Genomic DNA, 57,671 nt, shown 5'->3' on the forward strand with positions numbered 1-57,671 from the left:
ATGCAGACCATCTACCTGGCCGCCACCGCCATGGGTCTGGGCGCATGCGCCCAGGGATTCGGCGATACCGCGGCGTTCACCGCGGCCGCAGCCGTTCCGGAGCTGCAGGAGTGCAGCGTGGGCAGCATGGTGCTGGGTACGCCCGCGACCTCCTGAACGGTCAGGTGGTGCCGGCCAGGATCTCCTCATCGGTCATCGCCGCGATCTCGAGGTAGTGCCCAGCGACCACAGCCAAGCGGTCCGGAGTTCCGTTTTCGATCTCGCGCTGCTTGAGCCGGTCGGCAAGCCCGGCGACGGTACGGGTGGCAAAGAGGTCGCCGACCAGTGCGTGCTCGACCGACAGCCAGTCGCGCACTCGCGCGATGACCGTCGTGGCGAGCACCGAGTCGCCGCCCTGGGCAAAGAAGTCGTCGTGCACACCAATGGATTCCACGCCCAGCACACCTGCCATCAGATCGGCGAGGGCTATGTCGAGATCATCCCGGGGAGCCGAGTCGGTTCCGGCGGTGGCCACCTCTTCGAGCAGAGCGGTCACCGCCCCCCGATCGATCTTCCCGTTCGGGGTCAACGGCATCTGATCCAGGAGCTCGACGCGAGCCGGGACCATGTAACCGGGGACCACATCGCCGAGCAGCGCCGCATAATCTGCCGATTGATCCGGGGCACCCGACACGGCGGCAACGAGGATCGGCGCATCACCGCCGACAATGGCAGCGACGGCATGGCGCACACCGGGCACCATCCGCAGCGCGCTTTCCACCTCGCCCAGCTCCACGCGATAACCACGGATCTGCACCTGATGGTCTGCGCGGCCGAGGAATTCGACGGTTCCGTCCGGCCAGTACCTGGCCATGTCTCCCGTCCGATACCAGCGCAACCCGTCGTACTCGACGAATCGTTCTGCGGTGCGTTCGGGGTCATTGCGATATCCGGCCGCGACATTGGCACCACCCACCCAGAATTCACCGGGTACCCAGTCCGGGCAGTCGCGACCTGCGGGTGACACCACCCGGCATCGGACGTTGCGCAGCGGCACACCGAAAGGCACCGTCGCCCAGTGCGCGGGCGGGTCCCCCACCACCTCACAGATGGTGTTGTGAATTGATGTCTCGGTGGCTCCGCCCAAGCCGGAGAATCTGCAGCCCGGGACCTGCGCGGCCAGGCGGGTCGCCAGGTCAGCGCCCACCCAGTCGCCGCCCAGGGTGACCGCCCGCAGCGAGTCACCCAGGCCGTTACCGCCGATTTCCAGGATCATGTCCAGCATGCTCGGCACACAGTTTAAGATCGAAACCTTATGGCGCCGTATCAGATCCACCCACGTAGTGGCCTCGGCGCGCTGCTCGACATCGACTGCAACCAGCGATCCGCCGACCGAGAACATTCCGAAGATGTCATACACGGATGCGTCGAACTCCAGCGCCGACAGCGCCAGCACCCTGTCGGTCGGCCCGACATCGAACCATTCATTGACGGCATCGATGGTGTTCATTGCCCCGCGGTGCAGCACGTCCACACCCTTGGGGGTGCCCGTCGAGCCAGACGTGAAGATCACATACGCGATCGCGTCGGTCGGTGGAATGACTGGCGCAGCCAACGGCTCGCCGTGGTGCCGAGCGGTATCGATGGACACCGACGGCACCGGAATGTCAGCGTCCGAGACGGTTATCGCCATCGCAACTCCACCGGTTTCGAGGATGCTGGCCCGGCGACGAGCAGGCTGGTCAAATCCGATGGGGATGTACGTCGCCCCGGCGGCGAGCACACCGAGCACGGCGAGAATCTGATCGCGCCCCTTGGGCAGCTGCACCGCCACCGCATCGCCCGGCTGAACGCCCCGGGCCCGCAGCGCGCCGGCCACCGCCAGGGCCTGCGCGGCCAGGTCGCCATACGTCCATACCCCGTCCTCGCCACCGAAGCCCCACACCACCGCGGATGCGCCGGGGTGCGTCTTCGCGAAATCGAAGAATCCTTCATGCAGGCATCGGCCGCTCACCGGGCCGTCGGTCGCATTGACGGTTCGTCTGACATCGGCTTGCGAGGCCGGAAGTCGAACGGCCGCATCGGCATTCCAGCCGTCGTCTCCGATGCACAGTGCCGCCACCGCATCGGTGTAGCGCGCGAACATAGTGTCGACCATGCCCTCGGGGAAAGCCGATTCACGCACGTCCCAGTTGAGCAGCAGGCCGCCGCGCACCTCAGTGACCTGCGCGTCCAACAGCACCTGCGGCCCTTGGGAAATGATCCAGACCGGTTCGCCAAAGGTATCCATGACCGACGAGGCGAACAGCTCCCCCAGATTCAGCGCGCTGGTGTAGACAACCGGCGCTAACACCGGCTCACCGCGGTGCCTACCGAGATCGCGGAGCACATTCAGCCCGGGATACGCCGAATGCGCCCCGCTCTCGTACATGCTGCGTTGCAAGGCCCGGGCCCGGTCGGCCACCGACATCTGATCGGTGAGATCGACCTCGAGCATGATCGAAGAGGTGAAGTCGCCGATCACCCGGTCGATATCGGGATGCACCGTTTCCCGATGGAACAGAGGGACATTCAGCAGGAACCGGCTTTGCGCGGACCACCCTCCGATCGTCTCCGCGAAGACCGCGGCCATCGCCATCGCGGGGGTGATACCGCGCTGATGCGCGGCCGCCAGCAACTGCTGCTTGGCCTGCGGTTCCAGCCAGTAGTCGTATCGGACGGTGCGGTGTGGTTCGGTGCGTTCACTGACCGGTACGGTCGGCAGCTCCGGCGCACCCGGCAGGTCGTCCAGCCGCTCGCTCCACCATTTCCGATCACGCTCGCGCGCCGACTCATCGCCGCGCTGTTCGGTGCGATACCGCCGGTAGGTGTATCCCAACTCTGGTTGCGCGGCACCGTGGTACAGCGCAGCCAGATCCGACACCAGCACCCGGTAGCTCATCGCGTCCCCGGCCAGCATGTCGACATCCAGATGCAGGCGGCTGCGCTGCTCGTCGCGCAGGGTCAGCGTGACATCGACCACCTGGCCGTCCTCGATCGCCAGGCGCTGATGCGTCTTGCGTTCACGGAGCTCCGTCAGTGCCGCCTCAATCTCCTTGTCCGCACGTCCCCGCAGGTCCACCACGCTGAACACATCACACTCCGGAGCCGACAAGGTCTGCTGGGTGCCGTCGGGCAGGAACCTGGTGCGCAGCATCGGATGTGCCGCCACAAGCCGGGCCACCGCCAGCCTCAGCCGCTCGGGATCGATTGCTCCACCGTCGAACTCGACATACAGGTGCGCGGCGACACCGCCGAGCTCCTGATCCTCCGAACGACCGATCCAGTAGGCGTGCTGCATGGTGGCCAGCGGGAAAGGCGCATCCTCCGCCGCGTCATCCGTGTCCGCCGGAGTGGCAGCTGCCGCGACATCGGCACGAACGTCCGGGGCCGATTCCGCGTTATCGCCCAACAGCGCGTGCCAGGACTCGACCGACGGCTCGGCGGCGAGCTGCGCGAAGGTGATGCGGCTCCCCCGCTTGCGCCATCCACCTGCCAGGGTCATCATGCGAATCGAGTCCAGCCCAAGCGTGATGAGGTCGGCGGCGTCCGATATCTCCCTGGGGGTGAGCCCAATGAGGTCGGCGACAGTCGCCTTGATCTCGTCCTTGCTGATTGATTCCATCCGTGCTGTCTTCCTGTCGCTATCCGTCGAGTGCCCGAGCCAGCGCGGCAACGCTCCGTTGCCACAGCCGCGCCAGCCGGTCGGCATCCGCCGAGGTGAAAAGGTTTGAGCTCCATTGCCAGTTGGTGACCAACTGCGGTCCTTCGGCGGTTGTCATCACCGCCGAACCGATGTTGATGGCGAATCGCAGCGGTAGATCCGGTTCGGAGTCCGGAGGTACGGCAAGAGCGCGCGAATCCGTGATGAGTGACCACGGCTGATCGTCTATACCGCTGATATCCATCCGGCCCACATAGTTGAACTGAATCTGCGGATCCCGGGCCGAAGCCAGCTCTTCACAGCGCTCCGTATAGCGAAGCAGGCCGTAATCCAGTCCCTGGTGCGGAATCTCGCTGAGATGCTCGGCGACCGTGGCCAAGAGCCGACCGGCCGCCTGGCTGTCGTTCTCCACCTGATCAATGTCTATCGCCGTCTCACCGGGGCCGACACGCACCGGGTAGACCGTGGTGAACCAGCCGACGGTGCCGCTGGTGTCGGTGTCGAGCTCCGCGTCGGCCCTGCCGTGGCCCTCCAGCGATACCAGGGTTCCCACGGCAGGGTCCTGTCCGCGCTGCGTGCGCCAGCTGGCCACCGTGACCGCCAGCGCCGCCAGCAGGAATCCATAGACACCTTCGGGCTTAGTCAGTGAGGCCAATAGACGCGCGGTGATGTCGACAGGTGTCGGTACCGCGGTGGTCTGCAAGGTCCCCCAGCTGTCGCGGGCCGGATCGGCATGCCGCGACCCGAGTTCCGGATCGGCCCCCGAGACCTGCATGGCCCAGTAATCCCGCTGATGCGAAACGTCCTCGCTGGAGGCGCGCTGTTGCATCAACTGGCTCCACCGCCGATACGAGGTGAACTCCATGGGCGCCTTGGGCACTCCCCCGGATTCGACCACCTGCCACACGTCGGCGAGGTGGCCCAGCACGATGTGCCAGGACACCACGTCCATCGCCAGGTGGTGGACGGTCAGCAGCAGGGCGTCGCCCGCGTCGGCATCCACGAGCCAGGTTGCTCGCATCATGGCACCCGATGACGGGTTCAGGGCGTCAAAGGCGTCCCGTGCGGCAGTGGTTATCGCGGCATGAGCGGCCTCTCCTGGAGACAGGTCCACGCGGCGAAGGACGCTTTCGGCGCGCACCACACCTGGTTCGCGGGTGAGCACCCGCAGACCGTCAGGGGTATCCACCAGCGTCGACCGCAACATGGCGAATCCATCGAGAAGCAGCTGCAGCATCTGCTCGATCCGTGGACCATCGATGCCCTCGGGCAGCCGGACAAGCACCGACAACGAGAGCCGACGGTAGATTTCGCTTTCGTACATCCACGACACCACCGGCAATGGCGGGACCTCGCCGTAGTCCGATTCTCCGGCAATCGAATCCAGGCCCTCGGTGCGATCGGCTCGTTCGGCTCGTTCGTCTCGTTCGGCTCGTTCGTCTATGAGGGCTGCGAGCTGCCGGATGGTCGGCGCGGCCAACACCATGCGCGGGGTAATCACCAGGCCGCGTTTACGCGCCTTGTTCACCAACGAAATCGCGACGATGCTGTCCACGCCAAGGGAAAAGAAGTCTTCGTCGATACCCGGAGCGGTTCCGTCGAACAGTTCGGCACAGCACTCGCACAGTGCGCATTCGGTAGTGCTGCCTGGCTGCGCCGCGATACCCTCGGCGGCGCCTCCGGACAGCGCGTCCAGCGCGAGCCGCTCCAGCACATCGCCGTCCAGCTTGCCGTTTACCGTGACGGGCAGCCGCTCGAGCACAACCAGACGCGACGGCATCATATAAGACGGCAGCCGATCGGCGAGTCTTAACAGAGTCCGGGCGGAGTCGAATTCTGCCGTTTCCTCCTGGGAGACAACAAAACCCACGAGAGTGGCACCGCCCGCACGGCGCACCACGGTCACCGCGGCGGTCTGCACACCCGGTTGTAGACGCAGCGCGGATTCGATCTCACCGACCTCGACCCGATAACCGCGGATCTTCACCTGGGAGTCGGCACGGCCCAGATACGCGAAACCTCCGTGGGGTAAACGGCGGACCAAGTCGCCCGTCCGGTACATGCGCTGACCCGGTCGCTGCGGATCCGCGATAAAGGCACCCGCCGTCACCGCAGGCTTACCCGCGTATCCGCGAGCCAGCTGGGCACCGGCGAGATACAACTCGCCCACGGCGCCGTCCGGCACCGGCCGCAGCCGCGAATCCAGGACGTACGCTGCCATTCCCTGATTGGGCGTGCCGATGGTGGGCTCCGGATAGTCCTTCACCGGCGCCACGACGGCTTCGACAGTCGTCTCGGTAGGGCCGTAGCAGTTGTAGACTGCGGTACCGCTCAACGAACGCAGCCGGTTCCACAGAGCCGTCTCGATGGCCTCGCCACCAAGGGCCAGCACGGGAAGCTCCCGGTCGAGCAGGCCCGCAGCGGACAACTGAGCCAGCATCGACGGCGTGGTGTCGATCATGTCAATACCGTGCGCGGCCATGCCCTGCACCAGTCGATGGGCATCCCGCATGGCCTCGGCGTCGAATAGGTGCACGGTGTGCCCGTCCAGCAGACCGATCATCGGCTGCCATGAGGCGTCGAAGCTCAACGACCATGCGTGGGCGATCCGCAGCGTCCGTCCGAGCCGCGCGGTAGCCGGTCGATACACCCGGTCACGGTGGTCGGCAAAATAACTCATCAACGCACCGTGCGTACCGATGACCCCCTTGGGCTCACCGGTCGAGCCGGACGTGAAGATGAGATAGGCACTCTGCTCACGGTGCCGATCGACCACAGGCGAAGCGGCGGGGCGCGCGGAGATCCGCTCGATACTCGCCGGCTCGTCGAGCGCCAGAACGGGATATCGCCCGTTGGCGATATCCCGATGCTCGCCGACCGTGACGATGAGTTTCGGATCAGACTGACGCAGAATCGCTTCGATGCGCGCCGTCGGCAACCCGATGTCCACCGGAACATATGCCGCGCCGGCGGCCAGGACCGCAAGAATAGCGACGATGGCATCGGTAGATCGCGGGAGAGCCAGCGCCACAGTGCTTTCCGGGCCGATTTCGTAGTCGGCCAGCTCGGCGGCTAACCGGCACGCGTCGGCATGCAACTGCGCGTAGGAGTACCGCGTGTCGGCCCCCGCCGACTGCACAGTAAGCGCAAGACCATCGGGCTTCTCGGCGGCCTGCGACGCGAACAGCTCCCACACGGAAGCAACCGACGGATCGGCCGCCGACGGCGTGACGACGATTTCCGCGCGCTCACGGGCAGTCAGCACATCGAGCGCATTCGGTGTGCAGTCACCGATCCCCGGCAGCTGACGTAACACCGAGACGAGGCGCTCGCCGATGCTGGCGCCCGAAACATGCGGTAACGCTTCCGGAATTGCTTCGATGAGCACCAGCAGCGAATCTCCATGCATATGCGACACCACGGTGAGCGGGTAGTGGGCCAGACTTTCCATCTCAACCGGACGGAAGCGGGTGCCGTCTGCCATCTCGACAGCCTGAGCCGCATCGCCTATCGGGGCGTTCTCGAAGACGAACAGGGTGTCGAACAACGCGGCACTGCCCTCGGCGCGCTGCAGCGCGGACAGGCTCAGATACCCAATATCGCGCATCGCCGCGGCGTCGCGCTGCAATTGTGCACATTGCTCAACCACCGAGGTCGAGTAGTCGACGTGATGCACCATCGGCACCGAATTGATGAAGAGCCCGACCATCCGCTCGACATCGGGTAGTTCCTTGGGCCGCCCGGAGACGATGGTGCCGAACACCACATCCGTGCGATCGGTCAGCCTGCCGAGCACGAGCGCCCATGCGAATGCCGTCACGGTATTAAGGGTGAGCCCGTTCGCGGCCGCCCACTGGCGAAGCCGCGCGGTTTCCTCTGGAGTCAAAAGGAATTGCGACTTCTGCGGCACGCTGTCATGCGCGGCGACAACACCGTCGGCAAGCATGAGCGGCCCGGAGACGGTGCTCAGATAACGCGTCCATCGTTCGGTCGCCGCAGTAGTGTCCTGCGCGTTGAGCCATGCGATGTAATCGCGGTAGGGCCGCACCGCCGGCAGGCCGTCGACAGCGCCGTCTGCCTGATAGGCAGCGAGGAGCTCACTGAAGAAGATGGCGATGGCCCAGCCGTCCATGAGGATGTGGTGGGTGGTGACGATCATCCGGTGCCGTGATTGACCCGGGACGGTGAGTAACACAATACGGATCGCGGGCCCCTTGCCCAGATCGAACGGGCGGCGCCGCTCGCTCAGCGCGATCTCGTCGAATTCCGTTGGCTGTGCCTCACGTTCTTCCCACGGAATGTCCGCGTGAGTGGGCACGATCTGTACGGGTTTGGGCAGCCCGCGATCCCAGAAGGCAGCACGCAGATTGGGGTGCCGAGTCAGGAGTGCCTGAGCGCTGCGGTGCAGCAGATCGACATCGAGACCACCGTCGATATCGGCGACGAACTGCATGCTGTACAGATCGACGCTCTCGTCGGCGAGCTGGGATAGCGCAAAGAAGCCCTCCTGCAAGGGACTCAGCGCCAGCACGTCCTCGATCTGAGGCTGCTGTTCGGTACCCGTCACGACTGCGCCTGCCACGATGCGGTGAGCTCAGCGAGCGCCTCGGCACTCAGGCCCGAAGCACTCATCGGAGCGCTGGGCTCTGCCGACCTTTCGGTGCCGGAATTGTCCTCTACCGCAACCGAGTCAGCGGAATCGACAGCGCCCGCCAGCTGAGAGATCGTCGCGCATTCGAACACCATTTGCGGGGTCATCGCCAGCCCTCGTTCCGCAGCACGGGTCGACCATTGGATGGAGATGACGCTGTCGCCGCCAAGAGCAAAGAAGTTGTCCTCGGGATCGATATCGCTGATCTCCAGTAGTTCCTCCAGGATGGCGATGAGTTCGAGCGTGGTCCCCTCAGACCCCTCATTCACTGGCGCTGCGACACGTTCGTGTGCGGCGGCCGGCGGAGCCAACAGCCGCTCCATGGCATCCGCCGGTAGCAGCACGATCTCGGAAACCCGTAGGTCCTGATCAATCGCGAACGCGTCGAACGCCGCATCCAGCGCACCTGCGATCAGCCGGGTGGTGTCGGGGTCATACAGATCGGCGTTGGCCACCACCGACACATCGAGCCCGCCCGACGGCGTGACGTTCAGCGCGAAGTTCAGATCCAAATAGGAGACGTCCACCTCCATCGGCAGCGGTGCCAAAGAAGTCCCGCCGGAACCCGTGAGGTCACGCGCCTCCGTTCCCCAGTCCGCACCACGGAAATTGACCATTGTCTGAAACAGAGGATTCCAGGAGAGCGAACGCGGCGGATTGATGGCCTCCACCAGTTTCTCGATGGGCAGTTCCTGGTGTGCATGTGCATTGAGCGTGGCGTCACGGCTACGTTTCAGCACCTCGCGCAGGGTCGGGTCCGCGGACAAGTCGTTCCGCAGCGCTACCATATTGGCAAACAGCCCAACAAGATTCGCGACATTCGGGTGCACTCGGGCGGCGACCGGGCTACCAATGACGATATCCGTGCCACCGCCGAGCCGATGCAGGACAGTGGCCAACGCCGCCTGATACACCATGAATTCGGTGACACCATGCCGCTCGGCCATCCGAGTCAGCGCCTGCCTGCGCTCGGGCGGCACGGTGAATCTCTCGACCTCACCACGCTTTCCGAGAATCTGCGGCCTAGCGCGATCGTGTGCCACCGCTATCTCGACGGGCACGCCGGCCAACAGCTCACGCCAGTATGCGACCTCCGCCTGGCCGAACTCGCTGCCGGCGCCGAATGCGTTGCGCTGCCACAAGACATAGTCCGCATACTGCACCGGGTGCGGATCCCATTGTGGCGCCTGTCCCACAATACGGGCGCGGTACGCGGCCACCAAATCATCGACGATCACGGTGAACGAGACATGGTCCACCACCAGGTGGTGCACCGCCAGAGCCAGCACGTGCTCCTCGGCCCCCAGCTCGACAATGGAGGGACGAAACAGCGACTCCGATTCCAGCGCGAATATGTGGTGCCGCAGCTCGGCCAGGGTGTCCGCAAGATTCTCCGGATCGGTCCGGAGGATCGGGACCGACAGCTCCCGCGACGGATGCACGATCTGGTAGGGCCCACCCTCGTGGATCGCGAAATTGGTGCGTAGCGTCTCGTGACGGGCGACCAGGTCGTTGAGGGCCGCGATAAGCGCGGTTGTCTGCAAGGGACCGTCGAAACGCAACGCCAGCCACATGTTGCCGATATCGGTAACACCCTCCATCTGGCACTCGAACCACATGGACAGCTGAGACGACGAGAGCGGCAGACGCTCCGGACGGGCGGTTTCGACGAGATCCGGCCGACCGTCCTGCGGAGCGACCTCCATCTCATCGGAATCATCGAGGTCCAACTCATCCAGCTCGATCTCGAACTCCTCGCGGAAGTACGTGACAAGCTGCTCGGCAAGTCCCGCCGGAGTGGGACTGTCGAAGACCGTGCGCACCGTCAAGTCGATGCCGAACTGAGCGCGGATCTGCGCGACAAGGCGCGCGGCCAGTAGCGAATGGCCTCCCAGTTCGAAGAACGAATCATCAACACTGACCGCGTCACGCCCGAACAAGTTGGCGAAGATCGCGCACATTCGACGTTCGGTAGGCGTCGTCGGGGCCCGAAATTCCCTCGCCGCCATCGCGTCCGGGGTGGGTAGCGCTCGCTTGTCCAGCTTGCCGCTGGTGGTCAGCGGAATCTCGGGAATGACCGCGAATGCGCTGGGCACCATGTACCCCGGCAGCAGTTCCTGAGCGCGAGCGCGCAATTCGTCCAGGTCGATCTCCGCGTTGGGTCCATCGGCGGCGGGCACGACATAGGCCGCCAGCATCGGACCCACCTGCGGATCCTCCACCACGGCGACCACACAGCGACCAACTCGCGGATCGGCGCCGATGACCCCCTCTACCTCACCAAGCTCGATGCGGAATCCGCGGACCTTGACCTGCTCGTCGGCGCGGCCGACAAACTCCAGTTGGCCGGAAACATTGCGGCGCACCAGATCACCGGTGCGGTACAGTCGGCCTCCGGGACTGAACGGGTCGGCCACGAACCTCTCGGCGGTGAGTACGGGTCGGCCACGATAGCCGCGGGCCAGCTGCGTACCGCCGAGATACAACTCACCGACGACGCCGGCAGGCACCAGTTCGAGCGACTCGTCCAACACGTAGGCGTACACGTTTCGATTCGGCAGGCCTATCGGCACGACCGAATTGCCCTGAGGGCCTTCAACAGGCATATACGTCGAACACACCACGGCCTCAGTGGGTCCGTAGTGATTCCTTAGTTCGACGTCCAACATGAGGGCAAACTTGTCCGCTACCTCGCCGGGAAGCGCTTCACCACCGACAGGAATGTGCCGTAGCCCGCGCAGCTCACGGGCCTCGGGCATCAACATCACCGAATTGAGCAGCGACGGCACCATGTGCAGCACCGTCACGCCCCGGCGCCGCACCAGATCGATCACATACCCGATATCGGAGAAAGGATTTGGCTTGGGAACGACGACCTGCGCCCCCAAAGACAAAGGGCACAGAATGTCGGCCAGCGAGGCATCGAAGCTCACCGAGGTGGACTGCAGCATCCGATCCTGGGCTGTCATGCTCCAGTCGGCCGTAAAAGCGACCACATGCTCAGCGATCGCCACATGCGCAACGGCAACACCCTTGGGTCGTCCGGTGGACCCGGAGGTGTAAATCACGTAGGCCACGTTCTCGGGCAGCAGCGGGCGCAACCGGTCCGCGTCGCTAATCGCGGTATCGGAAAGGGCGGCGGCGCTCTCCTCCGCTGCCTGGAACTCCCGCGCTCCCAACACCATCCGGGGCTTCGCATCGGCGCTCAGATACTCGATGCGCTCGCCGGGAAGGCCAGGGTCAATGGGCATGTACGCCGCGCCCGATTTGAGGACCGCAAACATCGCCACAATGAACTCGACCGATGTCGACATTTGGAGGGCGATTACATCCTCGGTGCCCACCCCTTGCGCGATGAGCCACCGCGCGAGGCGGTTCGCGCGACGGTGCAGCGCGTCATAGGTAAGTTCCGCCTCATCGGACACCACCGCCAACGCATCCGGTGTCGCCCGAGCCGCCGTCTGAAGAACATCCACGAGCGTCCCACGCGGAACATCGGACAGCGCTCCGTGCGACTGCGCCAGGACGGCCGAGCGCTCCTCGGCGCCAAAGAGATCCAACCGTGAGAGTGGTTCCTCCGGGCGAGTCAGGCCATCATCAAGCAGCCGCCCATAGTGCGCGAGGAGCTGATCCACCAGCCACTGAGGTAGCGCATCGGTCTGATATTCGATCTCAACCACGGTGCCCGTCGAGTCCGTCGCAACCGCCAGAGCCAGTGGCACTTGCGCGGCACCCGCATCGAGATCAAAGCGGGTGGTTTCCACGCCTGCCAGTCGATATCCGTTGGGGTCCTTGCGCATACTGAAGCCGAGCCGCACCAGCTCATCCAGTCCGTCGCGGCCGGTGCCGCGGCTCGGATTGACCTCGCGCACCACCTCGTCGATTCCGATGTCTTGGTGCTCAAAGGCACCCAGGCACGCCTCGCGCATTGTGGTCACGTATGCGGCGAAACCTGCCCTCGAGTCCACGCCGGCACGTAACAGCACCGTGTTACCGAAATAGCCAATTGCTTTTTCCGCATTGGCCTTGCGCTCCACTACCGGGATAGCGATGAGGAAATCCGTGGCCGCGGTGTAGCGATGAATAAGCGTGCCAAAGGCCGCCAGCAGCACCATGAACGGCGTTGCCGAGTGCGCTCGGGCGAATTCCTCCATCCGCGCTGCAGTCTCGGCGGACAGCGGAATCGCTCGCCGCCGCGCAGCTCGTGAACTCAAGTTTGACGATGACGAGCCGGGAAGGTCCAGAGGCTCCGGGAGCGGCGTCAGGGACCGGCGCCAATAGTCGATGCCGGCGTCCGATGACCTGGCGGCGGCCGCCCCCACGACCATGAACTGAGGAGCATCACCCTCAACCGGGCGGGCGTTGTAGTACTCGCTCAACTCGGCGAAGAACACGTCCCAGGAGTTGTCGTCGAAGCTGATGTGGTGCACCACCAACAGCAGAACGAAGTCCTGCTCACTCAAACGGAGCAACGTGACCCGTAACGGCAGGTCGGCAGTCAGATCGAACGGGCGTCCGAGCTCGTGGCCTGCCAGCGCCTGAATCTCCCGCTCGCACACGCCCTCCTCAATATGTGCTAAATCTACAGTGGTCCAAGGAAGTTCGAAGTCCTCGGCGAAGACCTGATACGGCTCTCCGGCGGCGTCGACGCCATAGGTAGTGCGCAGAATGTCATGCCGCCGGATAATCGCCGCGAAGGCATCACGCAGCCGAATCTCGTCGAGAGAACCTCGCATCCGATGCGCAACACCGACGTTCAGCGTGGTATCAGCCTCATCTTTGGTCTGCAGAAACCACATGCGTCGCTGACCTGGTGCGAGTTCGCGCCGCTCGCCCGCCTGGACCCGGGGGGCCGCGTCGGTGGCGGCCTGCGCCTCCACGCCACTTTCGGCAAGCCGTTTGCGCAGCAACTCCCGCCGGCGGTCCAGTGCGGACAACTGATCTCCACTCACCGAGCACCACCACTCAGGACGAAAGCCTGGAATCCGACCGACTCCGCGCGCATGAAATGAACCACCTCAATCTAGGAACTATGCCTAGCCTTACCTTAATGTCTGCACCAAGCGCCGGGTGACTCCCCTTCGGTGCCATGCATCACGCCACCCGGGAACGCGAACCGGCCAATCAGCGTCGGGTTACGTTAGGCTAATCTAACTATCTGCAGGCGGAAGGAAGCTCGACGTGGATCGCAAACTCGGATGGATCAGGCAGTTCCATAAGCCGGAGTCACCCGACGCACCATTACTGCTGATCTTTCCTCATGCAGGCGCTGGCGCTTCGGCATACCGCACGCTTTCCAAGGCCACTTCGGCAAACTTCAATGTCGTGATATTTCAGTACCCCGGGCGCCAAGATCGCGCCGGCGAGCCGACCCTGCCGACGCTTCCTGATATCGCTTCGGGAGCATTCGCCGAGTTCCAGTCATCGGAACACCATCGCGGCCTTCCGATCCATACGTTCGGCCACAGCATGGGCGCCGTGGTCTCGTTTGAGTTCGTCCGACTCGCAGAGGCCGCCGGACTGGACGTGCGTCAACTGACCGTCTCCTCGGCGGTGGCGCCGGCCAATATTGCCGACAAGCCCGACCTGCCAACCGATGATGACGCGGTACTGGCACACATGGGCGCCCTCGACGGTACGAATTCCACCGTCATGGGCAATCTCGACGTCATGCGGATGGCGCTACCGGTCATGAAGGGCGACTACATGGCCTTCAACGCGTACGCATGCACCGAGGACGTCAAGGTTGCGGCACGTATCCACTCGATCGGTGGGGATCAAGACCCCATGATCACCATGCGCGACCTGTACGGCTGGGGCACACACACCAACGAACTCGACGTGACCTTGTTCGACGGCGGACATTTCTTCCTGAACACCCAGACCGCGGCTCTGGCTGAGCTGCTGGCCGTGAACGCCGTCCGCGCGACCTCGCCGCAGCGATGAGCGCCGCCGACGCCGATCCCGTTGTCATCTCCGGGATGGCGATCGAAGCCCCCGGCGGAGTCGATACCCCGGCAGCGTTCTGGAACGCATTGGCCGACGGCCGTGAGCTCATCGGTCCCTTTCCGCGCGATCGCGAGTGGCCTATCGATGAACTACTGTCACTTTCCAATCTCGAGGGTTGGGGCCGCGTATCCGATGCTGGCGGATTCCTCACCGATGCAACTGTTTTCGATCCCTCTTTCTACGGAATCACCCAGCGCGAAGCCATAGCCATGGACCCACAACAGCGGGTGGGGATGCGGCTAGCGTGGAAAGCGTTGGAACACGCAGGCATCAACCCCGGCGCTCTAGACGGTTCCGAAGCCGCATGTTTTGTGGGTGCCTCGTACACCGAATACGGGCCCCGAGTCGCCCAGGTCCACGCACATAGCGGGCATCGGATTGTTGGCACAGGCCAACTGGGTATCGCCGGGCGAATCTCACACCAACTGGGACTCGTCGGCCCCTCCATGTGTCTCGACTCCGCGTGCGCATCTTCCTTGTCGGCAGTGCACCTGGCCGCCAGCGCGATACGGGCCGACGAATGCGACTGGGCGCTGGCGGGTGCTGTTTGCGTACTGGGTTCCCCGGGCGCCTTCTACGAATTCTCCCGAGTGCACGCACTCGACCCCGACGGGCACTGCCGCTCGTATTCCGATGAGGCCAACGGCACCCTGTGGGGCGAGGCGGCCGGAATGGTTGTCCTGGAACGTGAATCGCGCGCACGTGCCCTGGGACACCGGGTATACGGACGTATCATGGCCATCCGCACCAACCACAACGGCGGGGGTAAACCGATCTTGGTGCCACGCGGGCGCGCACAGGCAAAGCTAGTCGCCGCGACCATTGCCGCCTCCGGTGTCGATGCGGCCGACGTAGGGATGCTCGAAGGACACGGTACCGGCACCCGCGCCGGCGATCCACTGGAGATCATGGCGCTGCAGAGCACGTATGGCGCCGCCGGCTCGCAGGCACTGCTGGGTTCTTCCAAATCGAACGCGGGGCACGCGCAGGCCGCTGCGGGAATGGTGGGGTTGACCAAACTGCTGCTGTCCGGTCAGCACGGGTACATTCCGCCGACCCTGTTCGCGGACAACCCCACCACCAAGGTCGACTGGTCGATGACCGGGATCCGCCTAGCCACGAAGCTGCACCCTTGGGAGCCGAAGAATGGCATCCGGTACGGCGCCGTCTCCTCCTTCGGAGCCGGGGGCTCCAACGCGCACGCCATCATCGCGATGCCCGCCAGCGACGCAGTCGGAGAGGACGGCGACGATGTCTAGCCACCGCTTACCCAACGGAACCATCCCTGTCCTACTCTCGGCGGACACCCCAGAGCTACTGCGCCGGGAGGCCGCCGCACTCCTCACGTATGTGCTTGACCACCCGAGAATCGCCCCGAATCGCATCGCGGGCATGATCTTCCGGACCCGCACCGCGCGCCGGTACCGCGCGCTGATCACTGTGGAAGACCACGACCAACTGGTAGCCGCTCTGCGGGCCGTCGTAACTGGTGCGAACCACGCCCACGTGGTCCGCAATGCCGAACCCGCGAGCTCACGCCGCTGGGGATTCGTGTTCCCCGGGCAGGGCGGACAGCGCCCGGGCATGGGGCGGCTCTTCTATGACCGGTTTCCCGATTTTCGCGCCGAGGTCGACCGCTGCGCAGAACTGTTCGCCGCGCAGTTCGGCCATTCGCCGCTGAATTATCTTCTCGATGAACACCTTCCCGCCGACGACAGCGCGAATGTTGTCCAGCCCGCCCTGTTCACTCAGATGGCGGGCCTGGCCGCGCTGTGGCGTTCCGTGGGCGTCACCCCGAACGCCACTATCGGGCATAGCCAGGGCGAGATCGCCGCGGCGTATGTCGCGGGTGTCACGCCTCTTTCCGACGCGGTCACCGTGGTGGGCACCCGGGCCCGGATCGCGGATGAGTTCCCGGCAGACGACTACACGATGGCGGTGATCGCTGCCGATCGCGACACCTGCGAGGATCTCCTCGCCCGGCAATCGGGCTGGGCTGAACTTTCGGTGATCAACTCACCCTCGATGGTGGGGGTCTCCGGCGGACACACAACCGTTCACGAGATTGTCGACCGTCTCACCGAAGACGGGGTCTTCGCACGCGTCATCCCGGTTCGATACCCGGCGCATACCAGCATGATCGCCTCGGTCGGCGCCGAAATTCGCAAGGCACTGATCGAGCGCCTTGGCGCCACCGAGTTCGCGGCCTCCGAAATCGATTGCATCGGAGCGACCCTCGGCTCACCCATTACCTCTGAGGTACCGGTCGATCAGTACTGGTTCTGGAACCTGCGCAATGTCGTCCGCTTCGATCGTGCCATCGCGACCGCGGTGACGGCTCAGATCGACACCTTCGTGGAGTTGGCCGAACACCCCACGCTGCAGCTGGCGATCCGCGAGAACCTCGCGGCCCTAGGCTCCGAGCGCACCGCCTGCGTAGCGGGCACCTCCACCCGGACCGCAACGGATCTGACCGAGTTCACCACCAACCTCGCGAATCTCGCCGTCCACGATCTCCATTACAACTGGGACGCGCTGCGCACCGAGGCGCCCGAGCAGATTTCACTTCCCCTGCGCGACTTTCCGAATGTTCAGAACAACAACGTGCCGCTCTGGCTGTCCTATCGCTCGCCGGACAGCGGCACGTCAGCACCGCCCGAACAAGCTGCCACGACAACGGCCGATCGCCCAGCGGACCCTGTCGACTCTCCGGCACACCCGCGGCTACTGCGCGAAGCCTGGACCAAGGTGACCCGGCGCTCGATGATGCCGCCAAGGTCCTACGGGTTCATCGACGCCACCGGCGAGGCCGGGGCGCTCATCGAGGCACTCCGCGAGGGTGCATCGGACTTCGGTTCATCGGCCCACATCATTAGCGACGCAAGCGTATCCGGTACCGGCGACGCCGACACCGTGGTGATCGTGCTTCCGGCTGCGGGACAACTGGATGATCCCGGGGCCGTCGACGCGGTGGCACAGTTCTTCGGCGACCGCACCTGGTGGCCAGAGTTGTCGAGCTCGGTGACCGGATGCTGGATTGTCACGGTCGGCGGCGAAGAGGTCACTAGCGCAGATACGTCATCAGATCCGGTGCACGCCGCGATCGCCGCCGGATTCCGCTGCATGGGTGCCGAGCATCCGGGAATTGCCTTCCGGCATCTGGACCTCACGCCCGATATCGCCCACCCGGACAGTGCCAGCGTCATCTTGGCCGCCCTGCAATCGGCCGGAGAATCGGAGTTGGCACTCCGGGCAGACGGCATGTACGCCAAGCGCATCCTGGATGCCGGTCGCGACGCCGACAGCGAAACCGCCACTGCGGTACCCGATCACGTCGTGATCACCGGAGGCACCGGAAAACTCGGTCAGGAGTTCTGCGAGCACTACGCCCGGCTGGGCACCCGGCACATCACCCTGATCAGTCGTTCCGGCGAGACTGCCGCAGTGGCCGGACGGCTCGAGGCCATCCGGCGCAGCACCGGTGCCGTGGTTCGTGTGCTCTCCTGCGATGTGACCAATGCGTCCGCCGTCGCCGAGCTCGCCGATGAGCTGCGCGAATCACCCGCGGAGCTCATCATCCATGCCGCAGTGAACTATTCGGATATCCCGCTCGCCGAGGTCACCTCCGAAAAGTTCCACCAGGCGTTACGGGCCAAGGTGGCGGGCATCACGAATGTCCTCGACACCCTGCCCCGCACCGATTCCTGTCGCGTCATGTTGTGCTCATCGCTGGCGGCGACGATCGGCGGCAAGGGCCAGCTGATGTATGCGGCGGGCAACCGGATGCTGGACGTGCTCGCGGCCCGTCAGCGTTCCGCCGGACTGGATTGCGTATCCGTGCAATGGGGCCAGTGGACGGTGCACCTCGATCTCGATGACACGGGTATCGCGAAACTGGCCGCCGCGGGGGTCCATCCGATGCGGCCTGCCGATGCTCTTGCTACCGGTATGGGACGACACACCGGCAACACCCTGGTCGGAGCCTTCGATCTCACACAGGCACGCGAGGTACTGGGTGTGTTCGGGTACGGGCCGTTGCTCTCCGAGCTTGTGGACAACGGCAGGCCGGCAGCGCCCACGCAGAACATTCGGCCCGCGGCGGTGGCGCCCGAGAACCGCTCCGGACATCTGGTGCAGTTACTCGCCGAGGTCATCGGCGCCGACCACGCCGACTCCATCAACACCGCCATGCCCATGGTGGCGATGGGCCTGGATTCATTGCAGGCACTGGAATTTCGACGGCGCGTGCATGCTGAACTCGACTTCGAGCTGCCGGTACAGGATCTACTCGGCGGTGCCTCCGTGGATCACATCATCGAGGTGCTGTCGGCTCAGACACGCTGACCACATACCCAACAAACTTGTTGGGTATGCTCAGGGCATGGCAGCGACACGGCGCGGCACCACCAGCAAGGCGGTAGTGACTTCCGGGCCTGCGAAAAAGCGCGGGTCTACGTCGATTCGCGCGGTGAGCACTCCCCAACGTGTGGTGGTCGGCAGCCTGGCGGTCGCCACGCGGCCGGCCGACGATCCGCTTGCTCCGTTGCGGGTGTCCTACCTGGTCGAGGCCGTTGGCGGGGCCGCGCAGTTGGCGCGGATTATCGGGGTGAACCGGTCGCAACCGTCACGGTGGATCTCCGGTGAGGAACGCCCCGGTGGCCGCACCGCCCCCCTCATCATCGACCTGGAGCATGTTGTGTCGCGGGCACGTCTGGTGTGGGGTGACCCCGCCGCGACAACGTGGCTGGAAAGCGCGAACAGCTACCTTGGGGGCGCCCGCCCGCTGGATGTACTGCTGAGCGAGGGGCCGGGCCGGGTCCTCGATGCGCTGGACGCGGTTACCGCGGGGTCCTTTTCGTAGATGCTGGTCTACCGGATCTTCCCGTACCTTGCGAGCGCGAAGACGGGGCAACCAGGACACCCGCTGTATCAGCACCGACCGCAACGCGGTGGCCGAATCGACCATCCCGACTACTACGTCTGGTACCTGGGAACGCGGCCCGAGGTGGCATGCGGAGAGGTGTTCGGGGATCTACAGATCTGGGACGACTCGATACTGGAGTTCCCCTTGCTGGGTACGCGCAGGGCGCTTGGAGTCTTCAGCCTTCCCGACAACTTACGGGTATGTGACCTCGATGATGCGAAAGAGCTTGTCAGGCTCAGACTTCGCCCTACGCAGGTGGTAGCGCGGAATCTCGCCGTCACTCAGGCGTGGGGACATCAGATCTGGTCGGAGACCATGGCCGACGGCGGGGATCAGCGGTGGCAGGCCGTCAGATGGTGGTCATACCACCGTCCGTCGTGGCCGGTGCTGGCGAGCTGGCACCGCCCGAAACTGGAGCGGGTCGAACTCCTGGACCTCGACCACCCGGCCATCGTCGACGCGGCAGCGGCGCTGAACCGTCCCATCAGCCGCTGACACTCACCTACCGAGGATTCGCCGTACGGATTGCTCCGGCCGAAGATCCAAGCGGCGCAGCAGTTGCGCGTTGAGCGCGACCACCACGGTGGATGCCGACATCAGGAGTGCCCCCACACTCATCGGGAGCACGAACCCGATCGGGGCGAGCACGCCGGCCGCCAACGGAACTGAGATCAGGTTGTATCCGGCTGCCCACCAAAGATTTTGCTTCATCTTGCGGTAACTGGCCCGCGATAACTCGATGACCGACAGCACCGATCGCGGATCCGAGCTGCCCAGAATGACACCGGCGGAAGCGATCGCGACATCGGTTCCCGCACCGATCGCGATACCCACATCGGCTTGCGCCAGCGCAGGAGCGTCGTTGACTCCGTCACCCACCATCGCCACGGTGTGCCCCTCCGCCTGCAACTGCGCCACCGCAGACGCCTTGGCCTCGGGCCGCACCTCGGCGAACACCCGGTCCACACCGAGCTCGGCCGCCACCGTGTTGGCCACGGCATGCGCGTCACCGGTGATCATCACCACCGATACGCCCAGTCTGTGCAGCGCCTCGACGGTATCCCGGGACTCCGCCCGGATGTCATCGGCCAACCGCAGTGCGCCCGCGGCCTGCCCATCCATCAACACATGCAGGATGATCGCGCCCTCGGTACGCCATCCTTCGGCGATCGGTAATTCTTGTGCACCATGCCTTTTCAGCAGCGCGGGCCCACCGACCGAGACCTGCACACCCGCGACCCCCGCGGTGACCCCCAGCGCGGGCTCGGAAGAAAAGCCACTGGCGGCAGCGACCCGCAGTCCCCTGCTTCGAGCGGCCTCCACGATGGCACGTGCCAGCGGGTGCTCACTGTCGGCTTCGGTTGCCGCCGCCAGCGCCAGCACGGCATCGGCATCGCGGCCGGCGACGGGCTCGACACCCGTCACCGTGGGGGCACCCTTGGTCAGCGTTCCCGTCTTGTCGAACAGCACGACATCGACGGTGCGCATCTGTTCAAGGGCCAAGCGGTCTTTCACCAAGACCCCACCCCGGGCGGCGCGCTCGGTGGCAATGGAAACAACCAGCGGAATGGCCAGGCCCAATGCATGCGGACAGGCAATCACCAGCACCGTGATGACGCGAACCACCGCGGTATCGGGCTCCCCCAGAATCGTCCAGGCCACGGCCGTCAACGCCGCGGCACCGAGCGCGAACCAGAACAACCAGCCCGCGGCGGTATCGGCGATCCGCTGCGCGCGCGAGCTGGACGTCTGAGCATCAGCGACCAGACGCTGGATTCCGGCGAGTGTGGTGTCGTCACCGACCGCCGTGACTTCCACGCGCAGGCCGGAATCGGTGGCTACGGTACCGGCGACCACCTGATCCCCGGTCTGACGTCGGACCGCGCGTGACTCCCCCGTTACCATCGACTCGTCCAGATGGGCGCTGCCCTCGGTGATTCGACCGTCCGCCGGCACCGAGCCGCCCGGGCGCACGACGACGACGTCGCCCACCCGAAGATCGGCGGGCGCGACAGCCACCACCGAGTCTCCCTCGACGCGTTCGGCGCTGTCGGGTAGCAGCGCCGCCAAGGAGTCGAGCGCCGATGTGGTCTGCGCCAGCGACCGCATCTCGATCCAGTGCCCCAGCAGCATGATCACCACTAGAAGCGCCAGCTCCCACCAGAAATTGAGCTGGTGATCGATCAGACCGAGGCTCGCGCCCCAGGAGGCGACGAAGGCCACCGTGATCGCCAGACCGATCAACAGCATCATTCCCGGTTTGCGACTCCGTACCTCCGCGACCGCACCGGTCAGGAAGGGCTTGCCGCCCCAGAAGTAGATGACAGTGCCCAGAACCGGTGAGATCCACGGGACCCCACCGGTGGTCGGCAACTGATAGCCGATGATCATCGCGAACATGTCGTTGAACGCCACCACCGGCACGGAGAGCCCCAGCATGATCCAGAACAGCCTGCGGAACTGCCCGACATGGTCACCGTGACCGCCATGACCCGCATGGTCGTGGTGATCATGGTCGTGATGATCCGATGCGCATGTTGCGGCAGTCGGGTGAGACGACGGATGGCCGGGGTGGCCCAAGGGCGAACTCATACCCCGATTAAATACCCCCAGGGGGTATCAGTCAAGGGATTGGCACTAGATGTCTACGTGGTACACGCAGGTGTGGCGGCGACCAGTGCCGCCACAAGGACTGTTGCCGCCGCAATCGAACGACATGGAAAAAGCTTGCGGTGCATGAGTTCCTAACACTGGACAGTGACGTACATGACGTGGGAGGCCAGCGAGCGCGTAGGCGGCCCCTTGCGCTGGGGCGCCTGACGGTAGATGTGCCGACCGACTCGCACCGAGGTGGCGGTGCACTGCGACAACGGCTTCTTGGGGCCGCTGCGGTTGATGACGACCTGATCACCGCGGCCCTTCAGTGCGGCGATCACGGTCTGGGCATTACCGGGTGCTTGCGGCCCTGGTTGCATCGGACCGGCGTAGGCAGGAGCTGCCCATACGACGGCAACAGCCCCGACCGCCAATGCCGATCCGCCGACGCGACCGACGACAGCACGCAGCGCAGTCACAGATGATGTAGCCACGGTAATCGTGTCCTTATCTGGAAAATATTGAAGCCATGAGTGATCGCATGTCGCCTCGGGTAAGAACCGGCCGACGGGGCCGCACCCTAGGCGGACCGTGCGTACTCGGCCGCCGCGTGGCAGGTCAACGACGGCATCAGCACGACCGCGATGCTCAGCAGCGCCCGCAGCATGAGCGAGGCTAGTGCGAGACCTCCACGTCGCGCTGCGCATTCACCGCCGGGAGCCATCACCCTACGATACATACACCCCATACCCGTAGAGGGTATTTGACAGGTCGCTAGGCCTGATCTGCCTCGTGATGGGCAGCGCGCTGCAAGGCGGCTACCTCGGCGTCGATACGCGGCAGGATCTCGGGAATCATGCCCCGCACCGGGATCTCGCCGATCGGCGTCGACAGCACAGGCTTAAGCCAGTGCGTCACACCTACCCAGCCGGGGCAGTTAATCCGTCGACGGCGGCGCTCGATGCCCTTCACGAATGCCTTGCCACAGGCTTCTACCGAGGTCACGGTGCCCAACGGCGGTGGCAGCCGGCTCAACATCTCCGAGAACGCCGACAGGTTGGCCTTCTGGTCGTTCACCATCGAGGTGTCGATCCACGACATATGCGCCGAACCGACATCGACACCCCGGTGCGCCACCTCCAGGCGCAGCGCATTGGCGAAGTGCTCGACAGCGGCCTTGGAAGCGTTGTATGCCGTGACCCCCGGTGCTGCAGCGTACGCGGCCAGGGAGGACACGATGAGCACGTACCCCTGCCGTTCAATCACCGAGGGCAACGCCGCGCGCACCGTATGAAACACCCCGAGCACGTTGACGTCGATCAATTTTTTGAAGGTGCCAGGGTCGATCTGCTGCACCGAGCCGAAGGCCAGCAGGCCGGCGTTCGCGAGCACCACATCGATCCCGCCGAACCGCGCCGCGGCTTGAGCGACGGCCTTCTCCATGGCAGCCAGGTCGCAGACATCGGCGACCGCGACCAGCACTCGATCACGACCCAGCTCGTCGGCAATCGCGGCAAGCTTGGTCTCGTCCAGATCGGTGAGCACGAGGTTGGCACCCTTGGCGTGCAGCCTGTGCGCGACTTCCACTCCGATGCCACCGGCACCGCCGGTGATCATGACGGTCTTGCCAGCGATGTTGTTCGGCGTTGAACCCATGGACCGAAGCTACAGCCGCACTCCCAGCAGGGCATCCACCGCATGACGCACCAGGGTTCCGGCGTCGGCGTCATGACCACCGTACGCCAACGCATCTGTCACCCAGTTATCCAGGGCAGCAAGAGCTTTCGGTGAATCGAGATCGTCGGCGAGATAGCGGCGCACCCGGGACACGACGTCGCGGGCGCTCGGCGCGGTGGGCAATGCCACCGCGCGGCGCCAGCGCGCCAACCGGCCCTGCGCATCGGACAGCACGGCGTCACTCCAGGACCGATCGGCACGGTAATGACCGGCCAACAGCCCGAGCCTGATCGCCGCGGGGTCGACACCATCGGCCGTCAACCCTGAAACCTTCACCAGATTCCCACGACTCTTGGACATCTTGTGCCCGTCCCAACCGATCATTCCGGCGTGCACATAATGCCGCGCGAAACGGCGTTGTGCGGTAACGGCTTCGGCATGCGCGGCACTGTATTCGTGGTGCGGGAAGATCAGGTCGCTGCCGCCGCCCTGGATGTCGATACCGGCACCGAGCTCGCGCAAAACGATCGCCGAGCACTCCACATGCCAACCCGGCCGGCCCGGCCCGAATGACGCCTCCCAGCTGGGCTCCCCCGGTCGCGCGGCGCGCCACAGCAGCGCGTCGAGCTCGTTGGCCTTGCCGGGACGGTCCGGATCACCTCCGCGTTCGGCGAATAGCCGCGACATGGTCTGGACGTCGTACCCCGACTCGTAGCCGAACTGCTCGGTGGCGTCGACACGGAAGTACACGTCCGGATACTCGGGGTCATCCACCACATACGCGGCGCCCGAGGCCAGCATCTTCTCGACGAGTTCGATGATGCAGGCAATCGACTCGGTGGCGCGCACATACTCCCGCGGAGGCAGCACCCGCAGCGCCGTCATATCGCCCCGGAACAGGTCGGTTTCCCGATCCCCCAGCTCACGCCAATCGATGCCGTCACGGTCGGCACGTTCGAAGAGCGGGTCGTCGATATCGGTGACGTTCTGCACGTAATGCACGTCTAGGCCCGCGTCGAGCCACTGCCGATAGATCAGGTCGAACGTGAGATACGTTGCGGCGTGGCCCAGATGGGTAGCGTCATAGGGGGTTATGCCACATACGTACATCGTTGCGCTGGATCCCGGAGCGGACGACGGCGTGACGGGCCGCACCTGGCGATCGGCGGTGTCGTACAGCCGCAGCTGCGGACCACGACCGTCGAGTTCAGGAACCGGCGCCGACGCCCACGACTGCATGCCACCACTGTATGAGGTGCTCAGGCGAGCTCGGCCACCGCATCCAGGAGCAGCGGCGCCAGATCGGAGCGGCATATGATCAGGTCTGGCAGGTACGGGTGCGGTGCGTTGTACCGCAACGGGCTTCCATCGAGGCGCGAGGCATGCAGCCCGGCCGCGAGCACCACACCCGCGGGCGCCGCGGAATCCCACTCCCACTGGCCGCCGCCGTGCAGATAAGCGTCGGCCTCACCACGTACTACCGCCATGGCCTTGGCCCCGGCCGAACCCATGGGAATCAGTTCGATGTGGTGCCGTTCTGCCATCTCGGTCAGCAGCTTCGGAGGCCGGCTGGCACTCACGACAACCCGGATCGGATCTGATTCGGCGCGCGGCAAAGGAGTCACCCGGGTCTCGTCGGTGCGGAACACGGTGCCGAATCCGGGCAGCGCGACGGCGGCATCGGTAATCGATCCCCCGCTGTGTTGTCCCTCCGGGTCCGCCTGCCACAGCGCGACATGCACCGCCCAGTCATCACGGCCCTGGATCCCGAACTCGCGGGTGCCATCGAGCGGGTCGATGATCCACACCCGCTGCGCGCCGAGGCGAACCTTGTCGTCGACGGCTTCCTCCGAGAGCACCGCGTCCGCGGGCCGTTCCGCGGCAAGCCGCTCCAGCAGCAGCGTGTTCGCGCGCTTGTCACCGGCCGCGCCGAGCGCCTTGGCGTCGTCGAACCCAAGCTCGGCACGCACCTGCAACAACAGTTGTCCGGCTTCGTGGGCAAGTTCTGCGGCAAGTGCTGCATCGGAAAGAGTCACCCGGTCAGTATTACCCGATCAGGATTTGTCACACCCCGTCGGCATACTCGCACGCATGACCGCCGGCATCCAGTATGGAATCGTCCTGACAACGGGAGACGCCGCCGACGTCGCGGAGCTGGCCGCGCTGGCCGAGGAGGCTGGCTGGGATGCCGTCTTCGGCTGGGAGCCGGTGTGGGGTGTCGACGCATGGGTGGCGCTGACCGCGGCGGCGATGCGCACCACCCGAATCAAACTAGGCACCATGCTCACGCCGCTGCCGCGCCGCAAGCCGTGGGATCTGGCGTCCACCACCGCGACGCTGGATCGACTCTCCGGCGGCCGGGTCATCTTATCGGTGGGAATGGGTGCGCTGCATGACAATTGGCTGGCATTCGAGCGCGATCAGGGCCGCAAGACTCGCGCGGAGCTACTCGACGAGGGACTCGACGTCCTATTCGGGCTGTGGGAGGGCCAGCCCTTCAGCTACCAGGGCGCGCATTACCAAGTGACGCCCACGACGCATATGGTGCCCGCCCCACCGACGCAGAAGCCGCGCATCACCACCTGGTGCGTGGGTCTGAGTGGCTCACGCAAGTCCATGTCCCGCGCCGCCCGCTGTGACGGGCTGCTGCCCAACATCACCACGGCCGACGGACAGTTCGACTTCAGCCCGCCGCTGCAGCGCTGGCTCGAGACCGCACGTGAAATTCACTCATTACGAAGCAAATCGGGCTACACGGGCAGTTACGACGTGGTGTACGAGGCAACGACCGACTTCGGCGACCTCACTGCCACACGTGAGAAGATCGCAACCCTGCACGAGGCCGGCTACACCTGGTATCTGGACTCGGACTGGCACACCGAGCACGACGATCCCCTGGGAGCACTGCGCGCCCGCATCGAAAGCGGGCCGCCGCGCTAGGCGTCGGTGCTTGACGTCGGGGCACAAGGTCTTTGGAGCGATGCGGAAGCAGTTTTCACGATCACGGAGCGAATTCGCCCGTACAGATAGCCATCGGCGGGTCGGGGAACGCGAAGGAATGAACCACGCCAGGCTTGCCCTTGCATTGCGCCGCCTCCTTCGTCCCCGGAATCACGAACAACACGGTGAAGGCCTTCGGCGCCTGGCAGGAGTCCGCGGCGACGAACACCGTACTTCCCATCACCACGGCAGTCTGATAGCAGGAGCCGACACGTAATTGCGGGGCAATGCAATACGAGAAATCACCGGCCGTGAATCCGGTGTACGTCTGCCTGCACTTGCCGCCGGGAACCACTTCGATCACGCGCCATGCCGCCTTGGGGTCCGTACACGCCACCGCCTTGTAGTCCGAGGGAGCGGCCAACGCGATGCAGTCGCCCACGGCAGCCACCTGCCCCGGGGCCTTGGGCGGGCCCGTCGGCGCCGGAGGCGGAACAGGCATCTGGGGCATTGGCGCACGAGGAGGCTGCGCGCTCGGTATCTGATACGTCGGTGCGCCACTGACTGTCGGTAATTCGGGGTTCGCGTAGGAGACCGTGGTAGTGGGCGAACTGATGGACTGGCGCGGATCGGTGTCCCGGTTGAGGATCACCACCAACACCACCGCAAGCACGACGACGACCGCCCCGGTGATCGATGCGATCAGGATCCACGGCTTGGAATGTTTCTGCGGTCCGAAGGGGTCCTGACCCGGGAGCCCCGGATACATCGGCGGGACCGCGTATCCCTGCGGAACTCCGTCATAGAGGCGGCCGATCGAATCGTCTGGGTAGTCCGACGGCGCATACCCGTACGGAGCCGTGGGCGGCGCTGCCTGCCATTGCCCCTGAGTCGGCACCTCGGGTGCACCCCACTGCCCTGCCGGTCCCTGCTGATACGGGTCGTGCGGTCCCGTCATGTCAGCGCCCCCTCTTGCCCGTCCCTTCCCGGAACATCATGCGTTGGCGACCAGGCTAGACGATCGGCCATCAAAACGCGGGCCACGGTATGGGTCTGTTGCGGTCAGGCATCGGCATCACCGGCTCATCCAGCGTCATCGCAGCGCGTTGACGCAAAGCCTCCACTTCGTCCGTAGTGATGTGGGCTGCCAGTGCGGCACCCAAATCTCTCTCCAATGCCTCCCCCAGGCGCGTCACGTCATCGAGCAATCCTGGTTCTACGGGCTTGCCCGCCCATCCCCACAGCACGGTCCGCAGCTTGTCCTGGGCATGCAGGCATATCCCGTGATCCACGCCGTAGACACCACCGTCGGCGCCCCGCAGGATGTGGCCGCCCTTGCGGTCGGCGTTGTTCACCAAGGTGTCGAACACCGCCATCCGCCGCAGCAAGGAGTTATCGGCGTGAACCAGCACGATTTCTGCGCCGTCGGCGTCGAGGGCACGCAGGATCGGCAGGTAATCCTGCGGAACAGCTTGTGGCAGGCAGATGTCGACCAGATCGAGGACACCCTCCACAAGCTCCGGCTCGTGGATCCACCGCTGAACCATGCCAACGCCCGCCGGACCGTCTCGAAATACCGTATACGGCACCACATTCCAGCCCAGCTCGGCCGAGATCAGGTACGTAGCCACCTCACGGCCGGCCAGGGTGCCGTCGGGGAAGTCCCAGAGCGGGCGCTCGCCCCGTATCGGTTTGTAGACACAATGCACGCTCTCCCCCGACTTGCCCTGTACCTCGCAGAGAAAGGTGGCATTGCTCGCAGATCGGATGCGGCCGATGACGGTGAGCTCGCCGTCACGGATCGCGGCGTGATCCTCGGGACTACCACCGGGGCCCAAGTCGTCAGGACTCGGCGTCATCTGCCGCCCCGGGCACCGTCCCCCGGCGGTAGCCGTTGGTGCGCACGCAGATATGTCCGGCCGGATCCAGCGGCTCATCGCACAGCGGGCACGGAGGTCGGCCAGCGGAAACGACCCGGGTGGAGCGTGTTGCGAACTGTCGCGCTGCTTCCAGGGACAGGAACACCCGAACGGCATCCGGCCCGTCCTCGGAGTCATCGAGCACCACGGAGGCATCGAATTCCTGGTCGCTCACCGCCAGCAGTTCGACAACCACCGAGTTGGCCTCGGCATCCCACCCCAGCCCCATGGTTCCGACCCGAAATTCGGCGTCGACGGGCATAACCAGCGGGTTGAGATCCTCGATCACCTCAGGCTCGGGCGGGATCTCCGTTCCGAACCGGCGGTGGACCTCCGACAGCAGGGTTCCGATGCGTTCGGCCAGCACAGACACCTGTTGCTTCTCCAGCATCACGCTGACGATCCGGCTCTCGTGGACGGCCTGCAGATAGAACGTACGGTTGCCCGGCTCCCCCACCGTTCCGGCGACGAAACGGTCCGGGCTGCGGAATACGTGAATCGATCGGGGCATGGTGTCTCCAAAACTACCGGTCGATGAACCCCTCGCGCGAAGGGATCTAATCGGTTGTGCCGCCCACAGGAGCGTCGGAAGCCGCCCCGGCGGGCTTCTCGGGCGGCCGTGCGCTCAGCGCACTGGACAGGTCGGGGCCGGTGTGGTTCATATGCATGACAAAGGGTCGCAGCTCCGTGTAGCGCACCACGCTCATCGATGCCGGATCGGCCACGATGCGCTGGAACGCATCCAGATGAGTGCCGAGCGCGTCGGCCAGCACCGACTTGATGACATCTCCATGGGTGCATGCCACCCAGACGCAGTCACCGCCATGCTCCTCCGATAGCCGCCGGTCGTGCTCGCGGACCGCCGCGACCGCTCGCGCCTGGACGTGGGCAAGTCGCTCGCCGCCGGGGAAATGTGCGGCACTGGGCTGCTGCTGGACGACTTTCCACAGGGGTTCGGTGAGCAACTCGGCAATCGCGCGGCCCGTCCACTCTCCGTAGTCCACCTCAGCGAGCCGATCCTCTACGACAGGCGTCACGTTCAACTCCGCCGCCAACGGCGCCACGGTCTGCTCGCACCGCAGTAGCGGGGAGGTGACGATCGCCTGGACGGTCACCGCACCCAGGCGGTCGACGATCCCATGAGCCTGGGCCTGTCCCTTCTCGTCGAGCTCGACACCTGGGCTGCGCCCGGCGAGGGTGTGCGCGACATTCGAGGTAGACCGCCCATGACGCAACAGGATGACCGTCATGAGGCACTCACCACCCCGGCAGCCAGGAGGCCCATCACCGTCAGGCCCAGGACCACGCGATACCCGACGAACCAGTACATGCTGTGGTTACTGATGAAGCGCAGCAACCAGGCGACGGCCGCGTAACCGATGACGAACGCGATCAGGGTGGCCACCAGCAGCTGCGGACCTGTCGCGCTCATGCCCTCGGTCACGGGGTGGAAGGCATCGGGCAGGGAGAACAGCCCAGAGGCCAGCACTGCCGGGATGGCCAATAGAAATCCGAATCGAGCGGAGGCCGGCCGGTCTAGCCCGAGGAACAGCCCGGCGCTGATCGTGGCACCCGACCGGGACACACCGGGGATAAGAGCCAAAGCCTGTGCGCTGCCGACGATCACAGCGTCCTTCATGGTGAGCTGTTCGGTGCGGCGCACCTGACGACCGTAATATTCGGCGGCGGCGATGACCAGCGCGAAGATGATGAGTGAGGCCGAGATGAGCCATAGATTTCTTGCACCCGAACGGATTTGATCTTTAAAGGCCAGGCCCAGCAACCCAATGGGCATGGTGCCGACAATGACGTACCAACCCATCCAGTAATCAAAAGTTCTGTGCGCCTTGACGAACAGTCCCTCGAACCACGCCCGGAGGATGCGCCAGATATCCTTGGCGAAGTAAAGCAAAACCGCCGCCTCGGTGCCCAATTGAGAGACCGCGGTAAAGGACGCACCCGCATCCTCGTCGAAGAACACCCGCGACACGATGGCCAGATGACCCGATGACGAAATCGGCAGGAATTCGGTGAGCCCTTGGACCACCGCCAACACGATCACTTGCAACCAGGACATTGCCGCCACTGCCGAATCCACGACAGCGACCGTACTGGACGCGCCGGCAGATCGCCCTAGCCGGCCAGCAGCCGGGCGAGGCGGCTCGTGCTCACCGGTTGCGCGTCGGCGACCAGATCGCGCACCGCGGCAACAATGCTGCGTTCATCGGTTACGTCGATATCGGTGATCGGCCGGGTTCCCACGGCCACCACATCGCTGTCATCGGGAACCAGCTCGGTGAGGAAGGCTCGGTAGATCTCGACACGCAGCAACGAATCCTCGATGCGGAAAGCGAAGCTACGACCATCGCCCACCTCACCAAATCCATTCGCGTGCACGCCCGTCAGGAGGACCTCGACGGTGAAGACCGGACTGTCGGCAAGCGTCATAGCTCTCACGATAGCCCCCAGCTACCGATTGCTAGCACCGAACGCGCCGAGAAAGTCATCTCCTGCCGGGCAATCCCAGGTCGGTTGCGATGATGGACACGATGAATCCTTTACCGGGCCGCGATGTGCGCGGTATAAGAGGCACCGTCGCCGCACTAGCGGCCGTTATCGCGGTGGTCTCGGGCACCGTATCTGGCTGCTCAACGGACAGTGATACGGGCAGTCCCGCCGACCCAGCCGTCATCACGCCGGCTGCCGCGGCACAGTCTCCGCCGGTGACGACGGCACCGGCCGGAACGGTGCACCGGCTCACCGGCCGGTCCAGCGCAGTGTTGTTCGACACCTCGACCAACGCGGTGTCAGTTCTGACCGATGACGGCCGAGCAGTGACGTCGTTCACGCGGGATAACCTGGACGCGCCACGTCACACCGTCGCGCTCCCCTCACCGGCGACCGCGGCCGTCGGTGATGGCCGCGGCACGGTGTACCTGTCTACCAAGGGCGGCTACCTCACGATCGACATCGCCTCGGGGCGCGCGAACAAGGTCGATATCTCGGGCCACGAAAACACCGAGTTCTCGGCCATCACCCGTCGCCCAGACGGCCGGGTCGTGTTGGGAAACACCGACGGCACGGTCTTCACTCTCAACGCCCGGAACCAGGTCGCCGCCCGCGCAAAGGGCTTCGCTCACATCGATTCCCTTGCATACCAAGGCAACACGGTCGCCGTTCTCGATCGCGCGCAGAGTTCGGTGACCACTCTGACCGAGGCCGGCGATGGCACCGCGCATGCCCTTCGGGCCGGCGAGGGGGCGACCACGATGCTCGCCGACGACAAGGGCCGCCTGCTGGTAGCCGATACCCGCGGCGGCGCCCTGCTGGCGTTCGGGTTGGCCGATTCGCTCATCCTGCGCCAGCGCTACCCGGTGCCCGCCGCCCCGTACGGGCTGACGTACTCGAGCAAGCTCACCTGGGTGTCGCAGACGGCGTCCAACACCGTTATTGGCTACGATTTGTCTACCGGCATCCCCGAGGAAAGGGTCAGATTCGCGACTGTGCGGCAACCTAATTCACTGGTCAGCGACGGATCCACGTTGTTTGTGGCATCCGGTGCGGGCGATGGAATACAGGCGATCGACATCAGGAGCGTCGGGTGAGCCGCGCCGCACGTAGCAGCTTTCCAGCGGGCTGGGAGAACGAACCCGATGATGAATACGACTATTACCCGTTGCGGCTGCCTCCGGAAATCACCAGGATCACCGCGTCGCTCCGACTCTCGATTCAGGCCGAGTTCGGCGGCTGGGAGCTGACCCGAGTCCGGGTATACACCGACGGAAGCCGTCGAGTCTTATTACGCCGCAAGAAGTTACGAGGGCAACTGGCCGGCGGGCCCTTCACCGTCCCGGTGATCTGATGCTGTACGCCATCCTGTTGCGGCTGTTCTTTGTGGTGCCGCCCGAACGTGCACACACCCTGGTCTTCGCGTCGCTGCGCGCCGCGGCTGCCTTCGCGCCGACGCGCTGGCTCATGAATCGTCTGTGTGCCCCGACCGATCCCATCCTCGCCAGCGAGGTGTTCGGGGTGCGCTTCCCCGCCCCGCTGGGGTTGGCCGCCGGATTCGACAAGGACGGCGAGGGCCTCAAGGTGTGGGGCCCGCTGGGGTTCGGCTATGCCGAGGTGGGCACGGTGACCGCCATCGCGCAGCCCGGCAATCCGAAGCCCCGACTGTTCCGGCTCGCGGCCGACCGCGGCCTGCTCAACCGGATGGGTTTCAACAACCACGGTGCGGCGGCGCTCGCGCCCCGGTTGGCGACGCGAAAGTCCACGGTGCCCGTCGGCGCCAATATCGGCAAGTCGAAGATCGTCGAGGCCGCATTCGCGTCCTCCGACTATCGGGTGAGCGCACGGTTGGTCGGGCCCGCCGCCGACTTCCTGGTGGTCAACGTGAGCTCCCCCAACACCCCTGGACTACGCGACCTTCAAGCCATCGGCGAGTTACGCAAGATCCTCTCCGCGGTTCTGGAGGAGACCACCGCACCGGTGCTCGTGAAGATCGCCCCCGATCTCTCCGATGCCGATATCGACGAGATCGCCGATCTGGCAGCCGAACTGGGCCTCGCCGGGATCGTCGCCACCAACACCACCATCAGCCGCGCCGGCTTGAAGACGCCCGATGTCGAAGGCCTTGGCGCCGGCGGCGTTTCCGGGCCACCGGTGGCCACCCGATCACTCGAGGTGCTGCGACGGCTATATCGACGCGTGGGAGACCGCCTGGTACTCGTCAGCGTCGGCGGCATCGAGGATGCCGATGACGCCTGGGCACGGATCACCGCCGGGGCCTCACTGCTGCAGGGCTATACCGGTTTCATCTACCGGGGCGGCTTCTACGCCAAGCGGATTCACGACGGTATCGCCCAACATCTGCGCGACGGCGGATTCAGCAGCCTGCAGGAAGCAATCGGCTCGGCCTCTTAGGCGCGAGCAGACACGTATTGCACGGCTGACCCGCGATCCGCGTGCAATACGTGTCTGCTCGCCGACCAAAGCCGGGCGAAGTTACTTCTGTTCGTAGGTGCCGTGAATGACGGCGCGGGCGATCGCGTGCCCAAACAGGTTGAAGCCCAGGTACGCCGGAGTGGCGCTCGCCGGCAGCTCGAGCTTCGGCACGCTCACCGCGTGCACGGCGATGTAGTACCGATGCGGACCGTGGCCGGCCGGCGGCGCCGCCCCGACGTACCGCTTGAGGCTCGCGTCATTGGCCAACGTGATCGCATCCCCCGGCAAGTCGCTTCCGTTGCCCACGCCTGCGGGCAGCCGCGTCGTCGTGGCGGGTAGGTTCGCCACCGCCCAGTGCCAGAAACCCGACCCGGTCGGAGCATCCGGGTCGTACACCGTGACGGCGAAGCTCTGCGTTTCCTCGGGGAATCCGGACCAGCTCAGCTCGGGCGAAACGTCCTGTCCCCCGGCACCCATGATCCCGCTCACCTGTTCGAGACCGAGCGGCTGTCCGTCGGTGACGCTGGCGGACGTCAGGGTGAAGGCCGGTAGCTGTGGCAGGGCGTCGTAGGGGGAAGCCATGTGGTGTCCTTTCCGTAGGGGGTGTGATCAGTGGTTGAGCAGGAAGTGCTGAAGAACCTTGGTGCCGAACGTCAATGCGTCGACGGGCACCCGCTCGTCCACGCCATGGAACAGTGCGGCGAAGTCCAAGTCCGGCGGCAACTTCAGCGGCGCGAAGCCGAAGCAGCGAATACCCAACCGGGCGAATGCCTTTGCGTCGGTTCCGCCGGAGAGCATGTACGGCACGGTGCGCGCCTCGGGATCGAATTCGAGCACGGCGGCGTTCATCGCATCGACCAGATCGCCGTCGAACGTCGTCTCATAGGCCGGGAGCAACTGCACCCATTCGCGTTCGACATCGGGCCCGATGATCTCGTCGACCTCGCGCTCGAAGGCATCCAGCCGGCCGGGCAGCACCCGGCAGTCGATGACAGCCTCGGCGGTCGCCGGAATGACATTGGCCTTATAACCGGCCTTGAGCATGGTGGGGTTGGCGGTGTCGCGCAGGGTGGCGCCGACGATCTTGCCGATGGATCCCAGCTTGGCGACCGTGCCCTCCAGATCCGGTGAGTCCGCGTCGAAGTCGTAGCCGGTCTCCTCGGCGACCGCCGCGAGGAATTGGGTGACCGCTTCGGTGAGCACTATCGGGAATCGGTGCCGGCCAAGTTTTGCGACTGCCTCGGCGACCGCGGTCACCGCGTTGTCCTCGTGCACCATGGAGCCGTGGCCGGCCCGCGCCTTGGCGGTCAGCTTCATCCAGGCAATGCCCTTCTCCGCCGTCTCCAGCAGATACAGACGCCGCTCCCCGCCTTCCTTACGCGGCACGGTGAGCGAGAAACCGCCCACCTCGCCGATGGCCTCGGTGATGCCCTCGAACAGGTCCGGGCGGTTGTCGACGAGCCACTGAGAGCCCCACTTGCCACCGTTCTCCTCGTCCGAGACGAATGCCCAGACGAGGTCGCGCGGTGGGACCGTCCCGGACCGTTTGAAGTACCGGGCGATCGCGACCATCATCCCGACCATGTCCTTCATATCGACCGCGCCGCGGCCCCACACGTAGCCGTCGGTCACTGCCCCCGAGAAGGGATGCACGCTCCAGTCGGCGGCCTCGGCGGGGACGACGTCGAGGTGACCGTGAATCAGCAGGGCACCGCGATCCGAGCTCGCCCCGGGTAGCCGCGCAAAGAGGTTTCCGCGTCCGGGCGCGCCCGCCTCGACGTACTCACAGCTGTATCCGACCTCTTCCAGCTGCTGCTGGATCCAGCGGGCACATTCGGCCTCGCCCTTGGTGGTTTCCAGCTCACCGGTGTTGGAGGTATCGAAGCGGATCAGCGTGCTGACCAGTTCGACGACCTCGTCCTCGGGCGCCGGATTCTCAGAAGTCACAACTACCTTTCCTACCATCGTCGGACGCTGCGCACCGTCCGCACGGTTCCTGGGACGCCAACGCGCCGGGAACCGGTTTGGGCTCCGTACAGTGTTTCCGCTAGCCTATGACGGCAGCCAACGGGCCTGGTGGCCCTGTCGCAGCATGATTGTCCGAGTGGCGGAATGGCAGACGCGCTAGCTTGAGGTGCTAGTGCCCTATTAACGGGCGTGGGGGTTCAAGTCCCCCCTCGGACACACACTGAGTGGCGAAGCCGCGATCACACCGTGAAACGACATGACTCAGGTCGGCAGTCGCCGACCCGCTGGTTTGGGCGAGTCGTAATCGAGACCGCGGGCCCAGGCTTGCCTACAGACCTCGGCATGTTCTGTCCCGGTATGGCCTCCCCCAGCACCCCGCCAAGCCACCCTGCCCAGCTGCGGCCCCCAACGTGGAACTTGCTCAGGGCCCGGCTTTCGGGCGAGGAGATGCCTGCAACGCGGTTTTACAAGCGTCGAGGGAAAGCTGGAACTCCTCGTTCGCGGCCGGAACAATCCTGGCGAAATCAAGGTAGCCGTGGACCAGAGTGTCGGCGTTGCGAAGCTGGACCGGCACCCCCGCATCTGCCAGTAGCGTCGCGTAGATTTTGCCGTCGTCTCGAAGAGGGTCGTATTGCGCGGTGGCGATATATGCGGGGGGCAGACCATCGAGCTTCCCATTGACCGGCGCAACGGTGAACGGTAGTGCTGCCGGGTCAGCGGTTTCCGATAGCTCACCGAGATACGCCTGGCCAAAGATCCTCATGATGTCCCGGGAAAGGACCGGGCCGTCGGCATTCTCGATGACCGACGGCAAGGAAAGATCGCTGGTGGTGCCCGGATACCAGAGCAGTTGAAACTTAAGATGTGGGCCACCGCGGATTTCGGCCAGCTGAGCGGTCACGGTGGCGAGGTTGCCACCGGCAGAATCGCCAGCTACGGCGATTCTGGCTGGGTCCGCGCCCAATTCTGGGGCGTGTTCTGCCGCCCAGCTGAGTGCGGCAAATGCGTCATCGACAGCGGCTGGGTAAGGGTTTTCCGGTGCGAGACGGTAATCCACCGACACGACCACCGCTTCGATATGTGCACATATCGAACGTGCCACCCAGTCGTGAGTATCGATACTGCCCAACGCGAAACCGCCGCCGTGGTAATAGAGGACAAGTGGGAGTTCTCCGGCGCTTTCAAAGACCGCTGGCCAGTAGATGCGCACCGCGATAGGGGGTGCATCGGTGACAGGAATCGAGGTGTCCTTCACGCAACCCACCGTGGGCAACTGCGCGTCGCTAGGGGCAACGTGTCGGCGGGACTCACGTGCCAGGGTCAAATCCTCGGGCCGATCGAGCTGTACCGCTGGGCTCGCCTCGAGGACTGACATCAGGAGCGGGTCAACGGGACTGGTCACGATTTCCTACCTTCTGCTCGGTGTCATCGGATGTTGTATCGCGGACGGTGAGCGCCAAAAAGAAGCCAAGCCCCATCAGTGCGCTGATGTACGCCAATAGGCCGTTCCACCCTGTATCCGTGAGCACACGGCTACCGATTAGTCCCAACATCGCGCTCCCAGTGAAGCTCGACGCGAGAAAAAGCGCAGATGCCTGAGCCCTACCTCTATCCGCGATTTTTGCCGACAGACTAGTCAGGCACGTGTAACCGGCAAAAGCGCCCGCGGTGACAAGCGCTGCTCCGATAACAATGATCCAGACTGTGGGAATGGCTAGCAGCGCAACTCCGGCCATCATCAAGACAACAGACAGCAGTAACGTTATTCTGATTCCGATTCTCGCGGCCACGCCGCCCGAGGCCTTCGCGGCGAAAACGCCCGCCAGGATAACCAGAAAAAATGTACCGTACACGCTCGGAGATATATTGAATGGTGGCGATTCCATTCTAAAGGGCAAGGCATTGAATATCGAAATAATCGCGCCCATGAAGCAAAAAACCAGCAGGTAGATGACGAGTAACCGGCGGTTTGAAAGGTGTGAGAAGAAGAGTCCAGATTCTTTGATGTATGAGATCGCGCTGGGTACAAAGAATTTCGAACGCGGGAGTGTCATGCCAGAAATCATGACGACCACAAGTAAGAGCGCGGCCAGCAGGCCAAGCGCCAGCCTCCATGAACCTGTACCCCCCACGATCCAAGCTGGCAACATTTGGCCCAAGAGTGACCCGAGAGCATTTCCGGCAGCGTAGATCCCCATCGCGGGGGTAACGGCTGGGGGCTCGAACTCCTCCCCTATGTATGCCATCAAAATGGCGGAAACACCGGCCAAGAGGACGCCTTGGAGGCCCCTTAGTAAGACGATTTCCGTGAGGTCATTGCAGAACACCAGAAGTAGGCAGATCAACGTCGCGAGCGTTGACGACATCAATAAAATGCTGCGCCTACCGTAGCGTTCAGACAACAGGCTGATGGGGATCAATCCGACGGCGAAACCGGCAAATGCGGCCAGGAAAACGAGTCTGCTGTCACCCTCAGAGATGCGCAGTCCCTGAGCGACCTGCGGCAGAATTCCCTGAATGCAATACAGCTGTGCGGGGCCGATCATCGAGGCCAGGAGCAGACCCACAGCCGCGATCCGAAACTCTCGGGACTCGGCACGGATTCTGTGTGCGGTGTCATCCTGCTGTGATTCAGCGGCGGGCATCGGAATCAGGTTCCTTTCGGCGCGCTTGTGAGCACCGCCCCAGATACATGTGCCGGGCGCCAACGCACGACCCGCGGCCACCAGAACCATGGGCCCAAAATCCTGGCGATTGCTGGGACAATGAACGAACGCACAATCAAAGTGTCGAGCAGGAGTCCTACGCAGATAATCGAGCCCACTTGCGAGATGGCACGTAGATCGTTCGGGACCATGGACAGCATGGTGAATGCGAAAACCAAACCGGCGGCTGTCACAACGCCGCCGGTCGACCCCACCGACCGTATGATTCCAGTCTGGATTCCGCCCTGTAATTCTTCCTTCATTCGTGCGATCAACAGAAGATTGTAATCTGAACCCACCGCGACCAAGAGGATAAAGGTGAGTGGGAGGACCATCCAGTGCAGGTTGAGGCCAATTATGTGTTGCCAGACCAATATGCCCAACCCGAATGCTCCCGAGAAGGAGAAGGCTACTGTGCCGATAATGGTGCATGCGGCGATGAGACTCCTCGTGATGATCAGCATTATCACGAATATCAAGGTGAATGAGGCGATAGCAGCGATCAGTAGGTCGGAGGTCACGTACTTTTCGATATCCCGATAATTCGAGGCCGAACCTCCGAGGTAGATCTTCGCCCCGGCCAGGGATGTGCCTTTCAGGCCCTCGTAAGCAGCCTTTTCGATGGCTTCAACGTGCGATACACCCTCGGGGCTCAGCGCCTCACCGTCATGATTGATGATGAACCTCGCCGCGGTACCGTCCGGCGAAACAAGAAACCGGAGAGCGACTTGGAAGTCCGTGTTGCTGAAAATATATTTCGGCGCATAGAAGAGGTCGTCGTTGCGGGAGTCATCGAAATCCTGGCCGATATCGATCATGTCATTCGCGTCATCGGCCGCGGTGTAAGTGTTAAGCGCCTGGGTGCCGCGCGACTTGACCATCATCCCGCGCATGATGGTCATGTCATTCAATGCCATACGTGTCTGGGCGGCCATCCGGGGCACGAGCTGGTCCATAACCTGCATGGAGGCCAATGCGTCACCTGCCAACGCGGCCATCCCGTCGATACTGTCCATCGACTCGAACATCGACCGCCCCATCCAGCACAATGGGATGTCCGGGCAATGCGGTTCCCAGTAGTAGTAATTCCGGATAGGTCTGAGGAAGTCGTCGACGGCGCTGATGTTTATTTCCACCTGATCGGCCAGCGCCTTCATTTCTTCCATTGTCCCCACCATCTCGTGGGTGAGTTGCGTCATTTGATCCATGAGTCCAAGAATTGTCTGCATGATTGAGATTGTGTTATCCATGACGGCCACTTGGTTATCTAAGTCTGCTATCTGATTCTCGGTAAATGGCAGCTGTTGGCCACTATTGCTGCCTTGACCCGCCAGTATGTTGGCGATTGACGCGCGCTCCATGGGACGGCCCTCGGGCCGCGTGATGCCCTGAACTTGGGCGATCCCAGGCGTGTGGAAGATCGTTTTGGCGACATGATCGAGTGAGATGAAATCGGCGGGGTTTCGCATGTCGTGATCGGACTCGATCAAGAGCATTTCCGAGTTCAGTTTTCCGCCGGCGAAATGCCGGTCCGAAGCCATGAATCCGGCGTTGGCTGGAGTGTCGACCGGCTGGAAGGCCCGCTCGTTGTAGCTCACCCGGTAGGACGGCAGAAATATGGCTCCCACCAGTACGGCTGCACTTGAGGCCACCAGGACTGGCTTTGGCCAGCGCACGACGATCGTGCCCACCCTGCGCCATCCCCGGGACTGCCCGGCCTGCTTCGGGTCGAGAAGGCCAAATTTACTGGCAATTGCCAGCAGGGCCGGGCCGAGCGTCAAAGCCGCCGCGACCGTGACCAACATCGCGATGGCGCAGGCCGGCCCCATCGTATTGAAGTAGCCAAGTCGCGCAAAACCGAGGCATAGACATGCCCCCGCGATGGTGAGCCCCGACCCCAGAATGACGTGCGATACGCCGTGAAACGTGGTGTAAAACGCACGGTCCCGATCCTCGCCCGCATTGCGTGCCTCGTGATACCTGCCGAGCAGAAAGATGCCGTAATCCGTTCCGGCCGCGATGATAAGCGACTCGACCATGCTGGTCGCGAATGTCGATATGCCGATGATGTTGTGCACCACGAAAAAAGAAACAATGCCGTTGGATACCGTGAATTCGAAGGCGACGGTGAGCAATATCAACAGCACGCAGGCAATGGAACGGTAAACCAGGACGAGCATGATGATGATGACGGCAATCGTAAAAAGCAGCACCCGCTTCATACTTTTGTCGCCGGCGTCAAGCAGGTCCGCAGACAGCGGCGCCGCCCCCGAGACGTATACACGTAGTCCGGGTGGAGGCGGAGTGCGTTGAAGAGTGTCTTGCACCGTCTTGCGCAGTGCGATGGTGGACTCGTTGGCGGCGGACTCGCCGATATCGCCAACCAGACGCACCATCACGTATGCAGCCTTGTTGTCGGGGCTCTGGCTGCCCGCGGCGGTGATGGGCTCACCCCACATGTTCATGATGAACTGAACATGCTGCTTGTCCGCATCCAGCAAACGGATTAGCTCGTCGTAGTACTTGTGGTCGGCATCCCCGAGTATGCGTCCCTCCGTCTCCAGGAGGATGTACGCAAGGCTCGTGGAGGTCGATTCTTGAAACTTCTCACCAATGTGCAGCATGGCGCGCTGCGAGGGCGCATCTAGGGGAACCATCGGCCCCGCATGCTGCTTTGTCACGCCATCGAGCTTGGGCACGAACACGCTGAGCAGCACCGCGACGCCGACCCAGAAGAGAACGATCGGGATGGCGAGAACACGAACGGCGTGCGCGACAAACGGGCGCCTTACGCCGTGGTCGGGCCCCACATGCTTGTTACCCACGCGCCACACCGCCTCGTGCGGCGCTCATGCCGACTTCACCTTGCACGCAACAGATGCCTGCTCGCGACTCTGTATCTGTTCGTCGCGGACTTCGCCGTTGACGATGATCCTGCATCCGAGTTGATCTCCGGTTGACTGCGCCATGAGATTGGCCAACATTGACGTACGCGTCGTGACTTCTTCGTGTGACCAGGGCAAGGCTGCGAAGTCGACACGGTGTGGTCTGCTGTCGACGTCTAGGTAGGTGAGCGTGCCGGCGCCCGCGGATGTCCCGAACACCATGTAGACCACATGCTTGGGAGCGAACGACGGAAGCTTCGGCGCGCCCTTCGGACTCACCACCGGCCCAGACGGGGCCGATAATTCACGCACCTTTGCGACGGATACGAATGCGAGCGAGACCGCGACCGCTATCACCGCAACCAACCAGCCGCGCCGGACAACCTTGCGTCCGAACGCGCCGAGCCCTCGAGGGGACGCCATCAGATGCGCGTGCCTGTGGCAACGGTCAGCTCGTCTTCGACGTGCGCAAGAAGCTCATCGCTCTTTTCGTGATTCCCGGCAAGGAACCCCACGCGCAGTCGCTGGTTCAGCGAGTCGATCGTGTATACGGTGACTTCCCGACCGTATAAGAACGAATACATAGCTGGCCCTAATGCCGATGCGAAACAGGGTGTGATATCGCGTACGAGGATATTCCCCGGCAACCGTGGAATACGAATCCTGCCCAAATGGGTGGCATGGACTGCACCGGTGAAGGACTTATCAGAGAGAAGCGGAGTGGGCTCATTTCTGACGCGTGTTCGGTGGATTGTTCCTTCGGTTAGATCTCTATCGAGTTGAATATGTATTTTTCGGGCAAGTGTGACCAGATCGGGCCCGATCTCGTTATCGCCGAACCATGCGTTGGAGAACAAGTTGGTTGCCTCGGTGGGGCCAACGGGGGGTGTGACACAGTCGCGAAGATCTACCGGATAGAAATATATCGGGACGGGGTAGCCGGAGCGAACATGCGCACGGATCAAAGCTGCGGAAACAAGCGAGTTGATCGAGATGCTTTCGATATGACTGAGCCGCGCAAGACTTGCCCTACCGAGCTTTTCCAGCGTTATCTGGTTGGCGAGCGCAGGCTCCCGAGGCGGCGGGACTTTCTGGGTCAGCGCGGCCTCATCCCACAGTGGCGCATGCAGTGCTTCATCGGCTTTCACCGTTGGATCCGCGCCGGGATACTGAGTGCGGTTCAGGAAGTACTCGCCGGATTGCGCGAATCTTTGGGTGCTGGCCGGCGGGAACCGCCCTTCCTCGACGCGCTGAACATACAGATTCCAGAATTCGTTGAGGAGCGCCGATCCGTGGCGGCCGTCCGCAATGGCATGGTGCAGAAAAAAAGTTACGCGGGCGTGGTCCTTGCCCGTAAGCAGATCGACGTAGACGAGCTGCTGCGTCTGATCGAATGCGGCCTGACGTCCCGTGGGGCGGGTGTACAGGTCTTCTCCCTCGAATATACGGATCGGCCTGGGCGGCTGGTGTCCCATCACAAACTGGGGAATTTGCCCGTCCTTGTGGATGACGCTTCGTAAGGATTCGTGACGGAGCTGTATCTCGATAAAGGTGTCGTTGAGAGCTTGGATGTCCAGCTCCCCCGAGATGAGCATCGAATGCCCGCCGAAATGCCCATACCCAAAAGTGAAGTATGCCTCGAGGCGACTAAGTGGCCGAATGAGCGTGCCAGGCGCATCCGCCGGGTCCTGATATGGCCGCGTGTCTGTCACGTTGCCTCCTTTCTCGGCTATTGACCCTGTTACGCACGGTGTTCGCACCGAACGTGGCTAATCAATGGCAAACTCGCCGGTGAGCAACTCCACGTCCCCTGGCTCCCGGATGGCAACGGTCTGAAATTCTGCGTTTAAACGTTCAGCGAGACGGGTCAGCGGTCCGCTCGGCGCTAGTTCGATGACGATAGTGTCGGCAGTTGCTGCCGAAGCGATCGTGGCGGCACACAGATCCCAACGGACCACCGAATTGATCTGGGCGGTCAACCGCTTTTTGAAGTCCATGGGACCTTCGATGATCGCGCCGTCACTATTGCCGATCATGGGGGACGACGGGGTCGAAACCGGACAGCTATTCACTGCTTCTGCAAACGGGGATATCGCGGTGTCCATCGCCGAGGTGTGAAAGGCACCCGCCACGTCCAGTTTCATGACGCGCATGCCCTCGGGTGGCGCGTCGGCAAAACGTTCGACAGCGTCGAGGGGCCCGGCGACTACGAACTGGTTGCAGCCGTTGCGGTTGGCTGTCGAGAGGCCATGTTCATGCGTTTTGGCCACAATCTCGTCATCTGACGCGCCGCCCCTTTTCGTCGGCATCACCGCAGCCATACCGGTGGCGGCGAGGGCGCATGCCGACGACATCGCACCGCCCCTCACGCCGGCCAACGTCAGTGCGGCCTCATCAGTCAGATAACCCGCCCCAACCCCGGCAGCGAGCTCACCCACCGAGTGGCCGGCGAATAGTGCGCCGTCTCCGGAGATATCGACTTTCTCGCGCAGCACGCTCAGTGACAACAGGGCCGCCGCGATGATGACCGGCTGAGCGACGGCGGTATCACGCAAGGAGTTCTCATCTCTGCTGGCGGTCACCAGGTCGAACTTGACCGCGTCAGACCAGATGGCGATGCGATCGCGCGCAGCGGACGGGGTCAGCCAAGGGTCGAGCATGCCCGGCTTCTGCACACCTTGCCCGGGGGACGTGACGATGTAGTTGTACACACTTCCTCGCTTTCCCAGTGGGGTCAGAAATTCTCCGCCAGTAGCTTTTTGCATCGTCGCCTAGATGATTGGGCTGACGTTGAACACCTGGATGAGACAGGCGCTTACTTCGTCGATGTGGTCTTCCAAGTAGAAATGCCCACCGCCGCGGAATACCTGCAGATCGAACTTGGCGCGGGTGTGTTCGCGCCACGAACTCACCCGCTCCAGTGGGGCCAAGACATCCTTGTCACCGATGAGCGCGGTGATATCGCAGGCGACGGTCGCATCGGGCGGTGGAGTGTATGTCTCGCCGGCAGTGAAATCGCTACGCAGCACCGGGAAAAGAGCGCTGAGGGCCGAAGGTTCGTTGAGGATCTCGGGTGGCAGGCCGCCCAAAGCCGCTATTCTTTCGATTCCTTCGGCTTCGTTGAGCAGGCGATAACCGAGATCGACCACCTTGGACGGTGCCACTATCCCGGACACCACAAGTTTGCGAACGGGCAGCCTCTGCGCCACCTCGAACGCGATGTGGCCACCGAGGCTGTGACCGAAAAGTACGTCTTGCTTATCGCTAGCGGGCAGGGCCGATGCAATGCCTTCTGCGAGCAGGGGCACTGACTCTATCGGCTGCTCGCGCAATCTATTTCCCCGTCCCGGATATTGCACGGCGAGCACTTCGGTGTCGACTGGCAGCATCTTTGCCAATCGCCTGAAGTAACTGGCGGAACCGCCTGCATGGGGGAAACAGATCACCCGCGTCGCACCGTTCCCGTCGCGGAGCCTGCGCAGCCAAGGATTGCCAGGCAGTAACTCATCGGTCCTTCGCACCTGTCCTCCTTAGTCTGTCGATGCGCCCGTCTGTGACGAAACCCGGCGGATGCTGTTTGAGAAATTCTGATGCGTTCGCGCTCTTCGGATTTGAGCGCTATTTCATCTTGTACCCGCCGTCGATGTGTAGAACCTCGCCCGTGATGTAGGTGTTGTGGGGGCTCGCGAGGTACAGGACGGCATCGGCGACTATTTCCGGCTTCGCGAAGTCTTTGGTCAGTATCTGGGCCTTCAATCGTTCGAAGGTGGCGGGAACATGTGTACGCGTAATCTCTGCCATGTCGGTGTAGATCACGCCTGGCGCCACCGCGTTTGAGATGATGTTTCGCGACGCGAACTCGACGGCTATGGCTTTGGTAAACGACTCCAAGCCACCTTTGGTTGCGGCATAAGTAGATTGACCGCTATCGGGCTTGTCGGCGGCCACTGATGAAATATTGACGATTCGTCCGTATCGCTGGCCCAGCATGTGCGCGACGACAGCTTTCGTCATCCGGATGGGGCCCAGGAGATTGGTGGCCACCGTCTCCTCGAGATAGTCCGGGGCGATGTCCAGGAGCAGTCCGGCTCCGTGAGTGCCCGCGTTGTTCACGAGGACATCGATCCGGCCGAATTCGGCGTGCACGGTATCCGCCAGTAGCTCGGGTACTGCCGGATCGGCTATGTCGCCCTGACAGAGGACGACCCGTCTACCCAATGCGGATATTTTTTCGGCGACCTCTTCTGCTGCCGGTTTCGAGTTTCCGTAGTGCAACGCGATATCCGCCCCATGTTCGGCAAGCGCCAATGCGATGGAACGTCCGATTCCGCGTGAGGCCCCGGTGACAAGCGCAACCTGACCTTCAAACTCTTTGCCGCTCAAAGACACGTTTCTCCCTGGTTTGTGATGCTCAAGTGGTCCTGATGTTCACGCCGCGACCGCCGCGTCTGGACGTTTGGCCAGTACCGCGCTGGAGATTCCGTTGAAGTTGGTATAGGTGCCCAGAACTGAGTCGATCCGCTGCTTTCGGGGTCCGCCCTGTACGAACTCGAGCTGATCAGACAGTGGATCCCCGAGATGGGCGATTGCCGGCAGAGTATTTTCGGTGAAAATTTGCCCGGCGAGTGCCAGATCAACCAGCGGGCTGGCTGCGCCCGGTGTGCCGGTTATCGGCCGAACGGTCGATACGGGTATGCCACTGCCCTTGAACAAGGTTGTGAGCAGTTCGATCTCGGCGGTGTCGTAGCCGGGGGCCGCCTTGCCGTCGGCCAGCACCGCGCCGAGTTGCTCTGTCCCAATCCCGTTCTGGTGCAGCATGTCGTCGTAACGGTGAGCGATGTGTGCGGGCCCGGCGCCGCGGCTGCCCGAAACGACAACCGTGTCACATAATTGGACCAGCGGTGTGGCACCGCGCGCGGTCGCGTCTCGCGAGCGTTCCAACACCAGCGCTACCGCGCCCTCGCTCAGGACCGTTCCGTCTTGCGCACTATCGAAACTCCGCAGCTGGCCATCGCCGCCAGCGTCTTTGCTGAGATGGCCCAGGCGGTAATGCCCGGCCAGCGTGAGTGGTTCGTTGTAGCTGCCCGCACCCACTACCAGTGCGATATCGCAATGCCCGTTACGCAGACTGAACTTGGCACGTTGCAGTGCGGTGACCGCCGCAGATTCGCCCTGGACCAGCGCTGCGCAATCCCCGCGGAGCTCATGGACGATGCTTACCAGCGCGAGCGTGTTGTTGTTAAGGGCATGAATGATGGTGAACGGATCAAGCCCTCCGTTCATGAGTAGCTCGTTTGTCAGTGCGCCGAAATCGATTTCGCGGCCCTCACCCAGTTGCGTCAGTCCTCGAGCGAAGGTTCCGATGCTAGGTGTAGTGGAATTGTCTTGTGCGACAAATAGTCCTCGTCGACGGTCATCGACCCTCGCCCAGCCAGGTCCAGCCTCGGCGATCGCATCTTGAGCTGCCAACACCGCGTTGAAGGTGTATGGGGTGCCGTATTTCCGCTGTCTGTGTGGCACTGCTTCACGGCTTTGCTCCACGACCTCGGCCGGTATATGGCCGAAATGCGTGATCCGGCGCGTGGAGACCAGCGGATCGAGGTACGGCGAGATAGCCGGTTTCCCGTCAGTCCAGGCGTCCCACAGGGGTGTGATGTGACGACCCGTCGGCAGCACCACGCCTGTTCCCGTCACGACTATTGATTGATCTGAATGTTCAGTTGTCATAACGGCGTACCACCAGAGCAGCGTTGAGCCCACCAAACCCGAGCGAGTTGTTGATTGCCACCTCGATATCGGCCTTGCGGGCCTGACCCGGCACATAGTCAAGGTCACAGGCCGGGTCGGGGTTCTCCAGGTTGAGCGTCGGCGGAATGATCCCGTCGCGCAACGACAGCACCGTAGATATCAGCTGTTGGGCACCCGCCGCGGCGAGCATGTGACCCAGCATCGTCTTGATAGAGCTGACCATGAGTGAGCGGTAATGCTCACCGGTGCGGAACACTTCCTTGATCGCAGCTGTCTCGGCCGCGTCACTCAGCGGGGTGGATGTACCGTGCGCACTGACATAACCCACCTCGGACGGGGCGACTCCAGCATCGGCAAGGGCACGCTGCATCGCCAAAACCGACCCGCATCCTTGCGGGTGCGGTGCGGTCACCTGATATGCGTCCAGCGAGCTGCCAAATCCCGCCACCTCGCCGTACACGTGCGCACCGCGCGCCAGTGCCGACGACTCGCTCTCCAAGAGCACCATTGCCGCCCCCTCGGCGGTGACCATCCCACTGCGGTCGCGGTCAAACGCTCGACATAGCCGGTCGCCGTAAAGTTTTGATGTTGATGGGGCGCCGAGCAGGTACAGACTCGTCATTATCGGCAGATTCAGTGGGCTAACCGCTCCCCCGGCGATCACGGCGTCCGTTTCCCCACGCCGGATCATCCGGAAGCCGTGCCCGAGTGCGTGTGTTGCTCCGGCGCACGCCGTATTGAGGTTCAGCGTGGGACCAGCTAGGCCGGAGCGCGTAGCGATTTCGGTCGCCAAGGCATCGCCAGTGGCCAACGGCGCGTGGGATCGGTCAAGGCCGATCTGCTGTTCGTGTACGCGTTTCCAGTCCACGACGCCATCGACGTACGCACTCAACAACTCTCCCGATTCACGTTCTGGCATTTCCGAGGCGATCGAAACACCGACGCGGCCCAGTGCCGCAGCGTTCGTCACACCGGCGTCCTCCAGTGCTTGCTGCGCGGCGGCGAGGCCGAACCGGGTGCGCTTCTCCATCGGCGCACCGAAATTGGGAAACAACGCGGTGAACGCTTGATCGTCTACCGGTGCCGCGTAGCCGACGGGAAAGTTCGGAACATCGGGCGGCGACCATGCCTGTATTGCCGAGCGCCCGTTGACCAATCCGTCCCACATGGACTGCCAGTTCATGCCAAGGCCACAGACCACGCCAAGACCCGTCACCAGTACACGATTGCCGTGTCTGGGCTGGTTCACATCGCTCATCGCGTCACCTTTTCCACTACGACAGCGCAAACCTGTCCTTGGACACCGCAACTGAGCACCACAACCGCCTGATTGTTTGACAGTGATTCTTCGGCCACGGCTTCATCGGCGGTTCCGCTCGCCGGGAGCAGCCGCAGCCCGCGCAGCAGTCCATGCCGGGCCAACAACACGTGCACTAGGGGCTGTGCGGGTCCGGCTACTCCGATAGCCTGCTCCGCGGAGAACACCGGTGCCTGGTCGTTGAACACGCTCCCAATCGCGGCATGCTGAGCGTGGGCTATCTCGTCGGTCCATGGGCTATCGGCCAGTATCCAGCCAACGTCCTCAACCGATAATTCGGCCACGCGCAACGCATCTCGTAATGTCTCCGCGAGCACCTCGGGGCGAGTCTGGCTGGTGGCGAACCCGCGGCTGTAGCCCGTGAGTACAACATCGCTGGACTGTCCGACGCTAAAGAATGCCGCCGCTTCGCCGGGGATCGCTCCGTTCCAGTCCAGATCGTCGTATTGCAATGCCAGCCAAGGGGATATAGACGGGCTTACCGCACCGACCAACGCGGTCTCACAGTCGCCTTCGGCAACTGCGAGTGCGCCTTCGATCAGCGCCTGCATGCCTGCGTCGGAGAAGGGCGAATACACCGATGTAGGGCCGGTCAACCCGAACAGGATTGCGATATGGCCGGCCACCGTGTTATTCGAATCTGTCAGCGCGAAGAACGGTGGAATATCTCGAAGATACAGCTCTGCGATTTTCTCGGGATCTTGCGCCACCTCGCCGAGGTTAGGTGTATCACATTGCGGCAGTAGAGGACTGAGAACCATGGGCAGTCCGAGATAGGCGCCCCACTCAGGGCGGCCAACATCTGAGATGCCCTTCAGCGCCAGTTGGGCCCCATACATCGCCAAGCGAGTTTGTTTCACCGTCGTGCGCAGTGCTTTTCGGTGGATGCCAAGCGTCGATGCATCTGGATCGGGAACTGCGAAGACTTCAGGAATCCCAGACCACGATCCGAACATGAATTCGTTTGGGACAGTGCTCTTTTTTCCTACTCGCAGTGCTTCCCATACGGTCTCCACGCCAAGCCCGGTTGCGGAATACAAGCCTGGATTACACAGTCCTACCGCCAAGCGTTGATTCATTGAGTGTCACGCTTCCTTTGCCAGGATTAGTGTGCAGTTCATGCCGCCAAAGCCGAAGGAGTTGGAGAGCACGGTGTCGAATTCGTGGTGCCGGGCCTTGGTGACTACGTCGAGCCCTTTCGTGACATCATCCGGTTCACTGAAATTCAGCGTGGGCGGAATAACCTGTTCACGCAAGCTCATCGCAGACAGCACTGCTTCGATGGCGCCGCTTGCCGCAAAACCATGGCCGAGCGAGGACTTGGTGCTGGTCAACGGAATTGAGGCCGCACCGGCACCGAACACCAAGTGCAGGGCTGCAGCTTCGCACTCGTCGTTGGCTTGCGTTCCCGTCCCGTGAGCGTTCACATGATGTATGTCTGACGGACTCAGACCGGCATCAGCGATCGCGGCACGCATACATTCCGCGTATGTCGCACCGTCTCGCTCGCTTGAGGTTATCCGTACCGCTTCAGCGGTACCCATGTAGCCGGCGACTCTTGCCAGCGCCTGTGCACCACGTGCTTCGGCATGCGAGCGTCGCTCCAGCACAAGGAACGCGGCGCCGTCCGCGATGACGAAACCGTTGCGCCCCTTGTCGAATGGCCTGCTTATCTCGGCGCTTGGTTTGTCACCGGTGGGAGCGAGCGCGCCGAGCGCGGCGAAAGCCGTGACGATGCTGTAGGTAGTCAGCCGCTCGGCGCCGCCGACAAGCGCCACATCCAATTCGCCTGAGCGAATATGCCGGTAACCGCTGCCGATCGCCACACCGCCCGCGGCACAAGCCTCCGCATGAGTCACCAGCGGGCCACCGAGGCCGAAATACTCGGCCAGAGAGGCGGTCATCGTATCCGGAAGAAACTGCAGAAGAGCATCCGGAAGATCCGATACGGCCTCGAGATGGTCCAGGTAGGCGTCGAGATCGAACGTGCCGGCTTGCCGGTCATAGAGCCGAGACAGATCCGCGAGCGTGTCCGGCGCGAAGGCGAGCTTGTTGCAAGCGGCAAACACACCGACCCGGTCGCTGCCCGCAAGGTTGGGCAAGCCACTGCGCTTCCAAGCCTGTACTGCCGCATGCCATCCGAGCACGCCGGCCGCACCAACCCGAGACGCCTGCTCGGGCAGGGCGCGCGCCAGCTTGCGCACGGTTTCCTCATCTACATGCCCAGAAACCGACGCGGGCAACTCAGCATCGCGATGCTCTTGGTGTTGCCGGATGAAGGAGGCACCGTCAGTCAACTGCCAAAAGAGCTCCTCGGGATCAGTAACCGTCCCCGCGACAAGTCCAATCCCTGTGATGACTACATCGTCGTCGTCAGGTGACTGTTTCTGTAGCTCCATCTGTGATGATGCTTTAGCTAAAGGCGCTATGCGACAACCGAGTTGGCCTGAGCAAGCGCTTCTCGCACATCGGCGACCAGAAGTTCATCGCCGGTGATCTGCCCAGCCGAAGGATTGAGCAGGCGATGCGCCATGGACGCCCAATGGGCAGTCGTCGTCGCCCCCGAAACCTCGTGCGGCCAAGCACCGGCCTGGAAGTCTGCAGCCGTGTAGCCGAACGCGGATTGATACAACGCACTTTCAGCCAGTTTGGTGATTCGACCTTCTGCGTCGTACACGCGATCCTTACCGCCAAGCTCATCGGCAAGAGCGCTGAGAACGTTACCGCGCGGGAAGGTAACGCGGAATTTCGACTCCAGATTGCGCCGGAGTTCGACGATGTCGAGCGACTCTACGCCCTGATCAGACATCGGCGCTGTCGTCACTTCATCGGTCTCGATTCCCAGCACCTCGGCCAATTCCTCACGCACAATAGCGTGAACCTCGTCATAGCTAAGCGGATTGCTCATGAGTATCAGAGTGCCTTTCATCTCTGCCGTCTGGTTCGCTCCGGGCGCGCCGAAAACTGCTCTGCCACTTGGCGATAGATTCGAACTTCGATCAGGTGACAACGTTGGCACTTGGCGATCGCTCGCCGTGAACCTGATACCACAAACGATAAGACCGGCCGATAGCCTTCGCAACTGGTAGACGAAATCTGTCATCTATAGGTTGACCATCCCAGCGCCGTAGGTCGATGGACAGTGCCTACGGACCGAATGGGTCACTACCGCAGCGTGATTGTGACGCACCCGACACCTGTGGGGCATCGACCACCACAGCGGTGCCGCCAAGGACAGTGCTGCCCCACCCCGCGATCATGTGGGAAGGCACGTCGGCCCCGCACAACAGTCGATTTTTACGCCCCTCGGCTGAATTTGTTGCACTACAAACCCTTTGAGATGTAGGCGACAAACCGGCGTCCCGTCGACACTGGCAGCAGGCAGTCAACCCCAGGGCGCGGCAGCATTGCGAGCAGCGGAGATCCCGACAACTCTTACCGGCTCGCACAACAACAGGAGAATAAAGGCATCGTCAGACGCGCCTCTCTGTGCTGTGTTGGATGGCGAAGCCGTCATCACGCCCCCACCCGCGACACGCTTCACACCGCATTTCCGCCGCGCGATGTCAGATTGATGAGCGGCAGATAGACAGTGTCGATCAATTCCGCGAGCTTGCTCTCGCCAAAGGGTTTACGGGTGAAGAACAGCTCGTGACGCATGAGCGCGAGGATGCTCGTCGCGACAGGCAACGGGATGCCCTCCGGGCCGATCTCGCCGCGCTCGCGGGCATCGGCCAGGGCCCTCAGGACCGTTTGATCGACCCATCCGGCCATTGCCGTCGTCATGTCGTCGGCCAACTCCTCGTCGGCCTCGGCCAATAGGCAGCGGTAATTGCCGACCCCGATCCGGTGCAGCTCCCGGAGTAAGGCCCCCAACAGTGCCAGCACGTCTTCACGCAGAGAGGTCGCCGATGCGAGTCGGCGATCTGCTGACTCGCGGGATCGTGAAGGTTGTCTGGTCGGGTTCTATCCCCCACTGGATCGTGGCGTTGGAGCGCATCCGCGCTTTCGGCGCCAAAATCGTTGTGCCCGGGCACGGTCCAGTGCTCGTCGATGCCGAGGTCGACGCGGCCATCGATCGCGGCATCGCGTTCTGGTCGGACTTACACCAGCAAGCGAACCGTCTCTAAGACCAGGGCGTCCCCGCCGAGGACGCCACGGCTCTCATCGATATCGCGAAATACCCTGAAGCGACGGTCACTTTGCCGATCATCGTCACCGCGATCTACCACGAACGCAACCCCGAGACTCCCTTTCAAAGCCTCACCCAGGCACTGGAATCCATCTCAGGTCAGCTCGCCAAGGCCGCCGCCGGCCGGAAGTAGAAGCGTGTCTGGCTAGCCTGCCGCATTGGTACGCAGCGGCGGGCACAGCCCTTCGGCATCCGCGGTGAGCTCGTAATGCCACTTCTCGTTGGCGAAGACCTGACACAGGCCGAATTGCGTGCTGTGCCTCAGCATCCAGTCGTAAGCAGACGCGGGGCCGACATCGACGGCCTTGCCCTGGACGTGCTGCGACTCGTCGGGAGTGGCCACCCACTGCCGGGCGACCGCCAGGCTCCCGTACGTCTGTACGGCATCGTCGAGCAACTGCTGCTGGAAAGCCCGCGAGCGCCAGCCCGACGTGATCAGAAGCGTCACACCGTCGGCCGAGGCACTGGTCGCGGCGTCCTGGACCGCACGCAGTAGCGGAGGGTCCAGCCTGATGACCGCCAGGGAAGAAGTGTCGAATGGGCTGACAGGAGCCGAAAGTGCGCCTCCGTCAGGCTCCTCGCCGAGCGCGCTGGGCGAGGACGGCGGGGGGACTGTCGTCTGGGCCGTCACCAGCACGATGGTGGCCATGGCTGCCGGGTGACTGCCCGCGGCCTGATCGGCGGACTGGCATGCCGACAGGGCGAGCGCCGCAACAGCGGCCACACTCATGAATGCGCTACGTGACATCTGGCGAGGAATCCCGTCAAGACCGGTGCGGCTCGTCCTCGTCCTCGTCGTCGACATCGAACTGCTCATAGGTCTCTTCGGCAGACGGATGGATATGGGCCGCGGTGGCGGCCTCCTTGAGGCTGACAGCGGCGGGCGCCGAGCCCTCGTGTACCGCCGGGATCACCGATGTCTGGGTCGAATCGGCTACTGCCACATCGGTTACTGAGTCGCCGTCGGCTTGATCGGCTGAGGTGGCTCCGGACTCGTCGGTCCCCTGCTCGTCGGCCCCGTCGTCATCGCTCTCGGCGTCCGCGTCGGACTCCTCGTCGGATTCCAGCGCGCCGGCATGCCGGTCCCGAATCGCGTCGACGATCATGAGCACCACGCCGATGGCGGCCGCGGCAATACACACGAAGGCAAGAACTTCATTACTGGTGACCACCGCTGTCACCAGGGCCGCCAGACCGACAGCGGCCAACACCAGTGCGACGATCAGCATCGCGAATCACTCCTCATACGTGCCGCGAGCCTAGACCGATCTAGATCAGTAGTTATTCCCACGGTTGAACTGGCCGAAACCGGCTTCCTTGGATGCATTTTCGTTCGAGGCACCCGCATCGACGGGCGCCGCGGAACCGCGCTGGCCGAGCTCCTCGAGCTGAGACTCCAGGTAAGTCTTGAGCCGGGTGCGGTACTCGCGTTCGAATGTACGCAACTGCTCCAGACGCCCTTCCAGCACCGTGCGCTGCTGGTTGATGGTGCCCATGATCTCCGAGTGCTTGCGCTCGGCATCGGATTGCAGGGCATCGGCCTTCTCCTGCGCCTGGCGCAGCTGGGTCTCGGAACGGGTCTGGGCATCCGAGAGTAACGCCTCGGCCTTGGTCCGTGCCTCGGTGACCGTCTTGTCGGCGGTGGCGCGGGCCTCGCTGACGATCTGGTCCGCATTTGCGCGAGCATCGGACAACAACTTGTCCGACTCGGCCTTGGCGTTCCCGGTCAGACGGTCGGCGGTGTCCTGTGCCAGACCAAGAATCTTGGCCGCGCGGACGTGATGTTCCTCCGTCGACGCTCCGGCCGGAGCGGCCGCAACAACGGGTGCCGGTGTGGGCTCGGGCTTAGCGGGCTCGGGCTTCTTCTCGGGCTTGGGCGCCTCGTAAACGGGGGCCGCGCCGCCACCCTTGCGGGCTTCAACGAGCTCCTGGTCCAGCTCCTGAACCCGCTGACGCAGATCCGAGTTCTCCTCGATCAGGCGGGCCAGCTCGTTCTCCACCAGGTCGAGGAAGGCGTCAACCTCGTCCTCGTTGTATCCACGCTTACCGATGGGTGGCTTACTGAACGCGACGTTGTGTACATCAGCTGGTGTAAGCGGCATTGCCTGCCCCTATCAAGTCTCGACGTCTGGAATCGTATTGCAGTGTAAAACGAACATGCCGTGTCACTGTAACTGGCGTCCATCCTGTCACATCCGACCCGCCGGTCGCAGCAGAGCGCGTTAAGTATCCCTCTGACGTGCATAAAAATACTCTGAGGCTTTCGATATGACGCGCATTCGTATCCAGATCGATGTGAGTTGAATACCGAAATTCAGCGTCGCTGGAGGCTTAGCCAGCAGCCATCAGGAACGCCACCCGCATGCCAAAGAATCCGACCAAAAGCAGCAAAGTAATGGACAAATCGAATCGCACCGCACCAAGAGAGAGCGGCGGAATGAGACGGCGCAATAACCGCACAGGAGGGTCGGTGATGGTGAAGATCAGCTCCAGAATCACGACCGTGACGCCTCGCGGGTGCCAATCGCGGCTAATGGACTGAATGGTCTCGATCACTATGCGCGCGAACAGCAGCAAACAGAAGAGCAGAAGCGCGTAACCAATGATCTCAAAGAACAGTGCCAAGGGACCCCTCATCGGGCAAGCGTGAACAATCACGCGCGGGCTTCTTAAAACAGCTTCCCCAGCCTACCGGCAGGCCCCGCCGGGCCGCCCACCACACAACGAAACCCCTGGACCGCGCCGCAGGGCCAATCACCTGCAACTTATGGTTGCATATCTCCCCCCTTTGGCGTTACGGTAAACGCAACCGATTGTTGCGAGTTGGGAGAGACATGTCATACGAACGCATCGAGCGAGAACTTCACGTCGACGCGGCGCCGGAGGTGGTCTTCTCCGTCATCAGCCGCCCGGAACATATGAAGCAGTGGTGGCCGGACGAGGCCGAGTTCGCCCCGACGGCGGGAGCACGGGGCGAGATCACCTTCCGCGGCGAGGAACCCGGCGAGGTCCACATCTTCGGGCTCACGCTTGTCGACGTCGATCCGCCTTGGCGGTTCTCGTTCCGTTGGTGTTATCCCGAGGGGCACGTGGCGAATGTTGGAAATTCGCTACTGGTGACATTTGACCTCACACCGGAGGGGACGGGCACCCGGGTACGCATGACTGAGGTCGGCTTCCGGGACCAGGGCCGAACCGACGCCGACGTCATCGAGCAGTACGAGGCACACGAGGAGGGCTGGGCGCGGCACCTGCCCCGCCTCGCTCCCTGCGTGAGCGAGCTGGCGGGCCGGCCATGACGACAGCCGTCATCGACGACGATCTGTGGGCGGCGGTCGGAGATCCGACCCGCCGGCGGGTCTTCGACCTCATCTTGACCGACGGCATGGCCACGGCCACGACGTTGAGCGACCGCCTTCCGGTCACCCGCCAGGCCGTGACCAAACACCTGGCGGTCCTCGACAAGGCAGGCCTGGTCCAGGCCACCGCAAACGGGCGGGAGAAGCAGTATCGCGCCAACGCCGAACAAGTCGCCCGCATCGCCGAGCAGCTCGCCGCGGTGGGAGCGGCATGGGATCGACGGTTGGCGCGAATCAAACAGCTCGCCGAGACCATAGAGAGGGCAACATCATGAGGACTCCCCCGATCGTGTCGGCCCAGGATTGGGCAATCGCGCACCAGCAGATGCTCATCGAGGAAAAGGCGTTCACCCGGGCCCGCGACGCCCTGGCCGCCAAACGCCGGCGTATGCCGTGGACTGAGGTGGACGCGTCCTACCGGTTCGAGGGACCAGAAGGCCCGGTAACCCTCCTCGACCTGTTTCAGGGTCGCCGCCAGCTCATCGTCTACCGCGCCTTCATCGACCCCGGCACGGGCGACTGGCCCGAACATGGGTGCACCGGCTGCTCACTGATGGCCGACCACATCGGCAATCTGGCCCATCTGAATGCCCGCGACACCACCCTCGTCTACGCCTCGCGCGGATCGCAGGCGGACCTGGAACGCATCAAGACACGGATGGGCTGGCATCACCCCTGGTACACCATCGCCGCGGACAGTTCCTTCGACCGCGACTTCGATGTCGACGACTGGCATGGCACCAACGCATTCATCCGCGACGGGAATCGGGTGTACCGCACCTATTTCATCAAGAACCGGGGCGACGAGGCGTTCAACAACACCTGGACCTTCCTCGACATGACGGCGCTAGGCCGCCAGGAGACATGGGAGGACTCGCCGGAGGGCTACCCGCAGTCCCCCGCATATGAATGGTGGGACTGGCACGACGAGTACGGCTCACACGAGCCGTCGCGCTGGTTCGGCGACCCGGATCCCGACGATCCACACGATCCGCGCCCCACGAAGTCCTGCCACTAACGACGAGTGCGAGCCTGGCGCGGAAATTGGTCTCCAATTCCGCGCCAGGCTCGCACTCGGCTAAGCTCTTTACTGGTAGGAGTAGAAGCCGCTCTCGGCGATCCGGCGGCGCTCCTCGGCGCTGACGTCGATATCGGCCGGAGACAGCAGGAAGACCTTGGTCGCCACCTTGTCGAACGAACCGCGCAAGGCAAACGCGAGCCCGGCCGCGAAGTCCACGACTCGCTTGGCATCGGCATTGTCCATCGACACCAGGTCCATGATGACCGGGGTGCCATCGCGGAAACGCTCGCCAATGGTGCGGGCCTCGCTGTAATCCTTGGGACGCAGCGTGGTGATCTTCGACAACGGGCTTCCCTCTTCGAAGATGGCGGCGCGGCGCGGATCCATGGCCAGTGCGCCACGGGTCGGAGCGCTACCCCGTAGCGAGCCCAAACGCGGTGCCGGACGGTCGAATTCGCGCGGCGCCGGATGGCGGGCGGCAAAGCGGTCTTCCTCGGCGTAACCACCCGCGCCGGCCGGTCGGTAGCCAGGCTCGTCATAGCCATACTCGGCATCGTCGGCGAACCGCTCGCCACGACGCGGGTACCGGCGGTCCTCGACGGGCGCGCGGCGGGGCGCGGGAGCGTCGACGTCGTCGTAGTACTCGTCGTCATAGTCGTCCATGGGAGCCATGCCGAAGTAGGCCTTGACCTTGTGCAGCGTGCTCATCGCGTGACCTTCCGTGCGTGGGCTATATGGAGTTCAGTTGTTCGCTCGGTCTCTACAGCTGTGTTGCAAATGTGACTGGAGTGACGATCTACCGTGACGTTAGCGGTCGTTGTCCCATCAGCGCCGTTCCGACACGCACACAAGTGGACCCATATTTAATGGCGGTCTCCAGGTCGTTGGACATTCCTGCCGACAGGCGATTCGCTTGTGGGTAGCGATGTCTGACGCGTTCATGTTCTTGCTGGAGCCGACGAAAGGCCTGGTCCGGATCGGCCTCGCGAGGGGGCAGAGCCATCAGCCCGGCAAGCTCCAGATGCTCGCTGGCGACCACCTGCCCGCAGAGCTCGTCGATCCCGGTGAGGTCAGCGATATCCACCCCACCCCGCGCGACGTCGCCGTCGAGGCTGATTTGGAGGTAAACATGCA

The 57,671-nt window shown here is 63.5% G+C and carries 49 protein-coding genes, 1 tRNA gene and 2 pseudogenes (2 of these 52 only partly in view); 15 read left to right on the plus strand and 37 right to left on the minus strand.

Annotated elements, in window-relative coordinates; translation table 11 throughout:
• Window positions 1–156: the end of a SagB family peptide dehydrogenase gene (locus AC5Y5C_RS21695; protein ID WP_499976373.1), read on the plus strand. Its footprint begins 1,233 nt before the window's first position; only the last 156 of its 1,389 coding nucleotides appear in the window; its start codon lies off the left edge, out of view; it ends in the stop codon at window positions 154–156.
• A gap of 4 nt (window positions 157–160) precedes the next feature.
• On the opposite strand, the gene AC5Y5C_RS21700 is transcribed toward AC5Y5C_RS21695, so the two are convergent.
• From AC5Y5C_RS21700 to AC5Y5C_RS21710, 3 genes are read right to left on the minus strand one after another with little or no spacing between them, the layout of a single operon-like run.
• Window positions 161–3,643 carry a non-ribosomal peptide synthetase gene (locus AC5Y5C_RS21700; protein ID WP_499976375.1) on the minus strand — a complete coding sequence of 1,161 codons (3,483 nt, stop codon included), beginning with the start codon at window positions 3,641–3,643 and terminating at the stop codon, window positions 161–163.
• A gap of 19 nt (window positions 3,644–3,662) precedes the next feature.
• Entirely contained in the window at window positions 3,663–8,249 is a 4,587-nt protein-coding gene (locus tag AC5Y5C_RS21705; RefSeq protein ID WP_499976377.1) for an amino acid adenylation domain-containing protein, read from the minus strand.
• Window positions 8,246–13,285, minus strand: coding sequence for an amino acid adenylation domain-containing protein (locus tag AC5Y5C_RS21710; RefSeq protein WP_499976378.1), 5,040 nt, complete (start codon window positions 13,283–13,285; stop codon window positions 8,246–8,248). Before AC5Y5C_RS21710 ends, AC5Y5C_RS21705 begins: the two co-directional genes overlap by 4 nt.
• A 229-nt stretch (window positions 13,286–13,514) precedes the next feature.
• Between AC5Y5C_RS21710 and AC5Y5C_RS21715 the strand changes: the two genes are divergently transcribed.
• The 5 genes from AC5Y5C_RS21715 to AC5Y5C_RS21735 are packed head-to-tail and all read left to right on the plus strand — an operon-like array spanning window position 13,515 to window position 19,761.
• Complete coding sequence (locus AC5Y5C_RS21715; protein WP_499976379.1) at window positions 13,515–14,279, plus strand: thioesterase II family protein; 765 nt, start codon at window positions 13,515–13,517, stop codon at window positions 14,277–14,279.
• The gene (locus tag AC5Y5C_RS21720) at window positions 14,276–15,601 is read left to right on the plus strand and encodes a beta-ketoacyl [acyl carrier protein] synthase domain-containing protein (RefSeq protein WP_499976380.1); all 1,326 of its coding nucleotides are present in this window, start codon (window positions 14,276–14,278) and stop codon (window positions 15,599–15,601) included. The genes AC5Y5C_RS21715 and AC5Y5C_RS21720 overlap by 4 nt, the downstream gene beginning before the upstream one ends.
• On the plus strand, window positions 15,594–18,686 hold the full coding sequence (nbtC, locus tag AC5Y5C_RS21725; RefSeq protein ID WP_499976382.1) for a nocobactin polyketide synthase NbtC: 3,093 nt from the start codon (window positions 15,594–15,596) through the stop codon (window positions 18,684–18,686). The genes AC5Y5C_RS21720 and nbtC overlap by 8 nt, the downstream gene beginning before the upstream one ends.
• Window positions 18,687–18,723: 37 nt before the next feature.
• Complete coding sequence (locus AC5Y5C_RS21730) at window positions 18,724–19,203, plus strand: antitoxin Xre/MbcA/ParS toxin-binding domain-containing protein (protein ID WP_499976383.1); 480 nt, start codon at window positions 18,724–18,726, stop codon at window positions 19,201–19,203.
• On the plus strand, window positions 19,204–19,761 hold the full coding sequence (locus AC5Y5C_RS21735) for an RES family NAD+ phosphorylase (protein ID WP_499976385.1): 558 nt from the start codon (window positions 19,204–19,206) through the stop codon (window positions 19,759–19,761).
• A 3-nt stretch (window positions 19,762–19,764) separates the two neighbouring features.
• Here the strand turns inward: AC5Y5C_RS21735 and AC5Y5C_RS21740 are convergent, their stop codons facing one another.
• From AC5Y5C_RS21740 to AC5Y5C_RS21765, 6 genes are all read right to left on the minus strand, one after another.
• Window positions 19,765–21,705, minus strand: coding sequence for a heavy metal translocating P-type ATPase (locus AC5Y5C_RS21740; RefSeq protein ID WP_499976760.1), 1,941 nt, complete (start codon window positions 21,703–21,705; stop codon window positions 19,765–19,767).
• Window positions 21,706–22,010: 305 nt separating this feature from the next.
• Entirely contained in the window at window positions 22,011–22,331 is a 321-nt protein-coding gene (locus AC5Y5C_RS21745) for a hypothetical protein (RefSeq protein WP_499976762.1), read from the minus strand.
• A gap of 110 nt (window positions 22,332–22,441) precedes the next feature.
• Window positions 22,442–22,585, minus strand: coding sequence for a hypothetical protein (locus tag AC5Y5C_RS21750; protein WP_499976386.1), 144 nt, complete (start codon window positions 22,583–22,585; stop codon window positions 22,442–22,444).
• A gap of 50 nt (window positions 22,586–22,635) precedes the next feature.
• A complete protein-coding gene (locus AC5Y5C_RS21755) occupies window positions 22,636–23,517 on the minus strand; it encodes an SDR family oxidoreductase (RefSeq protein ID WP_499976388.1) in 882 nt (293 codons plus the stop codon).
• Between the two features lie 9 nt (window positions 23,518–23,526).
• Window positions 23,527–24,777, minus strand: coding sequence for a cysteine--1-D-myo-inosityl 2-amino-2-deoxy-alpha-D-glucopyranoside ligase (gene mshC, locus AC5Y5C_RS21760; protein ID WP_499976390.1), 1,251 nt, complete (start codon window positions 24,775–24,777; stop codon window positions 23,527–23,529).
• Between the two features lie 20 nt (window positions 24,778–24,797).
• Window positions 24,798–25,574 (minus strand): 3'(2'),5'-bisphosphate nucleotidase CysQ, encoded by a 777-nt coding sequence (locus AC5Y5C_RS21765; protein WP_499976392.1) that lies wholly within the window; start codon window positions 25,572–25,574, stop codon window positions 24,798–24,800.
• A gap of 55 nt (window positions 25,575–25,629) precedes the next feature.
• Here AC5Y5C_RS21765 and AC5Y5C_RS21770 point away from each other — a divergent pair, with 55 nt between their 5' ends.
• Window positions 25,630–26,478, plus strand: a complete 849-nt coding sequence (locus AC5Y5C_RS21770) for an LLM class flavin-dependent oxidoreductase (protein ID WP_499976394.1) — start codon at window positions 25,630–25,632, stop codon at window positions 26,476–26,478.
• Window positions 26,479–26,539: 61 nt separating this feature from the next.
• On the opposite strand, the gene AC5Y5C_RS21775 is transcribed toward AC5Y5C_RS21770, so the two are convergent.
• The 6 genes from AC5Y5C_RS21775 to AC5Y5C_RS21800 all read right to left on the minus strand — a co-directional run bounded on the left by AC5Y5C_RS21775 (window position 26,540) and on the right by AC5Y5C_RS21800 (window position 30,845).
• Window positions 26,540–27,436 carry an LppU/SCO3897 family protein gene (locus tag AC5Y5C_RS21775; RefSeq protein WP_499976396.1) on the minus strand — a complete coding sequence of 299 codons (897 nt, stop codon included), beginning with the start codon at window positions 27,434–27,436 and terminating at the stop codon, window positions 26,540–26,542.
• Between the two features lie 70 nt (window positions 27,437–27,506).
• The gene (locus AC5Y5C_RS21780; RefSeq protein WP_499976398.1) at window positions 27,507–28,337 is read right to left on the minus strand and encodes an SCO1664 family protein; all 831 of its coding nucleotides are present in this window, start codon (window positions 28,335–28,337) and stop codon (window positions 27,507–27,509) included.
• A complete protein-coding gene (locus AC5Y5C_RS21785) occupies window positions 28,321–28,908 on the minus strand; it encodes a DUF3090 domain-containing protein (RefSeq protein ID WP_499976399.1) in 588 nt (195 codons plus the stop codon). Before AC5Y5C_RS21785 ends, AC5Y5C_RS21780 begins: the two co-directional genes overlap by 17 nt.
• A 46-nt stretch (window positions 28,909–28,954) precedes the next feature.
• Window positions 28,955–29,647, minus strand: coding sequence for a histidine phosphatase family protein (locus tag AC5Y5C_RS21790; RefSeq protein WP_499976401.1), 693 nt, complete (start codon window positions 29,645–29,647; stop codon window positions 28,955–28,957).
• Window positions 29,644–30,474 (minus strand): undecaprenyl-diphosphate phosphatase, encoded by an 831-nt coding sequence (locus AC5Y5C_RS21795; RefSeq protein WP_499976764.1) that lies wholly within the window; start codon window positions 30,472–30,474, stop codon window positions 29,644–29,646. Before AC5Y5C_RS21795 ends, AC5Y5C_RS21790 begins: the two co-directional genes overlap by 4 nt.
• A 56-nt stretch (window positions 30,475–30,530) precedes the next feature.
• Window positions 30,531–30,845: a hypothetical protein gene (locus tag AC5Y5C_RS21800; protein ID WP_499976402.1), complete on the minus strand. Its 315-nt coding sequence runs from the start codon at window positions 30,843–30,845 to the stop codon at window positions 30,531–30,533.
• Window positions 30,846–30,934: 89 nt separating this feature from the next.
• Between AC5Y5C_RS21800 and AC5Y5C_RS21805 the strand changes: the two genes are divergently transcribed.
• From AC5Y5C_RS21805 to AC5Y5C_RS21815, 3 genes are read left to right on the plus strand one after another with little or no spacing between them, the layout of a single operon-like run.
• Window positions 30,935–32,002 (plus strand): YncE family protein, encoded by a 1,068-nt coding sequence (locus tag AC5Y5C_RS21805; RefSeq protein WP_499976403.1) that lies wholly within the window; start codon window positions 30,935–30,937, stop codon window positions 32,000–32,002.
• Window positions 31,999–32,259: a DUF5703 family protein gene (locus tag AC5Y5C_RS21810; RefSeq protein ID WP_499976405.1), complete on the plus strand. Its 261-nt coding sequence runs from the start codon at window positions 31,999–32,001 to the stop codon at window positions 32,257–32,259. The genes AC5Y5C_RS21805 and AC5Y5C_RS21810 overlap by 4 nt, the downstream gene beginning before the upstream one ends.
• Window positions 32,259–33,320 carry a quinone-dependent dihydroorotate dehydrogenase gene (locus AC5Y5C_RS21815; protein ID WP_499976407.1) on the plus strand — a complete coding sequence of 354 codons (1,062 nt, stop codon included), beginning with the start codon at window positions 32,259–32,261 and terminating at the stop codon, window positions 33,318–33,320. Before AC5Y5C_RS21810 ends, AC5Y5C_RS21815 begins: the two co-directional genes overlap by 1 nt.
• A gap of 81 nt (window positions 33,321–33,401) precedes the next feature.
• Here the strand turns inward: AC5Y5C_RS21815 and AC5Y5C_RS21820 are convergent, their stop codons facing one another.
• Window positions 33,402–33,923 carry a YbhB/YbcL family Raf kinase inhibitor-like protein gene (locus tag AC5Y5C_RS21820; RefSeq protein WP_499976408.1) on the minus strand — a complete coding sequence of 174 codons (522 nt, stop codon included), beginning with the start codon at window positions 33,921–33,923 and terminating at the stop codon, window positions 33,402–33,404.
• 27 nt (window positions 33,924–33,950) lie between these two features.
• Window positions 33,951–35,306 (minus strand): M20/M25/M40 family metallo-hydrolase, encoded by a 1,356-nt coding sequence (locus AC5Y5C_RS21825; RefSeq protein ID WP_499976410.1) that lies wholly within the window; start codon window positions 35,304–35,306, stop codon window positions 33,951–33,953.
• 133 nt (window positions 35,307–35,439) lie between these two features.
• On the opposite strand from AC5Y5C_RS21825, the gene AC5Y5C_RS21830 reads away from it, so the two are divergent.
• Window positions 35,440–35,525, plus strand: a tRNA-Leu gene (locus tag AC5Y5C_RS21830).
• A 205-nt stretch (window positions 35,526–35,730) separates the two neighbouring features.
• Here AC5Y5C_RS21830 and AC5Y5C_RS21835 read toward each other — a convergent pair.
• The 14 genes and pseudogenes from AC5Y5C_RS21835 to AC5Y5C_RS21900 all read right to left on the minus strand — a co-directional run.
• Window positions 35,731–36,711: an alpha/beta hydrolase gene (locus tag AC5Y5C_RS21835; RefSeq protein WP_499976412.1), complete on the minus strand. Its 981-nt coding sequence runs from the start codon at window positions 36,709–36,711 to the stop codon at window positions 35,731–35,733.
• Window positions 36,695–37,954 (minus strand): MFS transporter, encoded by a 1,260-nt coding sequence (locus AC5Y5C_RS21840; protein WP_499976414.1) that lies wholly within the window; start codon window positions 37,952–37,954, stop codon window positions 36,695–36,697. Before AC5Y5C_RS21840 ends, AC5Y5C_RS21835 begins: the two co-directional genes overlap by 17 nt.
• A gap of 5 nt (window positions 37,955–37,959) precedes the next feature.
• Window positions 37,960–40,839, minus strand: a complete 2,880-nt coding sequence (locus tag AC5Y5C_RS21845) for an MMPL/RND family transporter (protein ID WP_499976416.1) — start codon at window positions 40,837–40,839, stop codon at window positions 37,960–37,962.
• A 24-nt stretch (window positions 40,840–40,863) separates the two neighbouring features.
• Complete coding sequence (locus AC5Y5C_RS21850) at window positions 40,864–41,322, minus strand: MmpS family transport accessory protein (RefSeq protein WP_499976418.1); 459 nt, start codon at window positions 41,320–41,322, stop codon at window positions 40,864–40,866.
• A complete protein-coding gene (locus AC5Y5C_RS21855; RefSeq protein WP_499976420.1) occupies window positions 41,322–42,659 on the minus strand; it encodes a phthiocerol/phthiodiolone dimycocerosyl transferase family protein in 1,338 nt (445 codons plus the stop codon). Before AC5Y5C_RS21855 ends, AC5Y5C_RS21850 begins: the two co-directional genes overlap by 1 nt.
• A 9-nt stretch (window positions 42,660–42,668) precedes the next feature.
• Window positions 42,669–43,610 (minus strand): ACP S-malonyltransferase, encoded by a 942-nt coding sequence (locus AC5Y5C_RS21860; RefSeq protein WP_499976765.1) that lies wholly within the window; start codon window positions 43,608–43,610, stop codon window positions 42,669–42,671.
• 60 nt (window positions 43,611–43,670) lie between these two features.
• Window positions 43,671–44,420 carry a thioesterase II family protein gene (locus AC5Y5C_RS21865; protein WP_499976421.1) on the minus strand — a complete coding sequence of 250 codons (750 nt, stop codon included), beginning with the start codon at window positions 44,418–44,420 and terminating at the stop codon, window positions 43,671–43,673.
• A 97-nt stretch (window positions 44,421–44,517) separates the two neighbouring features.
• Window positions 44,518–45,288 (minus strand): SDR family NAD(P)-dependent oxidoreductase, encoded by a 771-nt coding sequence (locus tag AC5Y5C_RS21870; protein WP_499976423.1) that lies wholly within the window; start codon window positions 45,286–45,288, stop codon window positions 44,518–44,520.
• Between the two features lie 39 nt (window positions 45,289–45,327).
• Entirely contained in the window at window positions 45,328–46,593 is a 1,266-nt protein-coding gene (locus AC5Y5C_RS21875) for a beta-ketoacyl synthase N-terminal-like domain-containing protein (RefSeq protein WP_499976425.1), read from the minus strand.
• Between the two features lie 22 nt (window positions 46,594–46,615).
• Window positions 46,616–47,905 carry a beta-ketoacyl-[acyl-carrier-protein] synthase family protein gene (locus AC5Y5C_RS21880; protein ID WP_499976427.1) on the minus strand — a complete coding sequence of 430 codons (1,290 nt, stop codon included), beginning with the start codon at window positions 47,903–47,905 and terminating at the stop codon, window positions 46,616–46,618.
• Window positions 47,902–49,044, minus strand: a complete 1,143-nt coding sequence (locus AC5Y5C_RS21885; RefSeq protein WP_499976428.1) for a beta-ketoacyl synthase N-terminal-like domain-containing protein — start codon at window positions 49,042–49,044, stop codon at window positions 47,902–47,904. Before AC5Y5C_RS21885 ends, AC5Y5C_RS21880 begins: the two co-directional genes overlap by 4 nt.
• 6 nt (window positions 49,045–49,050) lie before the next feature.
• Window positions 49,051–50,364, minus strand: coding sequence for a beta-ketoacyl-[acyl-carrier-protein] synthase family protein (locus AC5Y5C_RS21890; protein WP_499976430.1), 1,314 nt, complete (start codon window positions 50,362–50,364; stop codon window positions 49,051–49,053).
• Window positions 50,365–50,390: 26 nt separating this feature from the next.
• A complete protein-coding gene (locus AC5Y5C_RS21895; RefSeq protein ID WP_499976767.1) occupies window positions 50,391–50,894 on the minus strand; it encodes a phosphopantetheine-binding protein in 504 nt (167 codons plus the stop codon).
• Between the two features lie 611 nt (window positions 50,895–51,505).
• Window positions 51,506–51,886: pseudogene (locus AC5Y5C_RS21900) on the minus strand (TetR-like C-terminal domain-containing protein); the annotation flags it as partial.
• On the opposite strand from AC5Y5C_RS21900, the pseudogene AC5Y5C_RS21905 reads away from it, so the two are divergent.
• A pseudogene (locus AC5Y5C_RS21905) lies at window positions 51,886–52,290 on the plus strand (MBL fold metallo-hydrolase); the annotation flags it as partial. The pseudogenes AC5Y5C_RS21900 and AC5Y5C_RS21905 overlap by 1 nt on opposite strands.
• A 12-nt stretch (window positions 52,291–52,302) precedes the next feature.
• On the opposite strand, the gene AC5Y5C_RS21910 reads toward AC5Y5C_RS21905, so the two are convergent.
• The 4 genes from AC5Y5C_RS21910 to AC5Y5C_RS21925 all read right to left on the minus strand — a co-directional run bounded on the left by AC5Y5C_RS21910 (window position 52,303) and on the right by AC5Y5C_RS21925 (window position 54,782).
• Complete coding sequence (locus tag AC5Y5C_RS21910) at window positions 52,303–52,905, minus strand: M15 family metallopeptidase (protein WP_499976432.1); 603 nt, start codon at window positions 52,903–52,905, stop codon at window positions 52,303–52,305.
• 16 nt (window positions 52,906–52,921) lie between these two features.
• Window positions 52,922–53,386: a hypothetical protein gene (locus tag AC5Y5C_RS21915; protein ID WP_499976434.1), complete on the minus strand. Its 465-nt coding sequence runs from the start codon at window positions 53,384–53,386 to the stop codon at window positions 52,922–52,924.
• Between the two features lie 45 nt (window positions 53,387–53,431).
• The gene (wag31, locus tag AC5Y5C_RS21920; RefSeq protein WP_499976436.1) at window positions 53,432–54,259 is read right to left on the minus strand and encodes a DivIVA-like cell division protein Wag31; all 828 of its coding nucleotides are present in this window, start codon (window positions 54,257–54,259) and stop codon (window positions 53,432–53,434) included.
• A 229-nt stretch (window positions 54,260–54,488) separates the two neighbouring features.
• Complete coding sequence (locus AC5Y5C_RS21925; RefSeq protein WP_078326570.1) at window positions 54,489–54,782, minus strand: YggT family protein; 294 nt, start codon at window positions 54,780–54,782, stop codon at window positions 54,489–54,491.
• 209 nt (window positions 54,783–54,991) lie between these two features.
• On the opposite strand from AC5Y5C_RS21925, the gene AC5Y5C_RS21930 reads away from it, so the two are divergent.
• The 3 genes from AC5Y5C_RS21930 to AC5Y5C_RS21940 are packed head-to-tail and all read left to right on the plus strand — an operon-like array spanning window position 54,992 to window position 56,534.
• Window positions 54,992–55,456: an SRPBCC family protein gene (locus AC5Y5C_RS21930; protein ID WP_499976438.1), complete on the plus strand. Its 465-nt coding sequence runs from the start codon at window positions 54,992–54,994 to the stop codon at window positions 55,454–55,456.
• Window positions 55,453–55,791, plus strand: coding sequence for an ArsR/SmtB family transcription factor (locus tag AC5Y5C_RS21935; RefSeq protein WP_499976441.1), 339 nt, complete (start codon window positions 55,453–55,455; stop codon window positions 55,789–55,791). Before AC5Y5C_RS21930 ends, AC5Y5C_RS21935 begins: the two co-directional genes overlap by 4 nt.
• Window positions 55,788–56,534 (plus strand): DUF899 domain-containing protein, encoded by a 747-nt coding sequence (locus AC5Y5C_RS21940; protein WP_499976443.1) that lies wholly within the window; start codon window positions 55,788–55,790, stop codon window positions 56,532–56,534. Before AC5Y5C_RS21935 ends, AC5Y5C_RS21940 begins: the two co-directional genes overlap by 4 nt.
• A 69-nt stretch (window positions 56,535–56,603) precedes the next feature.
• Here AC5Y5C_RS21940 and AC5Y5C_RS21945 read toward each other — a convergent pair whose 3' ends face one another.
• The gene (locus AC5Y5C_RS21945) at window positions 56,604–57,245 is read right to left on the minus strand and encodes a cell division protein SepF (protein WP_499976445.1); all 642 of its coding nucleotides are present in this window, start codon (window positions 57,243–57,245) and stop codon (window positions 56,604–56,606) included.
• 88 nt (window positions 57,246–57,333) lie between these two features.
• Window positions 57,334–57,671: the end of a YggS family pyridoxal phosphate-dependent enzyme gene (locus AC5Y5C_RS21950; protein WP_499976446.1), read on the minus strand. It continues 373 nt past the right edge of the window; 338 of the gene's 711 nt are visible here — the last part of the coding sequence; its start codon lies off the right edge, out of view; its stop codon occupies window positions 57,334–57,336.

Source organism: Mycobacterium sp. NGS15, assembly GCF_059813245.1.

Bases quoted from the DNA above. Each gene is read 5' to 3' on its own strand.
- AC5Y5C_RS21700 (WP_499976375.1), bottom strand. From the start codon at position 3,643: ATGGAATCAATCAGCAAGGACGAGATCAAGGCGACTGTCGCCGACCTC.
- AC5Y5C_RS21720 (WP_499976380.1), top strand. From the start codon at position 14,276: ATGAGCGCCGCCGACGCCGATCCCGTTGTCATCTCCGGGATGGCGATC.
- nbtC (WP_499976382.1), top strand. From the start codon at position 15,594: ATGTCTAGCCACCGCTTACCCAACGGAACCATCCCTGTCCTACTCTCG.
- AC5Y5C_RS21730 (WP_499976383.1), top strand. From the start codon at position 18,724: ATGGCAGCGACACGGCGCGGCACCACCAGCAAGGCGGTAGTGACTTCC.
- AC5Y5C_RS21735 (WP_499976385.1), top strand. From the start codon at position 19,204: ATGCTGGTCTACCGGATCTTCCCGTACCTTGCGAGCGCGAAGACGGGG.
- AC5Y5C_RS21740 (WP_499976760.1), bottom strand. From the start codon at position 21,705: ATGCTGGGGCTCTCCGTGCCGGTGGTGGCGTTCAACGACATGTTCGCG.
- AC5Y5C_RS21750 (WP_499976386.1), bottom strand. From the start codon at position 22,585: ATGGCTCCCGGCGGTGAATGCGCAGCGCGACGTGGAGGTCTCGCACTA.
- AC5Y5C_RS21755 (WP_499976388.1), bottom strand. From the start codon at position 23,517: ATGGGTTCAACGCCGAACAACATCGCTGGCAAGACCGTCATGATCACC.
- mshC (WP_499976390.1), bottom strand. From the start codon at position 24,777: ATGCAGTCGTGGGCGTCGGCGCCGGTTCCTGAACTCGACGGTCGTGGT.
- AC5Y5C_RS21770 (WP_499976394.1), top strand. From the start codon at position 25,630: ATGACCGCCGGCATCCAGTATGGAATCGTCCTGACAACGGGAGACGCC.
- AC5Y5C_RS21775 (WP_499976396.1), bottom strand. From the start codon at position 27,436: ATGACGGGACCGCACGACCCGTATCAGCAGGGACCGGCAGGGCAGTGG.
- AC5Y5C_RS21780 (WP_499976398.1), bottom strand. From the start codon at position 28,337: ATGACGCCGAGTCCTGACGACTTGGGCCCCGGTGGTAGTCCCGAGGAT.
- AC5Y5C_RS21785 (WP_499976399.1), bottom strand. From the start codon at position 28,908: ATGCCCCGATCGATTCACGTATTCCGCAGCCCGGACCGTTTCGTCGCC.
- AC5Y5C_RS21790 (WP_499976401.1), bottom strand. From the start codon at position 29,647: ATGACGGTCATCCTGTTGCGTCATGGGCGGTCTACCTCGAATGTCGCG.
- AC5Y5C_RS21795 (WP_499976764.1), bottom strand. From the start codon at position 30,474: ATGTCCTGGTTGCAAGTGATCGTGTTGGCGGTGGTCCAAGGGCTCACC.
- AC5Y5C_RS21800 (WP_499976402.1), bottom strand. From the start codon at position 30,845: ATGACGCTTGCCGACAGTCCGGTCTTCACCGTCGAGGTCCTCCTGACG.
- AC5Y5C_RS21805 (WP_499976403.1), top strand. From the start codon at position 30,935: ATGATGGACACGATGAATCCTTTACCGGGCCGCGATGTGCGCGGTATA.
- AC5Y5C_RS21815 (WP_499976407.1), top strand. From the start codon at position 32,259: ATGCTGTACGCCATCCTGTTGCGGCTGTTCTTTGTGGTGCCGCCCGAA.
- AC5Y5C_RS21820 (WP_499976408.1), bottom strand. From the start codon at position 33,923: ATGGCTTCCCCCTACGACGCCCTGCCACAGCTACCGGCCTTCACCCTG.
- AC5Y5C_RS21825 (WP_499976410.1), bottom strand. From the start codon at position 35,306: ATGGTAGGAAAGGTAGTTGTGACTTCTGAGAATCCGGCGCCCGAGGAC.
- AC5Y5C_RS21840 (WP_499976414.1), bottom strand. From the start codon at position 37,954: ATGCCCGCCGCTGAATCACAGCAGGATGACACCGCACACAGAATCCGT.
- AC5Y5C_RS21850 (WP_499976418.1), bottom strand. From the start codon at position 41,322: ATGGCGTCCCCTCGAGGGCTCGGCGCGTTCGGACGCAAGGTTGTCCGG.
- AC5Y5C_RS21880 (WP_499976427.1), bottom strand. From the start codon at position 47,905: ATGAGCGATGTGAACCAGCCCAGACACGGCAATCGTGTACTGGTGACG.
- AC5Y5C_RS21885 (WP_499976428.1), bottom strand. From the start codon at position 49,044: ATGAATCAACGCTTGGCGGTAGGACTGTGTAATCCAGGCTTGTATTCC.
- AC5Y5C_RS21890 (WP_499976430.1), bottom strand. From the start codon at position 50,364: ATGGAGCTACAGAAACAGTCACCTGACGACGACGATGTAGTCATCACA.
- AC5Y5C_RS21895 (WP_499976767.1), bottom strand. From the start codon at position 50,894: ATGAAAGGCACTCTGATACTCATGAGCAATCCGCTTAGCTATGACGAG.
- AC5Y5C_RS21910 (WP_499976432.1), bottom strand. From the start codon at position 52,905: ATGTCACGTAGCGCATTCATGAGTGTGGCCGCTGTTGCGGCGCTCGCC.
- AC5Y5C_RS21915 (WP_499976434.1), bottom strand. From the start codon at position 53,386: ATGCTGATCGTCGCACTGGTGTTGGCCGCTGTCGGTCTGGCGGCCCTG.
- wag31 (WP_499976436.1), bottom strand. From the start codon at position 54,259: ATGCCGCTTACACCAGCTGATGTACACAACGTCGCGTTCAGTAAGCCA.
- AC5Y5C_RS21930 (WP_499976438.1), top strand. From the start codon at position 54,992: ATGTCATACGAACGCATCGAGCGAGAACTTCACGTCGACGCGGCGCCG.
- AC5Y5C_RS21935 (WP_499976441.1), top strand. From the start codon at position 55,453: ATGACGACAGCCGTCATCGACGACGATCTGTGGGCGGCGGTCGGAGAT.
- AC5Y5C_RS21940 (WP_499976443.1), top strand. From the start codon at position 55,788: ATGAGGACTCCCCCGATCGTGTCGGCCCAGGATTGGGCAATCGCGCAC.
- AC5Y5C_RS21945 (WP_499976445.1), bottom strand. From the start codon at position 57,245: ATGAGCACGCTGCACAAGGTCAAGGCCTACTTCGGCATGGCTCCCATG.